Origin of the sequence: Streptomyces gottesmaniae (assembly GCF_031845845.1) — a bacterium.
GTDB classification, from domain to species: domain Bacteria; phylum Actinomycetota; class Actinomycetes; order Streptomycetales; family Streptomycetaceae; genus Streptomyces; species Streptomyces akebiae.
Genome location: NZ_JAVRFJ010000018.1, coordinates 113,456 through 169,192, shown reverse-complemented (window position 1 = coordinate 169,192; position 55,737 = coordinate 113,456). Strand labels below are relative to the sequence as shown.

Genomic DNA, 55,737 nt, shown 5'->3' with positions numbered 1-55,737 from the left:
GGCCATGTCGACGCGGAATCCGCAGATGCCGAGGCTCAGCCAGTGGTCCATGATCGTGCGCAGGGCGCGGCGGTTGGCGCGCGGTCCGTCGGCGTCGACCGGCAGCCGCCACGGCTCGGCCGGATTGTCGCGGGCGTAGCCGAAGTTGAGGGCGGGCTGGGAGTCGAAGAAGTTCGGGAGGTACGCCCCCGGCCGGGTGCCGGGGGAGGCGACGAACCCGTCGGGCCGGCCCTCCGCCGTCCAGATGTAACGGTGGTCGCCCGGGTCGTTCGCCGAGGCCCGGAACCACGGGTGGTCGATCGACGTGTGGCCGGCGACGAGATCCAGCAGGATCCGGATGCCCCGGCGGCCCGCCTCGTCGACGAGCCTCGCCAGGTCCTCGTTCGAGCCGTAGCGCGGGGCGACGGTCAGATAGTCCGCGACGTCGTACCCGGCGTCGCGGAACGGTGAGACGAAACAGGGGTTCAGCCAGACGGTGTCGACGCCCAGCCAGGACAGATGGTCGAGACGGTCGGTGATCCCGGGGAGATCCCCGATGCCGTCCCCGTCGGAGTCGGCGAAGGACTGCGGATAGATCTGGTAGAAGACGGCGTCGGCCAGCCAGGTCGGGGCGGGACGGAACGAAGTCATGTCCCGGACCTTAGGCGAGAGTCCACGCCCGGCGCTGCCCCGAGTCAGGGCCTAAGCTGAGGTGATGTTCACCCCGCAAGGCCCCAGCCTCCGCGAACTCGCCGTCCAGGCGCTCTCCTCCGTCGAACACGGCTACGACCTGCTCGCTCCCAAGTTCGACCAGACCCCGTTCCGCACTCCGGACTCCGTCCTGGAGGCGGTCGAGGCGGCCCTGTCGTCGATGGGCCCCTTCGAGGACGGCCTGGACCTCTGCTGCGGCACCGGCGCCGGGATGGAGGTGCTGCGCGAGGTCTGCCGCAAGAGCGTCACCGGTGTGGACATCAGCGCCGGGATGCTGACGGTGGGCAGGGAGCAGGTGGGCGCCGGGGGCGCTTCCGTCGGCGGCGAAGGCCCCCTCCTCTCCTGGGTGCGCGGCGACGCCCTCGCCCTCCCCTTCACCTCGGCCTTCGACCTGGTCGTCAGCCTCGGCGCGTTCGGGCACTTCCTGCCCGAGCAGCTGCCGCGTCTGTTCTCCGAGGTCCACTCCGTCCTGAGACCGGGCGGTCGCTTCGCGTTCCCGCTGCCGGCGCCCGCCCCTGCGCGCTCCCCCTGGTACTGGGCGGCCCTGGGCTTCGACGCGGCGATGCGGGTGCGCAACGCGCTCTGGCGGCCGCCGTTCGTCATGTACTACCGGCCGTTCCAACTCGGCGTCGTACGGCCCGAGTTGGAACGCGCCGGATTCGAGGTGGAACTGTTCGCGCTGCCGGAGTTCGGCCGGCGGCCCGACGGCAGCCCCCGCTGTCGCCTGGTGGTGGCCACCCGCCAGGGCTGACCGGGACCCGCCGGCCGAGCCTCAACGAGTCGACTTGGCCGCCGACTTGATCAGCGCGGTCACCTTGTCCGGGTGGGACATCATCACCACGTGCGAGGAGTCGACCTCGACGGTGTGCGAGCCCGCCCGTTTCGCCTGGAAGCGCTCCAGAGCGGGGGAGATCGTCTTGTCCCCGGTGGCGACCATGAACCAGGAGGGGATCGTGCGCCACGCCGCGGCCTGCGCCGTGGACTGGAACGCCGCGAGGCTGACCGGGCGTTGGGACACCGCCAGCACCGAGGTCTGTGAACGCGGCAGGTCGCCGGCGAACACGTCGTGGAACTTGTCGGGCTTGATGGCCACGTCGGGATGGCCGGCCCCGTCCGGAAGCGCCTCCAGCGCCGGGTTGAGCTCGGAGCCCGGGAAGCGGTTCGCGAGTTCGCCGAGCACCTCACCCTTGTCGGGCATGAAGGCCGCCACGTACACCAGCGCCTTCACCTCGGGCACGGACGCGGCGGCCTCGGTGACGACGGCACCGCCGTAGGAGTGCCCGACGACGATCTTCGGGCCGTCGATCGTGCCGAGGAGCGAGGCGAGGTACCCGGCGTCCGCCTGCAGGCCCCGGAGCGGGTTGGCCGGGGCGACGACCGGATAGCCGGCCTTCTTCAGCCGTGCGACGACACCGGACCAGCCGGAGGCGTCCGCGAAGGCGCCGTGCACCAGGACGACGGTGGGCTTCGGTGACGTGCGGTCGGCCGCGGGGGCGGCGGCCGACGGGATGACCGTCGCGGTGAGCATCCCGACCGTGACGGCGACGCCCAGGATCAGAGGACGGTGATGTCTGCGCATGTGTGTGTCAGCTCCTGACGAAGTCGAGAAATCGGCGTCGAAGGACCGCTGTTCGCTTCAGAAGACAGCGACGCGAGACAGCGAGGGACCACAGCTCGCTCGGGGTCGATGCTGGCACCGGACGGGGTGCGGGAATCGACTGAGCGCGCACTGACGCAGGACTCTCCGTGCAGGGGGAGCACACCCCTGACACACGTGGGGCGGGCCGCCCCACGGGTCACAGCGCGGCGTGGAGCGCGTCGACGAGCGCCATCTTGCGCGGGTCGTCGGCGATGTGCGGACCCATACGGTTCATGACATAGCCGAGGGAGACGCCGGCCTCCGGGTCGGCGAGACCGCAGGAACCGCCGTAGCCGTCGTGGCCGAAGGCCCTGGGGTTCGGCCCGTACGAACCGTGCGGCCCGCTCAGCCACAGGCCCAGCCCGATCTCCGTGTCCCGGCCGAACCCGGCCCCGAGCACCAGGTCACGGCAGGCGCCCTGCCCCTCACGGACCCGCTCGGCCGCCTTCGCCGACAGCACCTCCCGGCCGCCCCAGGTACCGCGCAGCGCGAGGACGCCGTACAGCGCGGCCACCGACCGCGCGGTGCCGTGGCCGTTGGCGGCCGGCACCTCGGCCGCCCGCCACTCCGGGGTGTTGGCCTGCGCCGCGCCGACCACCGGGTTGGCGAGGGCAGCCAGCGCGGTGGGCGTCAACTGGGCGAAGACCGCCGCCTGTTGACTGGCCGTCGCGGCCGGCGGATGCACCAGCTCGGCCACCCGTGACGCCTGCGCCTCGGGCAGCCCGATGGTGAAGTCGATGCCCAACGGGCCGGTCACCTCCCGCGCCAGGAAGGCGCCCGGCAGCAGCCCCGACACCCGCCGGACCACCTCACCGACGAGGAAGCCGAACGTCATGGCGTGGTACCCCGACCGCGTGCCCGGCTCCCACCACGGCTCCTGCGCGGCGAGCCGTTCGACGGTCAGCTTCCAGTCCAGGAGCTGCTCGAACGAGAGCGGCTCGCGCGGGCCCGCGAGCCCCGACCGGTGCGACAGCAGATGCCGGACGAGGACACGCTCCTTGCCCGCCGCCGCGAACTCCGGCCAGTACGCGGCCACCGGGGCGTCCAGGTCGAGCAGACCCCGGTCGACGAGGAGGTGCGCGCACAGCGCGGTCGCGCCCTTGGTCGTCGACCAGACGTTGACGACGGTGTCCCGCTCCCAGGGGCGGGTCCGCGCCGCGTCGGCCCAGCCGCCCCACAGGTCCACCACGGTCTCCCCGCCCAGCGTCACCGTGACCGCCGCCCCCAGCTCGTCACGCTCGGCGAAGTTCTCCTCGAACGCGTCGCGCACGGCCTCGAACCGCGCCTCGCAGTGACCCCGCACCTGAGACTGAGACATGAGTCCTCCGTCGTCCACGGCCGTGCGCCGGGACGGGTGCCGTCCGGGCCCCCTGAACATACCGACTGGTCGGACAGGGGGGAAGGCGTACGACGGGACCCACGGCTACCGCCCGGCCGCCGAGGGTTTCCGACCGGGAACAGCGGCCGGGCGGGCTCGGCGCTGACCGATCAGACGCGCGGGCACGTCGTTCTCAGAGCTGTGCGGCCAGCCAGCGCAGTTTGACCGCCTCCTGGTAGGGGCCGCCGCCCTCGTGGTCGTTGAAGTCGTAGACCTCGATGCGCTTGTTCGCCTCGGCCCAGGCGTTGAAGGCCGCGAACACCGTGGACGGCGGGCAGGTCTGGTCCTCCAGGGCCGCCGAGAACAGCGCGGCGGCCCGGCCGCGCGCGGCGAAGTGCACGGCGTCGAAGTAGGCGAGGGTGCGCCCGACCTGCTCCGTGCGGCCGCGGTGGGTCTTGAGGTACTTGCCGATCTCGCGGTACGGATCCCGGTCGGTGAGGATCGTGGAGCGCGGGAAGTCGCACAGGAACGGCACGTCGGGCGCGACCGCCACCAGGTCGGGGACGAGCCCGCCGACCGCGATCGAGATACCGCCGCCCTGGCTGGCGCCGACCACCGCGGTGCGGGCGGCGTCGGTCCGCGGATGCGCGCGGGCGGCCTCCACCGCGCGGACGGCGTCGGTGTAGACCCGGCGGTAGTAGTAGTTCTCGGGGGCGTCGATGCCCCGGGTCATGAAGCCGGGGAAGGCGGGAGCGCCCGCCACCGGGTCGGGGGTGTCGCCGCCACCGCCCCAGGCGCTGCCCTGGCCCCGGGTGTCCATGACGAAGTGCGCGTAGCCCGCCGAGGCCCACAGGAGGTGGGTGTGGGGCAGGCCGCGACCGCCGCCGTAGCCGATGAACTCCACGACGGTGGGCAGCGGTTCGGTCGCGTCGGCCGGGAGGACCAGCCAGCCCTTGACCGGGTGCCCGCCGAATCCGGAGTAGGTGACGTCGTACACCTCGACCGTCTTCAGAGGGGTCTCGACCGGCTCGAAACGGGCGTCCAGGTCGTGCGCGCGGGCCTCCTGGAGTGTCTTCGCCCAGAAGGCGTCGAAGTCCTCGGGCTCCGTCGAAGCGCTTCGATAACCACGGAGCTCGTCCAACGGCAGGTCGAACAGGGCCATGAAGGACCACCTTTTGAGTTCTGAGGTGCGGATGATCACACCGTACGTGGGGCGTCGCGGCCCGCCAAGGGGCTTCTCCCGGCCCGCGACGCCCCACGGATCATCCGCGGCCGGTGCCGGGGCTCACCTCTGGTCCGCCCCGACCAGGGCCCGTACCTCGAAGTCCTCGTACGCGCTCTCGTCCTCGCGCGGACCGAGACGCGAGCCGAGCCAACCCAGCAGGAAACCCGCGGGGATCGACACGATGCCCGGGTTCTGCAGCGGGAACCACGCGAAGTCGGCGTTCGGGTAGACCGAGCCGGCCGTGGAGGAGACCACCGGCGAGAAGACCACGAGCAGCACCGAGGTGGCCAGACCGCCGTACAGGCTGAGCAGGGCGCCGCGCGCGGTGAACCCCCGCCAGAACAGGCTGTAGACGATGGTCGGCAGGATGGCGGACGCGGCGATCGCGAAGGCCAGGAACGCGAGCGTGGCGGTGTTGGTGCCCCAGGCGAGGAGGGCGAACATCATGCTCAGGACGCCGAGGATCACCGCGGCGATCCGGGCCACGCCCAGCTCCTGCGTCTCCTTGGCCCTGCCCTTGCGGATCACCTCGCCGTACAGGTCGTGGGCGACGGACGAGGCCGCGGCGAGCATGAGCCCGGCGGCGACCGCGAGCAGGGTGACGAAGGCGAGGGCCGAGACGATCGCCGTGAGCACCTCGCCGCCCAGTTCGTGGGCGAGGAGCAGGACGGCGGCGTCGCCCTTGTGGTCGATGTCGGCGATGGTCTCCCGGCCGACGACGGCCGTGGCGCCGAGGCCCAGGACGCCGGCCATCAGGCACACGAAACCGACCAGACCCACCGCCCAGACCACGGAGGCGCGCAGCACCCTGGTCCGGCGCGGGGCGAACAGCCGCATCATGACATGGGGGAGCGCGGCGAGCCCGAGCACGATGGCCAGTTGCAGGCTGAAGAAGTCGATCTTGCTGATCGGGCCCGCCCCGTACCGCAGACCGGGCTGCAGGTACGCGTCGCCCAGCCCGCTGCCCGCGGTGGCGGACGCCAGCAGTCCGTCGACGTTCCAGTCGAAGCGGTTCAACACCAGGACCGCGAGCACCGAGACCCCGGCGACGAGCATCACGGCCTTGACCACCTGGATGAACGTCGCGCCGGGCATACCGCCGATGGCCGCGTAGATGGTGACGATGGAGCCGATGATGATCACGGTCATCGTGCGGGTGGTGGGGCCGGGTTCGCCGACGAACTGTGTCATCAGCGCGATGCTGCCGACCAGTTGGGCCACCAGGTACAGGGTGCACACGCAGAGCGTGCAGACGGCGAGCGCCAGTCGGACCTGCCGCTGCCGCAGCGGGAGCCGGCGGGCCAGGGCGTCGCCGAGGGTGAACTTCCCGGAGTTGCGCAGGGGTTCGGCGATGAGCAGCAGCACCGTCATCCAGGCGACGACCGTGCCGCCGAGGTAGAGCAGACCGTCGTACCCGGTGAGGGCGACGAGACCGGTGCTGCCGAGCAGCGTCGCGGCCGAGAGGTAGTCACCGCACATGGCGAGGCCGTTGCGCAGCGGCGACATGTCACGGTTGCCGAGGTAGAACTCGCCGATCTCGTCCCGCTGCGGTGCCGTCAGCAAGGCCGTGAACAGGGTGATCACCACGACGGACAGGAACAGCACGAACGTGAGCCGCAGGCTGAACGCGTCGGCCACACTCGCGGAGAAGGTCACCATGCGCCGAACCGCCGTCCGGCCGGAACGCGGGGCTGTTCGGCCTCGTGCTTCTCCAACTGGCTGCGGAGCCGCCGGACGACCGGGTCGATCTTCTCGCGCATGTGCCGGACATACAGGAACGCGGTCACACCCATGACGGCGAACTGCGCCAGACCCAGAGTCAGCCCGAGCGTGAGATGTCCGATCAATCGCTGATTCATTACCCCCGGAGCGAAACTCGACAGGAGGACGTACGACAAAAACCCACCGACGGACAACACGGTCGCCGTTATCCCGAATCTACGATATGCCGCGCTTATCGAACGAAACTCAGGATGGGCGTGGATGGGCTGTCGGCTTGTCCGTGCGGGGGGAGACGGGACGGAACTGCCGTACCGTGCCGTGTGGTCGGACACAATGCACCCTCTTCGCTGCCTTATGCCTGTGGGGGAGGAAGCGGATTATGGCAGCAACGCAATTGAAGTATCAACTGCGTTGAGGAAGTGGATTTTGTGGATGTTTCGAGGGTGGCCGACATGCGCTGCGCAGCTATGAGCTGAGAATTGTTCGCGTTCGTTCCCGTGCCCCATCAGGCCGGGCGGTGTCCCCAATCGGGCCCCGTTCGCGCCCACTCCCGCTCCCACTCGTCGAGCCGGTGCCGCAGGGTGATCCGGCGGACGACGACGTGTCCCAGCAGCACGACGGCGGCGGTGCCGCCCGTGGCGAAGGTCCCCATGGACAGCGCGTGCTGCCAGACGGCGGTGTCGGTCGGCGGTGGCTGGACACTGCGCCCGGCGTCGTCCAGCCACACATCGGCGCGATCGCCGCGCTCGGTACCTGCCGGCACCCGTGCCTCACCGGTACGGGAATCGCCGTCGGGCTCGGTCCAGCGAGCACCCACCCAGTACTTGGGCTGCCTGTCGCCGTGCGCGGAGGGCACGGAGGCCGGCGCCTGCTCGACGATCACGGCGCTGACCCGGTCCAGCGCGGCGCGCTCGGCCGTGGCGTGCGCCCGCGCGTCCCCATGGGCCCACCGGCCCACCACGACCCCGACGGCCGGGGCCCCCAGGACGAGCAGCAGCACGACGCACAGCACCGTCCACGCCTCGACGACGTCCGAGCGTCGCCGCAGCGGATTGGCGCGCCAACGCCACCCGAAGACCTGGCCTCGCATCTCGCCCTCCCTCACCGGCACGGCCCTCGGATACGAGAACCCCGGTTAGGACTGGTCCGCACTTCCGGTGTACCCGAAAGAGGACGGGATGGCATGGTTTGTGCCATAAATCTTGCGGCGAAGGTCAGCCGAACCGCTCGATGCGGATGCGATCCACCGGCTGCCCCGCCGCCACCAGCAGCCGCGAGGCGTGCTCGGCGAACGCGTTGGAGCCGCACACATAGGCCTCCCACCCACCCGTCGGCCGCTCGGCCACCACCCGCGCCACCTGAGCCGCCGACAGCCGACCCACCGGCACCCCCTCGGGCGCCCGCCGGGTGAACACGGCCGTGGTCTCCGCGCCGTACTCCGCCGCGTAGATCAGCTCCTCCGGCCCGCGGGCGGACACCAGCAGCCGCAGGGGTACGTCGAGCGCCCGCCTCCGGTGGTGGCGGAGCATCGACATCAGCGGTACGACGCCGGAACCCGCCCCGATCAGCAGCGCGGGCCGGTCCCCGGGCCAGGCGAAGAAACCGCTGAGCGGGCCGCGCACCTCCACCTGGTCGCCCGGCCGGGCCTCGGTGTGGAACCAGCCGGAGACCTCACCGCCCTCCACATGGTCCAGGGTCAGCTCGATGTGCCCCGCGTCGTCCGGCGGGGAGGCCAGCGAGTAGTGACGCTGCGCCGTGTAGCCGTCCCCGGCGGTCAGCCGCAGCATCAGGTGCTGCCCCGGCAGATGTCCCGCCCACCCGGGCACCGCGAACCGGAAGGTGGACACCACGGGCGTCTCCCGACGGATCTCCGTCAGCGTGGCCGTCTGCCACAGGGCCGCCGTCCGGTTGCTCACGGCGATACGGCCGGGCACGGCGAACCGGGTGGGCGGCGAGAAGGCCGTGTCGGGCGTCGTCGTCTCAGTCACCGGAGTACCGCTGCTCCTCCCACGGGTTGCCCCGCGCGTGGTAGCCGTTCTGTTCCCAGAAGCCGGGTTCGTCGTGGTCGAGCAGCCGCAGGCCCGCGATCCACTTGGCGCTCTTCCAGAAGTACAGGTGCGGCACCAGCAGCCGCGCCGGACCGCCGTGCTCGGCGGCCAGCGGCTCGCCGTCGTACTCCCAGGCGATCCAGGCGCGCCCGCCGGTGAGATCGGCGAGCGGGAGGTTCGTGGTGTAACCGCTGTGCGAGTACGCGACCACGTGCGTGGCGGACGCGTCGGGCCGGACCTCGTCCCAGAACGCGTCCAGCGAGACGCCCCCGAAGCGCACCCCGAACTTCGACCAGCTCGTCACGCAGTGGATGTCGCCCTCGTACACCGACGGGGGCAGCGCGTGCGCCTCGTCCCAGTCCCAGGAGCGGGGCTCCGCCACCAGGCCGTCGATCCGGAACGTCCAGTCGGCGGGTGCGAGGTCGGGGGTGACCTCGGCCGACAGGACGGGCCAGTCGTCGCCGGCGTCGTACTGGCCGGGCGGCAGCCCTGGGTGGTGGACGCGGGGGCGTCCGGTGAAGCCTCGGGTGACGTTCATGGGGGGTCCAACGTGACGGCGGTGAATGGCTGAGTCATGCAACCGTACGTGCCGCTGGGGAGCGCCCGGGCCCCGGGGGCGGGGGCCGATCATTGCGGTCGCGTGAACACGTCGGAGCCCCGGGAATAGGGCCGCGACGGTCTTCCTTGGCGCCAGTGGCCGGAGCTGGTGGAGCAGGCCCGTCCGGCGGCCGACGAGCCGGATGAGCAGACCAGCCGGATGACCCGGATGAGCCGGATGAGCAGGACGCGCCGGACGGCAGTGGAGCGGAGTGGGAGAGCGCATGACCGAGTACGCGACGGGCGGCGGCAAGGGCACGGACACCGTGCCGCACGTCCTCGACAACCCCGCCCTCGCCGCCCTCACGGGGCCGCACGCCCCCCTCGCCGAGCAGCGCGGCCGGCTGCTGCGCTACCCGCCCGACGTCTCGCCGTGGCTGGGCCTGCCCGAGGACCTCGACGATGCCGACTGGGCCGATCTCGCCGCGCTGGCCGGCCCGGGTGCCGAGGTGGCGGTCGCCTACTGCGAGGGGTTCCCGGCGGGCTGGGAGGTGACCCTCGACCTGGAGGGCGTCCAGCTCGTCGACGACGGGATCGCCGCCGCCCCGGACGACGAGGCGGTACGGCTCGGCCCCGCGGACGTGCCCGAGATGCTCGACCTCGTCGCACGCACCCGGCCCGGCCCCTTCCTGCCCCGCACCATCGAACTCGGCACCTACCTCGGCATCCGCCGGGACGGCGCGCTGGTCGCCATGGCCGGTGAGCGGCTGCGTCCACCGGGCTGGACCGAGATCAGCGCGGTCTGCACCGACCCGGCCTTCCGGGGCGCGGGCCTCGCCACCCGCCTCGTCCATGCCGTCGCCCACGGCATCCGGGAACGAGGCGAAACCCCCTTCCTCCACACCGCCGCCGCCAACGCGACCGCCATCCGCCTCTACGAGGCCCTCGGCTTCCGCCTCCGCCGCACCACCCGCTTCATGGCGGCCCGGGTGCCGGCGGTCGCGACGGGGGACGGTCGGACGCCGGGGGCGCCTCTCGGAGCCTTGAGGGACCGTTCGTGATCATGGGGTAGTGTTGCCGCGCCAGTCAGCAACGTGGACCGAGGAGGTGAGACCCATTACCGCTGTGTCAGGTCGGGTGCTCTCCCCTCAACACGGCGCGGTGCGCCGCCGCTAGGCCACCGCGGGAGCGCCCTTCGGCCCACCGAAAGGCTCCTCTGCTGTCATGCCGCTTCTCTCCCTCATTTCCGTCGTCACGGCACTGCGCGCCGCAGGTTGCGTCTTCGCCGAGGACGAGGCGGAGTTGATCCTCGCGACCGCCCCCACACCGGACGAGGCCGCCGCCATGGTCGACCGGCGTGTCGCGGGCCTGCCCCTCGAACTCGTCCTCGGCTGGGCGGAGTTCGCCGGCCTGCGCATCACCGTCGAACCCGGTGTGTTCGTCCCCCGCCGCCGCACCGAGCACCTCGTCGAGCAGGCCCTCGCCACCGCACCCGACGCCCGCGTGGTGGTCGACCTCTGCTGCGGCTCCGGCGCGGTGGGCGCCGCCCTGGCCGCGTCGCTCGACGGCGTCGAACTGCACGCCGCCGACATCGACCCGGCGGCGGTCCGCTGCGCCCGCCGCAACCTCGCGTCCTACGGCGGCCACGCCCACCGGGGCGACCTCTTCGCCGCACTCCCCGACCACCTGCGGGGCCGGGTCGACATCCTCGCGGCGAACGTCCCGTACGTCCCCACCGGCGAGGTCCCGCTGCTGCCGAGCGAGGCCCGCGACCACGAACCCCTGGTCGCCCTCGACGGCGGCACGGACGGCCTCGACGTCCTGCGCAGGGTCGCCGCCGGGGCCCCCGACTGGCTCGCCCCCGGCGGCTGCCTCCTCGTCGAGACGAGCCGACGCCAGGCACCGCACGCCCTCGACGCCTTCCGCCGATCCGGCCTCACCGCCCGCACGGCCGTCTCGGAGGAGAGACACGCCCACGTGGTGATCGGCACCAGAGGCTGAGAACCGCATCCGCATCCGCACCCGTCCCGCCCGCCGGCCCGCCACCCCCCCGGCCCCGCCTACGCCTCCCGCGCCCCGATGTGGCCTTGCCCTCAGTCATTGTGCAACTAGTTGCATAAACGGCGTGGCGTCGTCTACAACCTTCCTGACGACGCCACGCACGGAGGGCCCCATGAGCCGTTACCCGCACCTGCTGAGCCCGCTCGACCTGGGCTTCACCACGCTCCCGAACCGCGTGCTCATGGGCTCCATGCACGTGGGCCTGGAGGAGGCCGAGCGCGGCTTCGAGCGCATGGCGGAGTTCTACGCGGCCCGCGCGCGCGGGGGAGTGGGCCTCATCGTCACCGGTGGCATCGCGCCCAACGAGGCCGGCCGTCCGTACGAGGGCGGCGCCAAGCTCACCACCGACGCCGAGGCCGATCGGCACCGTGAGATCACCGACGCCGTACATCGCGAGGGCGGCCGGATCGCGATGCAGATCCTGCACTTCGGCCGGTACGCCTACCACCGCGATCTCGTCGCCCCGAGCGCCCTGCAGGCCCCGATCAGCCCGTTCGTCCCGCACGCGCTCACCGACGCCGAGGTCGAGCAGACGATCGACGACTACGCGAACGCGGCCCGCCTCGCCCGCCGGGCCGGGTACGACGGCGTCGAGATCATGGGCTCCGAGGGCTATCTGATCAACGAGTTCATCGCCGCCGGGACCAACCACCGCGACGACCGCTGGGGCGGCTCGTACGAGAACCGGATGCGCTTCCCCGTCGAGATCGTGCGCCGGGTGCGCGAGGCGGTCGGGGAGGACTTCATCGTCGTCTACCGGCTGTCGATGCTCGACCTCGTCCCCGGCGGCTCCACGCTCGACGAGGTGGTCACGCTGGCGAAGGCCGTCGAGGCAGCCGGGGCGACCATCATCAACACCGGCATCGGCTGGCACGAGGCCCGTATCCCCACCATCGCGACCTCCGTGCCGCGCGGCGCCTACACCTGGGTGACGAAGAAGCTGATGGGCGAGGTGTCCGTGCCGCTCGTCACCACCAACCGCATCAACACCCCGGAACTGGCCGAGGAGTTGCTCGCCGACGGCCACGCCGACATGGTGTCCATGGCCCGCCCCATGCTCGCCGACCCGGACTTCGTCAACAAGGCGCGCGAGGGCCGCTCCGACGCCATCAACACCTGCATCGGCTGCAACCAGGCCTGCCTGGACCACACCTTCAGCGGCAAGATCACCTCCTGCCTGGTCAATCCGCGCGCCTGCCACGAGACGGAACTCGTGCTCTCCCCGACGCGGCGGCGCAAGCGCGTCGCGGTCGTCGGCGCGGGCCCGGCCGGACTCGCCTGTGCCGTGAGCGCGGCCGAACGCGGCCACGAGGTCACGCTGTTCGACGCGGCGGGCGAGATCGGCGGTCAGCTGAACGTCGCCCGCAGGGTCCCCGGCAAGCAGGAGTTCGACGAGACGCTGCGCTACTTCCGCACCCAACTCGACGCGCACGGCGTCGACGTACGCCTGAACACCCGGGTCGCGGCCGACGAGCTCACGGCGGCGGCGTACGACGAGGTCGTCGTCGCCACCGGTGTCACCCCGCGCACCCCCGAACTCCCCGGCGTCGACCACCCCAAGGTCCTGGGCTACCTGGACGTCCTGCGTGACGGCGCCCCCGTCGGCGACCGCGTCGCGATCCTCGGCGCCGGCGGTATCGGCTTCGACGTCGCCGAGTTCCTGACCGACGGAGGGGAGAAGACGAGCGAGGACCCGGCCGCGTACTTCCGGCAGTGGGGCGTCGACATGGACTACCGCGCCCCCGGCGGCCTCGCCGCCCCCGAGCGGCCCGCCCCACCGCGATCGGTCCACCTCCTCCAGCGCAAGAGCACCAAGGTCGGCGCCGGACTGGGCAAGACCACCGGCTGGATCCACCGCACCGAACTCAAGCACCGGGGCGTCACCATGGTCCCCGGCGTCCAGTACGACCTGATCGACGACGCCGGGCTGCACGTCACCGTCGACGGCGTCCGCCAGCTGCTGGAGGTCGACACGGTCGTCCTCTGCACCGGCCAGGACCCGCGCCGCGACCTGTACGACGACCTGATCGCCGCAGGGCGCTCCGCGCACCTCATCGGCGGTGCCGACGTGGCCGCCGAGCTGGACGCCAAGCGGGCGATCAAGCAGGGGACGGAGCTGGCGGCGGAGCTGTAGGAGGCGTGGCGGGCGCCCGGTCGAGCGGGTCGGGCGCCTGGTCGAGGGGGTACGGGCGCTTGGCCGCGGGATGCGTGCGGCAAGTCGTGCGCCCCCGCCCTTCCTAGGATGAGCCCATGTCACTCCCGCACGCGATCCTCACCGCCCTCCTGGAGAAGCCCTCGTCGGGCCTGGAGCTGACCCGGCGGTTCGACAGGTCGATCGGCTACTTCTGGTCGGCGACGCACCAGCAGATCTATCGCGAGCTCGGGCGACTGGAGGGCGAGGGCTACATCCGGGCCCTGCCCTCCGAGCGGCCCGCCCGGGGCCAGAAGAAGAGCTACGAGGTGCTGCCGGCCGGCCGCGAGGAACTGGCCCGCTGGACCTCCGCGCCCCAGGACCCCAAGCCGTGGCGCGACGCGCTCTTCGTCCGGCTGCGGGCCGCCGCCGTGGTCGGCACCGACGGCCTCGAGGACGATCTGCGGCGCCATCTCACCCTGCACCGGCGGACGTTGGCGGAGTACGAAGAGATCGAGAAGCGGGACTTCGGGCCCGGCCGCGACACCGCCCAGGACCGGCTGCAGCATCTGATCCTGCGGGCGGGGATCGACCTGCAGACCTTCTGGACACAGTGGCTGACGAACGCCCTGGAGGAGTTCGCGACGCTGCCGGGGGACCGCGGCGGCGGCGAGGACGGCGACGGCGAGGGCCGCCGCGGGGAGGGCGACGCGGAGGACGGGAACGCGGAGGAGGAAAGCGGGGAAGCGGGCGGCGCGGACGAGGGAAGCGCGGGGGAGGAGAGCGCGAGAGGGGAGTAGGCGGCCGTCCGCGTCACGGGCGACCGCTCACCCGGCTTCGGGATGAGCGCCCACCGCAGGTCAGAGGCGGTGCGGCTTCGCCCGGCGGCGCAGGTACCAGACGGCGGCTCCCGTGCCCATGGCCACCAGCGCCCCGCCGGCCACGAGCGTGACGGTGCCGTACTCCCGGGTCGCCCCGCCGACACCACCCAGGACGCCGCGCGCGGGCGAGGCCGTCGTGGAGATGGTGGGCGTGGCCGCCGTGACGATGACGGACTGGGTGCCCGCCGTGGTCCCGTCCTTGCACACCACGATCACGGTGTAGGTGCCCGGGCCCACGTTCGACCACGAGGCGGACTGGGTGGTGCTGGTGCCGGTGAGGGTCACCTGGCGCCCCTGGGAGAAGTTCGCCTGCCCGCCGGAGAGCAGCGAGGCGGTGCCGAACGTGCCGTTGGTGCTGTTGGGGCAATCGGGCGTGTTCACGGTGACCGAGGAACCCGTGGTGCTCACCGAGATACCCGTCGGCACCGCCGCGGCCGGCTGCGCGGTCAGGGCGATCGGCAGCGCGGCGGCGGCCACCGTCAGGCCGGAGCGGAGGAGTAGCTGAGACGTACGCATGGTCTGCCCTCCAGCGGCACGGTCGCGGCACATCCCTTGCGCCGCCGAGGATCGGGGGACCCGTGCTGCCTCAGGGTGAGCCAACGTGCCCCGCGCCCCGGTCGCATGCGGACGACACCCGGGCAGGTGACGGATACCGCCGTGCGGGGGACACCGTGGTCTCACCCGGCGGTGGTGACCGTCCGCTCCGCCGAGAACCCGCCCCAGGTCCCGTCCGGCAGCTTCGCCCGGATCCGCACGCGGTACGTCACCCCGGCCTCCAGGCTCACGTGGAAGCGGTACGTGGCCCGTCCCCGGGGCGGGGTCCCGCCCCAGACGAGGGTCGTCGCGGGCCGGCCGTCGAGCTGGATCTCGTACTCCGTGACCACCCCGTCGACGGGCGGAGGCAGCCAGGACAGCTCGACGGAGTACGCCCGCTCGTCCCGGCGTGTCGCCGCGCGGAGTCCGGTGGGCGCGGTGCCCCGCCCGTCGTCCGCTCCCGGAGCGGTGGTGAGCCGTGCCGTCGCGCTCACGGGCGAGACGTTGTCCGCCGCGTCCCGCGCCCGCACGGTGAAGGAGTAGCGGGTGCCGGGCCGCAACCCCGTGACCACGGCCGCCGTCTGCTCCCCGCCCACACCGTGGACCTTCGAACCGCTTTGCAGGATGTCGTACGACACCACGTCCCGGTCGTCCGTCGACGGCGCCCAGGACAGCTGCACCGTCCTGCTGCCGAGCACCTTCCCGTCGAGCCGCCCCGGCCGGCTCGGGGCCCGCCGGTCGGCCGTCCCGACGGCGGGCGTCGTGGCCCGGACCTCCGCGCTCGGCGGCCCGAGATCCCCGGAGGCGCCGCGGGCCCGCACGGTGAACACGTACGTGGTGGAGGGCCGGAGCCGGGTGATGTCCACCATGTGCTCGTCGCCCGGCACGTCCTTCACCTTGGCGCGGCCCCGGTACACCTCGTACCCGGCGATCTCGGTGTCCCCGGGTGCCCGGTTCCACATGACGTGCACGCTGGTGGCGCTGCCCGCGTCGGCGGTGACGCCGGGTGGGGCGGGCGGCGGGAGACTGCCGGGGCGCTCCCGCACCGCGCAGCCGGCCGTGAGGAGCAGCGAGCCACAGAGCGCCGGCACCAGGACGAGTGCCGGCACGGAAACGCGTCGCACGATCCTGCCCCCTCGATCGTCGAGCCCTGACCAGGATTGGTCTGTACCTATCTCCATGTATGGCATGACTGGCGCGGTCACATCAAGGGGTGCGTCGGGGGTGGCCGCGGTGCGCGGTGGGGCGGGCCGCTACGTATGCTGGTTCTCCGACACGGCGTGAACTCTCCTCCGTGCCAGGTCAGTTCACGCCGTACGGCGCGGGCCGCTGTCGTCGCCGATCCCGCGCCGACGAGAGCGGCCGAGCGGCCGGGCCGAGTCGGGCCCGGCCCTCGGCCGCGCACCTGCGGAAAGCCTGACGGAAGCGCCGTGGTCCGTCCGGCCCCCTCCCGGTGGCCGTCCTCTCCGACCCGCACCACCTTTGGGTGAGTGTCCGTCATGTCCCCCCAGGAGAGGGTCCTCATCGTGCGTGTCCGCTCGTTGACGCTGGCCGCCGTCGGCGCCGCCCTGCTGGCCCCCGTCGCCCTGCCCGCCCTGGCCCATCCGCAGCGTCCCGTGCGGTACGAGGGCGGTGTGACCGCCGCCGACCTGCTGGCCAGGGCGCGTGGGTGTGTCCGGGTCTCCGAGGGGCTGTACAGCAGCGACGCGGGGAAGCCCGCCGAGATCCCCGTCTGCGGTGTCGACGGCGCGGTGTACTGGAAGGCCGACATGGACATCGACTGCGACGGCCGGCCGAGTCCGCGCTGCAACCGCGAGACCGACCCGTGGTTCCAGCCCGCCACGTCCTTCCTGCAGTCCGACGGACGCTACCTCCGTTCCGAGAGCCTGCCGTTCGTCGTCGTCCCCGCGCCGAGCCGCGTGTGGGACTACCGGGTCCACGGCATCAAGGGCGGTTCCGTCGCCGCCGTCGTCCATGGGGACCGAGTCGCGTACGCCGTCGTGGGCGACACCGGTCCGCAGAACATCGTCGGCGAGGCCTCCTACGCCACGGCCGAGGCGCTCGGCATCCGCCCCGACCCGCGCACCGGCGGCACCGCCTCCGGGGTCACGTACATCGTCTTCGAGGACACCGAGGTGACCCCGATCGAGGACCACGAAGCGGCGGTCGAGCTGGGCGAGAGACTGGCCCGCAAGTGGGTGGAGGGGGCGGTGATGCGCCGAGGCGCGACGATGCGGGGCGGGGCGACGAGCTGACGTCACCGACCGCGGGCGCGCGACGGAGCGGGGGAAACGCCCCCCGCCGCCCCGGCGCGGCCGATCGACCACACCCTCGGGCCCCTTGTCGAGCGACAGCCGGTCATCTCCCGTGCGAGCCGGTCGCTTCCGTGCGAGCCGGTCGCTCCCTTTCGGGGCCTGCCGCCTCATGGGGCGGCAGGCCCCGAAAGGGTGTGCCGGGCGTCGGCGAGCTCCGGGAGGAGTCGTCTGTCGTCTCCCGGGTTGCGGTCGATCGGAGGGTCACTCCTTCCGATACGTGTACGCCTCCGAAGCCGCGGCCGCCACCGCCGTGAGGTCCGCGCCCGTCGAGGCCGTGACGACCGCCGCGACGGCGCCCTCCACGAACGGGGCGTCCACCAGACGCGTGTCCGCCGGGAGCTCGTCGCCCTCGGCGAGGAGTGCCTTCACGGTGAGGACCGCGCTGCCGAGGTCGGTCAGGACCGCGACCCCGGCGCCCCGGTCGACGGAGGCGGCCGCCGCCGAGATCAGTTCGGCGCTGGTACCCAGGCCCCCGTCCTCGGTGCCACCGGCCGGGGCGACGGGAACGGAGGCGCCCGCACCGGCGAGCCCCCGCGCCAACTCGGCCACCGAGGCGGCGACAGCGGCGCTGTGCGACACCAGCACGATGCCGACCCGCTTCTCCTCAGACATCGGTGGCCTCCGTGTCGGCGGTGGTGGCGAGAGCCGCGATCAGCAGCGCGGCGGAGGTGGCGCCGGGATCCTGATGGCCGATGCTCCGTTCGCCGAGATAGCTGGCCCGGCCCTTGCGGGCCTGCAACGGTGTGGTCGCCGAGGCGCCTTCCTCGGCCGCGGCCCGCGCGGCGGCGAACGACTCTGCCAGCGCGTCGACCGCCGGGACCAGTGCGTCGACCATGGTCTTGTCCCCGGGTGCCGCCCCGCCCAGCGTCATGACCGCGTCGACCCCGGCGCGCAGCGCGTCCGTGAGCTGGGCCTCGCTCACCTCGGCGGCGTCGCCGAGCGCCTTGCCGGTCCGGCGCAGCAGGGTGCCGTACAGCGGGCCGGACGCGCCGCCGACGGTCGAGATCAGCTGCCGTCCGGCGAGCACGAGGACGGCGCCGGGGGTGTCCGGTGCCTCCTTCTCCAGGACCGCCGCCACGGCGGTGAACCCGCGGTGCAGATTGCTGCCGTGGTCGGCGTCCCCGATCGGCGAGTCGAGCGCCGTGAGCCGCTCGGCCTCGCGCTCCACCGAGGCCGCGGTTGCCGTCATCCAGCGACGGAAGAAATCGGCGTCGAGCACGGAATCTCCTTGCGTGGTGAGTGAGTTGACGGGTGGTGAGGGGTGCTGTCGCCGAGCCCCGTCATGCGCGGCCGTCCGCTGCGGACCGCTCACACGCCCCAGCGCAGACCCGGCGTCCGCACCGGAGCGTCGTACAGCCGCAGCAGCTCCTCGTCGACCTGGCACAGCGTCACCGACGCACCGGCCATGTCGAGCGAGGTGACGTAGTTGCCGACGAGCGTGCGGGCCACGGCGACCCCGCGCTCGGTGAGTGCCCGCTGCACCTCCGCGTTGAAGCCGTACAGCTCCAGCAGGGGCGTGGCGCCCATGCCGTTGACGAGCAGCAGCACCGGGTTGCGGGGGCTCATGTCGTCCAGGATGGCGTTCACCGCGAAGTCGGCGATCTCCCGCGAGGTCATCATGGCGCGCCGCTCACGCCCTGGCTCACCGTGGATACCGACGCCCAACTCCAGCTCCCCGGCGGGGAGATCGAAGGTGGGGCTGCCCTTGGCCGGGGTGGTGCAGGCGCTCAGGGCCACCCCGAAGCTGCGGGAGCTCTCGTTGACCTGCCGGGCCAGCGCCTCGACCTGATCCAACGGCTGTCCCTCTTCGGCGGCGGCCCCCGCGATCTTCTCCACGAACAAGGTCGCACCCGTGCCGCGCCGCCCGGCGGTGTAGAGACTGTCGGTGACGGCGACGTCGTCGTCGACGAGGACCTTGGCGATCCGGATGCCCTCGTCCTCGGCGAGCTCGGCGGCCATGTCGAAGTTCAGCACGTCACCGGTGTAGTTCTTCACGATGAACAGCACTCCGGCGCCGCTGTCCACGGCTGCCGCGGCCCGCACCATCTGGTCCGGCACGGGGGACGTGAACACCTCCCCGGGACAGGCCGCCGACAGCATCCCGGGTCCCACGAAGCCACCGTGCAGCGGCTCGTGCCCCGACCCGCCCCCGGAGACCAGCCCCACCTTCCCGGCCACCGGCGCGTCCCGCCGTACCACCACCCGGTTCTCCACATCCACGGTCAACTCGGGATGCGCGGCCGCCATACCCCGCAACGCGTCCGCGACGACACTCTCGGCTACATTGATCAGCATTTTCATGTGTGCCTCCCGGTGAGGTTGGTCGGTGTGCTCATGACCTGCGTGTGGCCGGGTCGGAGCTTCTCCATGGTCCGTCAGATCTCTGTGGTCGTGTCGAGTGTCAAGCGACGAGCTTCGAGTGACGAGCGGCGAGTGGCGTCGTCGGAGCAGGGTGTGTGCGCCCAGCGGGTTCCCTTCCGTGACCGTCGGTGGCGAACCGAGCGTAGTGCTGGGCCAGTTGAGTGCGATACCGGGTGCGGTTCGACAGATCCGGCAGCCCGGGGGAGCCCACCAGGCGCCGGTGGTACCGCAGTGGCTTCTCGTGCCCCGCTTCCGCCCGCACTTCGCATTCACCTGCTCGTCGTGGATCAACCAGGTCGAACGGTCCGGCTCGCCGAGCCGGGAGGACACCGCCTCCGAAGCGGAGTGTTCCGCTCCGCGCGGGCGACCTGCCCCGTCCTTCGAGTCGGCCGCCGGAAGCCCCGGTCCACCCGGCCCGCGCGCCACGCCGTCGACAGCATCCTCCATCCAGGAGCCCGGGCCTGCCATCGCACCGGACCCGGCGCCATGCATGCGACCTCCGAGGACGGAAGGCCACCGGGCGGTGCCGAGGGCCGGACCCGGGGACCAGACGTCCCCAGGCAGGGCGCCTGATCGGCGTGGACCTGGGGCGAGGGCCCGTTCTTGGACATGTACGCGGCAACACGTCGGCCCCGGCCCCTCAGAACGGTCGTCGTCGCGGCCGGCGCCCCGGTGCTGCCGCAGGTCCTGTACATGGTCCGGCGCGTGCTCGACGAGAGCGACCCCGGTGGCCGCTGGCTCTGCCGTTCACCGGGAGCTACCGGGTGCTGACCTGGATCCCGCTCGTCATCGCCGGTACGGCCGTGGCCCGTCTCGATGCATGGCGACGAGGCGATCGCCCGGCACTGCCGCATCGAACAACCTGGATGCCGGCGCCCGTGCCACCGCTCTCGGCGCGTAGCCGCCGGGCCGCTCGGACGAGAGCCCCCCGGGTCGATGGCGGTCACGGACCCGATGCGTTCACCCTCCGCCCGTGGCGCCCGCTCGCTGAGCGCCGTCACCCCGTCAGGAAGTCGACGAGGGCCGCGTTCACCTCGTCCGGGCGTTCCTGCTGCGTCCAGTGTCCGCAGCCGGGCAACTCGACGGGCCCGCCCCGCAGGTTGGGCATCAGGTCCGGCAGGGCCGCGATGAGTTCGGGCGTGCCGGGGAACGCGGGCACCAGATCACGGTCGCCGTAGACGAACAGGGCGGGCGGGGTGACGAGGGCGTGGTGCCAGGGTGCCGTCAGCTCCCAGTTGCGGTCGAGGTTGCGGTACCAGTTGAGCGCTCCGGTGAAGCCCCGGGAGAAACCCTCGGTGAGGACGTCGAGGTCCTCCTCGGTGAGCCACTCCGGCAGCGCCTCGGGGTCCTCCAGCGTCGTGAGCCAGCCCCGGTCGGGGTCGACCAGGGGCTGCCTGTCCTCGCCGGTGACGCGAGCGTCGCCGGACGCCCAGTAGAAGATCTTCCGCAGCGTGGTGCGGGGGTCCTCGGCGAACTCTGCGTCGGCGACACCGGGGCGGTTGAAGTAGTTCCAGTAGAAGCGGCCGCCGTACCTCTGCTGTGCCGCCACCAGCGGAGGCTGCTTCCCCCGGAAGGGAGGCGGCACGCTCAGGCCGGCCACCCCGAGCACCATGTCCGGCCGCAGCAGCGCGGTGTGCCAGGCGACCGGCGCGCCCCAGTCGTGTCCCACGACGTACGCCTTCTCCTCGCCGAGCGCCCGGATCAGCGCGACGACGTCGCCGACCAGATGGAGAATGGTGTACGCCTCGACGGCCTCGGGGCGGTCGCTGTCTCCGTAGCCGCGCTGGTCGGGGGCGACGACGCGGAAGCCCGCCGCGGCGAGCGGGTCGAACTGGCGGCGCCAGGAGTGCCAGGACTCGGGAAAGCCGTGCAGAAGCACCACGAGGGGGCCGGCGCCCTGCTCGGCGATGTGCAGTCGTACTCCGTTCGCTTCGATCATTCGATGCGCAACCATGCGAACGAGCGTACGCGTCGGGGATCCGGGTCCCGGTGGGGTCTGTCCTGGCCTGTGGGGGACTCCTCCGGAGGCCCCCGGCCGCCGCGACCCGCGGCGCGGTTCCTCGCCACAGGCCGCCCTCCTGGTGTGGTGGTCAGGGCTTGACGTAGGCGCAGATGGCCAAGGGCGAGTCCGGGCCGTACGGGGCCGCGTCGGCCGGCCAGTCGCCCCAGCGGCGTTCCGGTTCGAGGCCGGCGGCGCGGGCGTAGGCGTCGAATTCCTCCGGGGCGGTCAGCCGGGAGACCTCGGTGCCCACCCGGGTGGTGCCGTCGGACTCGTACCAGACGTGGGAGAGGTGCCAGAGGGACTCCTCGGGGAAGAGAAGGGAGTGGCTCTGCAGACCGGTGCCGGGCTCGGGGTAGGGCGTGAAGTACGTGGCGCGGGCGCGGCCTTCGTGCAGGGCGAGGACGGCCGGCTTGTTGTGGGTCTCCACGACCAGTCGGCCACCGGGGGCGAGCAGGTCGGCGGCGCGCCGCACGGCCTGCTGCTGTTCCTCGGGGGTCAGCAGCATGGAGAGGGTGGCGCAGATCGCGTACACCAGCCCCACGGTGCCGTCGGCGGTGTAGGTGCGGATGTCGGCGTGCACCGGCTCCACGGGGGTGTCCTCGGTGAGGTCCCGGCGCAGCAGGGCGAGCATCTCCGGTGAGGAGTCGACGCCGGTGATCCTGCCGACCCGGCGGGAGAGCGGGAGGGCGATGCGCCCGTTGCCGACACCGAACTCGACCGTTCCCGAGGCCGGGTCGGGGTGGAGCGAGGCCAGGAGATCCACCTCGGCGACGACGGACGCGTCGTCGGGGAAGAGCCGGTGGTACCAGCCGTCGAACTGCCGGCCGTAACCGATGTCGTCGACGATGCCGGTGGTCGAGGTCCGGGTCGCTGTCCCGGTCCGGGTGGTCGCGCCGGCCGTGGGGGTCTTCGTCAGGGTGACGGACGTGGTGGGCGTGCTGGACGTGCTCATGGGTGGCGCCTCCGCTTCTTGGGTGGGGTGGTCCTCGGATGGGCGTTCCTTCTCGCCTGGGAGCAGGCCCCGAGCAGCACCACGAGGGCGACGCCGAGGACGGCGGGGGTGCTGACGGCCCGGGTCGTGACGAGGAAGCCGACGATGCCGAGGGCCACCACGAACGGGATCAGCAGGAAGTCGTTCATCAGGTTCTCCTTGGGGGAGGTCGTTTCGGGGACTTCGTTCTCCTGTCGGGTCTTCGGTCAGGACGCCACGTCGCTCAGCGCCTGGAGCCGGGCGAGCCGGCGGTAGAGGTCGCTGTGGCGGTGGAGTTCGTCGTGGGTGCCGACGGCGTGCACCCGGCCCCGGTCCAGCACGACGATCTGCTGGGCCTCGGTGACGGTGGACAGCCGGTGGGCGATGGCGATGACGGCGCAGAAGCCGGAGATCATGGCGATGCTGTCGCGCAGCGCGTTCTCCGACTCGGTGTCGAGGTTCGCGGTGGCCTCGTCCAGCAGCAGGAACCGGGGCGCCTGCAGCAACGTCCGGGCGATGGCCAGGCGTTGCCGCTGACCTCCCGACAACCCCGCGCCCCGATCGCCGAGTTCGGTGTCGAGGCCGTGCGGCAGCGCGGCGATCACCTCGGTCAGATTGGCCATGCGCAGCGCCTCGGCGATGTCCTTGTCGTCCGCGTCCGGCGCGCTGTAGGTGAGGTTCTCGCGGACGGTGCCGCGCAGCAGCGTGTGGTCCTGGTCGACGTAGCCGACGATGGACCGCAGCTGGTCGAGCGGCAGATCGGTGATGTCCGTCCCGTCGATGCGGATCGCCCCGGACACCGGGTCGAAGAGCCGCTCGATCAGCTGGAAGAGGGTGGACTTGCCACCACCGGAGGGACCGACGATGGCGGTCAGCCCTCCGGGCGGGACGCTGAACGAGACCCCGTCGAGGACCAGCTTGTCGCTGCCCGGGTAGGAGAACCGGACACCGTCGAAGCGGAGTCCGGGCTCGTAGTCGCGCCTGAGCGGGCGGACACCGCGCGGCCGTTCGGCCGACGGCCCGCCGACCGTGTCCGTCTCGACCTCGATCCTGCCGAGCTCCGCGAGCCGGTCCACCGACGCCCTGCCGATCTGGAACTGCGCGATCGACTCGAACAGCGTCAGCAACGGCGCCACCAGGTAGAACAGGTAGAGGATGAACGCCGTCAGATCGGCGGTGGGCATCGCCCCGGTCGCCGTGCGGGCCGCGCCCAGACCGATGACGACCGTCAGGGCGAGCTGGGTGCCGATGCTCATGGTCGGGTCGAGCAGCGACGACATCACCGTCACCTTGATCCCCGACTTCCGGGCTCGCCGGGCGATGGCCGCGATCCCCTCGGCCTCCCGGCTCTCGGCGCGGGAGGCCTTCACGGTGGGCATCGCCCCCAGCACCCGCAGCAGCGCGGAGCCGAAGGTGCCCAGATCGGCCTGGTTGAGCACCGACACCCTGCGCACCCCGCGTGCCAGCCAGAGCGAGACGGCGCTCGTCACGCCGAGGCAGGCCAGGGTCGCGGCGAGCAGCACGGTGTCGATCCAGGCCATCAGAGCGATCCCGCCGATGACCAGGAAACTGTTGTTGAGGATGCTGTCGATGGCGTGGGTCATGGTGGAGCGGGCGAGCATGGTGTCGCTGACCATCCGGGAGAACACATCGCCCTGCTGCAGTCCGCTGTACGCCTTGAACCGGGAGCGCAGCAACCGCGAGGCGAGCGTCCGGCGGATGTCGTAGACGATGTTCTCGCCGGCCAGCCCGATGACGTACGAATGCAGTGCGCCCAGGGCGGCGTCGGCGATGAACAGCGCCGCGCCCACCAGGATCGGGCCGGTCACCGAGCGTCCCTCGCCGACGGCGCCGACGAGTTGGCCGATGACCGCGGGCTGGGCCAGGGAGGTCCCGGCTCCCACCAGGCCGAGGAAGATCCCGAGCAGGACCAGCCGGCGGTGACGGCCCATGGCCCGCCAGGGTTTGGCTCCCTCGCCCCACAGCAGGTGCAGATTGAGCTGGGGGACCGCCCGGTGCCCGGCCCGCCGCCCGCCACGGGGCCCGCCCTCCTTCGCCGTGTTCACCGGGGGGTCCTGCGAGCGGGTGTGCCGCCCCCGGCCGGCCGGAAGGTCACTCATCCCGGGCCCTCGGCCCCAGGGCGGCCGTCCGTACCCGGCTCACTCGTGTTCCCTCCCTTCCTCTTCCGCTTCCGCCTGGGACCTGCGGATCCGCAGGCCCGCCTTGAGCAGTCCGAGCGCGAATATCAGCATCGCGAGGAGGATGAAGGGGATGGCGAAGTCCATGTCACACCTTTGCGGGAGTCTTGGCCGGGGCCGGCGTCAGCGGGGTGCCCGGGGCCTGCGGGTCGAGGGGAACGAACGGGGAGACGAACATCAGCTCGGGACGGTGGCGCGTGTCGAAGCCGGTGGCCCGCGCCAGCGCGAACTGGAAGCCGCGTACGTCGTCGCCCGCGAGGCCCTGGGACCTGATGAGGAGACGCAGGTGCTCGGTGACCATCCGGTAGCCGGGGACCCGGGAAGCGGCCTCGAAGCCGCCGAACTCGAGGGTCGGCAGGATGTCGGCGCACGCGTCGGAGACACCCTTGTCCGCGCGCCGGGTGGGGAACCACACGATGTGCTGGGGCTTGCGCGTCTCGGTCGTGAACCCGTCCCGCCAGGGCGAGGCGTTGCCGTCCGCGTCCACCGTGCGGTACAGGAAGTGGCTGTCGTGCATACAGGGGTTGGGGGCGAAGAACCGCCAGTTCGGCACCAGCGACAGAACGTCCTTGGCGCGGAACCGGGCGAACTGTTCGAAGGGGTGCTGACCGGCGAAGGTGACGACCAGCATGGCGGCGCCGGCGATCCGCCAGGCCGCGCCCTCGCCGGTGAACGGGTTCTTCAGCGGAAGACGTCGCGGCATGCTCACCGGGAGGCCTCCTTCCTGAGGGTGACGGATCGGGTGGACCGTGCCGCGCGGGGGCGCTCGTCGAGGTTCTGGAAGAAGGCGAGGACGCGGTCCGTCACCTGGTGGGCGTAGCGGCTGTTGATCAGCAGGGTGTCGTGCCCCGCCCCCTCGACGACCACCGTCTCGGTGGGCGCCCCCCGGTGGGCCTCGGCGAGTTCCCGGTGCATCAGCAGTTGTTCGGGGTCGCGGTCCACGGTCCGCTGGGCCGAGATCACCAGGGCGGGCACGCCCTCGATCGGGGCGAGCCGTCCGGGGAAGGCCTCGAAGTCCTCCCGCAGCGCCGCCCATTCACGGCGGGCCGCTTCCCACATCCGCGCGTCGGCGTACTGGGCGAAGACCTTCTCCTGGTAGGCGGCGGGGAGTTCCCTGATCCACCACGGGCGGGTGAGGAGGGCCCCGGTGCCGAGCCGCAGGGCTCGGCTCATGGAGGTGAAGGTGCTGCCCAGGCCGGCACCGGTCACCCGCTGCTGGGTGGACCGGTGGAACTGGTCGGGGTGCGAGGAGTCGAGGTACACGACGCCGTGCACCCGGTCGCCGAGGTGCGTGACGGCACGGCGGGCCAGCTCGCCGCCGATCGAGTGGCCGACCAGGACCACCTTGCGGTGCGGTGCCACGGCCCCGTTGACCAGGTCGACGAGGTCGTCGACGGACTCCGTCAGCCGGTAGGCGGTGGTCGCCCTGCGGTGGCTCCCGGCGTACCCGGCGCGGGCGTAGGTGATGACGCCGTACGAGGTCTCGTAGGCCAGGCGCTCGCTGATCCAGGCGTAGTGCTCGCTGGTGGACAGCAGACCGGCGGCCAGCACGAAGACCGGCCGGTCGGCGTCCCCGGCCGCCATCTCCTCGTACTGGAGCCGGTTGCCGTGGCGGGTCGTCAGCACGCGGGAGGTCCGCCAGCCCTCGGTGGCGCGCATGCGCCGGTGCACGGCGGTGACGCCCGCGGCCGCCGTCGCACCCGCGAGCAGGGTGAGGGCGGCGGGCAGAGCGCGGTCGTCGCGTCCCGCGACCGCGGGGTGCGTGCGGGGGGCCGCGGTGTAGGCGATCAGCGGGTGCATCGCGGGGAACGCGGTGGCGAACCTGCCGAGCCCCATGAAGTAGCCGTTGGCCAGGTGGAACGCGGCGGCGCCAGCGAGGACGGGACGGGTCAGCCGGCCGCCCTTGAGATAGGCGAGCGGGAAGAGGCACTCCAGCGCCAGCACACCGTGGGCGAGCAGCTTGGCGGCCCGGGGGTTGTTCCGGATCCAGGTGTGCATGCCCTCGTGGCCGTAGGTGTGCGTGCGCATCACACCCGGAAGGGCCGAACCGTCGCGCCAGTCCGGGCCGAGCAGCTTGACCCAGCCGGAGACCAGGTAGGAGAGGTTGGACTGGAGGGCGACGTACCACATCAGGGCGTCCTTGGCGGCCGGCGAGGGCACCAGACGGGCGCCGCCGGTGGCGAGCTGTACGAGGGTCGCCACCTGGTCGGCGCCGTCGCTGCCGTAGTGCTGGCGGGGGCCGAGGAGGGCGGAGGTCGCACCGAGGAAGAGGCTGCCGGCGCCGCGCCAGGGGGACCTGCCCGGCAGCAGCATGGCGGAGGCGACCGCGGCCCGTGTGACGTGCAGAGCCGTCGTGGTCCGTCGTCCGCTGGCGATGTCGAGCACTCGACGCAGCAGGGGGTTCGCGTGCGCGACGCTGTCCTTGGCGATGTCCCAGTCGTTCATGCCTCCCTTGTCCATCTCATGGCGCTGGCTGAGGTATTCGAGGGACGAGGTGAGGCTCGTCGCGGCGGCCAGCCGCTCCGACAGGCCCAGCGCGCGGTCCCGGCCGACCGGTATCGGGCCGAGCACCGCGGAGGCGAGCTTGTCCGGGACCGCGGAGGTGATCCTTCGGACGAGTTTCATGGAACCTCTTTTCCTGGTACTTTCGAATGCGTTTTTTGAGTACGGCGGAACCCGCTGCCGGACCAGAACAGCCCTCTGGTCCGACAGCGGGTTCCTATGCGATCACCGTCGGTCGTCAGACCGCGGGCGGCGTACCGCCGACGGCGGCGAGCGCGGCCTGGTTCTGGGCGTTGGCCTCCGCCGCCAGGTTGTTGGCCTCCGCGGCCTGGGCGACACCGACCGCCGCGGTGGCGGCCGCCGCGAGGGCGCCGACACCCTCGGCCGCCTGGGCGATGCGGCCGATGCGGGCGATCCGCGGGGTGCCCAGGGTCGGGCGAGCGGCGACGTAGACGACACCCTCGACGGGGATTTCCACGCTGTTCAGCGCGTTCTCGATGCTGCTCATTTCTTTCATCCTCTCGCTTTCGGGACTGCGGAAGTTCTTTTCTTCCGGTGCCCTTCTGGAGAAAACATTAGGGCCTCTCCGACCGTCTCCACATCGATAAAAATGCCTATTGTTGAAATCCTCCTTCGCGCCGGGGCAGGGTGGACGTGGAAAAGGCCCGGACCGATTCGGTCCAGGCCTTTATCAGGAATGCGCGGCCGGCGGCTTCCCGGGTCATTCGCGACCGTGCCGTCGCCGGAGATGACGCAGGGCGGACGCGGCGGCGTTCGCGCCGCACATGCCGTGGGCGCCGGCTCCCGGTGGCGACGCGGCGGAGCAGATGTACATCCCCGGGACCCCCGTGCGGTACGGGTCGAGGGCCACCCGGGGCCGCATCACCAGCTGGAGGGCGGTGTTCGCACCGGTGACGACGTCCCCGCCGACGTAGTTCGGGTTGTAGTCCGCGAGAGCTGCCGGAGGGCGGACGGCCATGTCGAGGACACGTTCACGGAAGCCCGGGGCGAACCGTTCGATCTGCCCGATGATCGCCTCGGTCGCGTCGCCGTCGTAGCCGTGCGGAACATGGGCGTAGGTCCAGACGGGATGGAGGTCGCCCTTCGAGCGGCTCGGGTCGGCCAGGTACTGCTGGCCGACCAGGACGAACGGCCGTTCCGGCATGCGCCCGGTCTGGATCATGCGCTCGGTGTGGGCGACCTCCTCGAACGTTCCGCCGAGGTGGACGGTGCCCGCCCGACGGGCCGCCTCGTTGGTCCAGGGGACGCCGCCCTCGACCGCGAAGTCGGCCTTGAAGGCTCCGGGCCCGTGGCGGAAGCGCCGGTAGGCCCGCGCGACGCGTGCCGGCAGCCGGTCGCCGAGGATGTCGGCGACGGCGCGGGGGGCGAGGTCGAACAGGACCACGTCGGCCGGGGGGAGATCGGCCGAGGCGCACACCTTCACTCCCGTCTCGATCCGGCCGCCGAACTCGAAGAGCTGTGCCGCGAGCGCGTCGCTGATCGCCCGGGAGCCACCCGCGGCCACCGGCCAGCCGTGCCGGTGACCCGCGGCGACGATGGTCAGACCGACCGCGGCGCCGGCCGGCAGGTGGAAGGGGCGGAAGGCGTGCGCGGCCACACCGGCGAAGAGCGCTCGGGCGGCCGGCGTCCGCCACAGCCGGGCCACCGCGACGGTGGGCAGCAGGGCTCGCGACCCGAAGGCCGCGAGGCGCAGCGGATGGCGCGGCACATGCGTGAGCGGCAGCATCAGATCCTCGGCCAGCGCGTCGAAGCCGTCCGCGAGCGGCTCGAAGAGCCGCTGCCAGCGGCGTCCGTCCACTCCTTGGAGGCCGTCCGCGGTCTCCCGCACCGACCGGTGCAGGACGCCGGCCTCACCGGAGTCCAGGGGGTGCGCGCAGTCGATCTCCGGCAGGCACCAGGTGAGGCCGTGCCGGCCGAGGTCGAGGTCGCGCAGGAACGGCGAGGCGACGGTCATGGGATGTGTGGCGGAGCAGTGGTCGTGCAGCAGCCCGGGGGTCAGTTCGCTGGTGCGGGTGCCGCCGCCGATGGTGTCGGCGGCTTCGAGGACGGTGACGTCCACGCCCTCCCGGGCGAGGAACACGGCGGCCGCGAGACCGTTCGGACCGCTGCCCACCACGACGGCCGTAGTCATAGGTCTTCCGTGCCTCCTCGATGACGGGCGCCGGTCCTCGGCCCGCGCACGGCGGACGACCGGTTGCCGAAGCGGTGTGCGGAAACGGGGACCGGGCCCTCGAAAGAGCCCGGTCCGGGCCGATTCACCACTCTGCGGGACTGGGGAAGGCCGTCCCGGCGCCTTTTGGTTCTCAGACGATAGAGCGTGGATCGGCCGGGCGCGATTCGCAGAATTGCCTAATTCGCGGCCCCCGATCGACTAACTCGCGTCCCAGTTCATGTTCGGCTCGGGTTCCGCGTGCGCATTCGGCTTCGCATGACGCCCGGGTTGCCGGCGGGAGCCCGGACCCGATCCGTCTCCGTCGTCGGCGCCGGGGAGCACGGCCGGTGGGAGTACCGGGAAATGGGCGATGATCCACCAGCCCCCGTCGTCGGCCGGGCCCGCCGTCAGGGAGCCGCCGACCGTCTCCACGCGCTCGCGCAGCCCGATCAGGCCGTAGCCCCCTCTGCCTCCGGTGGGACGGGAGACCCGCCGCTCGGGCCCCTCGTTGTACACGTCGACCCGCAGCAGGTCGTCGCGGGTGCGGTGTACGCGGACCATGGCCTGGGTGCCCGGTGCGTGCCGCCGTACGTTGGTCAGCGCCTCCTGGACCACGCGATGGACGGCCGAACCCACCTCGGGCAGCAGACCGCTTCTGCGGGCGGCCCCGGTGATCTCCAGCTGGGCGGTCGAACCGTCGCCCTGGTCGCTGAACTCCGAGACCAGTTTGGCGAGTTCGGCGTACGGCTCCTCGGGCCTCTCCAGGGAGGCCTGTTCGCCGTCCTCGCGCAGCACCCGGATCAGGCGGCGCATGGAGTCCATGGTCCGCTGCCCGGCCTCGGCGATGTTGCCGAGGATGGGGCCGACCTGGTGGGGCGCGCTCTCGTGGATCACGCCGGCGGCGTGGGCCTGGGCGATGATGCCGGTCACATGGTGGGCGACGAAGTCGTGCAGTTCCCGGGCGAGTTGGATCCGCTCGGCGAGCCGTACGGAGGCGATCGTGCGACGGCGCCGGGCGTCCAGGGTGCGCAGGTAGCACCCCGCGCCGATGGCGCCGCCGACCGCGAACGTCAGCAGGAACGGGTAGGTGAGGGTGATGCTCGTGCCCCCGGTGCGCAGGGGCTCGTCGATGACGCTGGCCCCCATCGCGGCGGCCAGCGCGAGGGCGACCCGGGGCCGGGCCACGTGGCGGCAGGTGCGGGCGAGCAGGACCAGCATGCACGCCGTCTCCAGCAGCCCCCACTCGGGCATGGCCCAGCCCATCAGGGAGGTGCCCAGGGTCACCGTCGTCGAGACGGCCGCGCAGAGGCCCGTACGCCAGGTGATGCTCAGCCGTGATGCGGGCACGAGCACCAGAGCCAGCGCGACGGGGCCCGTCACCAGGGGCAACCAGTCGAGGGGGCCCCGTTGCTGCGACACGATGATGCCCACGTCGAGCAGCCACAGCACGCCCAGCGCCGGATACAGGGCGCGGTGGTCCAGCCGTCGGGCGGGTAACCGGGGGCGGCCGTGGTGGTGCGGCTGGGTCGCTCGTGCCGAGAGCGCCGCGAGTGACGAAGGTGTCATACAACCGGAGGCTAGGCATGCACATGCTTCCCCGGCAGGGAGTGGATCGATGTGTGGGCAGCGTCATAGATCGATTACAGGGTGTTCACGAAATCCCCGTCACCGCCCTGTCCGCACCGTCCCGTTGGCCCAGGCCCACGCGGCCACCTCGACGCGGTTGCGTACGCCCAGCTTGTGGTGGATGTGGCCCAGGTGCGTCTTCACGGTGGACAGCGACAGACACAGCTCGTCACTGATCTCCTGATTGGTCCGGCCCACCGCGACCAGCCGGGCCACCTCCAACTCCCTTGCACTGAGCGAGGATTCGGGCGCTCCGACCCCGTCCACCGGCGCCGCCGCCCGCTCCTCCAGCTGCTTCAGCAGCCGGACCGTCACCGCGGGGGAGACCAGCGCGTCACCGCGTGCGGCCGCCCGTACCGCCTCGATCAGCAGCGCGGGCGCCGCGTCCTTCAGGAGGAAGCCGCACGCTCCGTTGCGCAGCGCGACGTTGAGGTAGTCGTCCTGGTCGAAGCTGGTGACCACCACGACCTGGGTCGGGTGCGTGGCCCCCGGCCCGGCCAGCAGCCGGGTCACCTCCAGCCCGTCCAGCTTCGGCATCCTGACGTCCACCAGGCACACATCCGGCCGCAACGCGCGCGCCAGCTCCACGCACGCGAGCCCGTCGGCGGCCTCTCCGATCACCTCGATGCCGTCCTGGGCGTCGAGGATGAGACGGAAACCGGCCCGGATCAGATCCTGGTCGTCGGCGATCATCACACGTGTGGGGGTGTGGCTCACGCGGCCGAGCATGCCATGGACCGTCCGGCCCGTCCGGCGGTCCGGGGAAGCCGCCCCGCCACCCCCCCCTGCCGAATCGGGCGTTTGGTGCTTACCTGGCGAAGGTTCCGCCCCGGAGGGTGGGACCGGGGCCGATCGACCGATGACTACTGCCCGGTATCGGTCGAACGGTCGATGGCCGGTGCCCGGATGTCACGGAAGAGTCACAGCGCAGCAGACGAACGGCACGCGGGGTCCTCGACCCCCACTTCGAACAAGGCAGGCACCCATGGCAGTGGACAGCTCCGGCCGGCTCAGCGCCCGGGAAATGGAGATCCTCCTTCTGGCGGCCCACGGCATGTCGGACGCGGACATGTCTCGTCACCTGTCGATCTCGGTCCGCACGGTGGCTTCCCATATGCGCAGCATCCGGGAGAAGTTGTGCGCGAAGAACCGTACGCACCTCGTGGTGACCGCACTGCGCGCGGGAATCCTCGCGCTGCGGACGGACCGGATGGACCGCCTCGACGAAACGTTCCGCTTGACGGGCCGCAGCGGGGTCCGGCCGCCGCGACCCGTCGGCATCGCGTAGCGGGTGAGCGAGTGCCCCGGGCCGCTTGGTGCGGCCCGGGGCACCTGCGCGTCAGCCGTCGGCCGCCGGCAGCAGGGGGACGATCCCGCCGCGGGGCGGTGGCCGACGCGGTGGACCCGGAGTCCTGTCCTGTGACCGCGTCCCCGGCCGGCCTCGACCCGGGGCCGGGCTGCGACGGCTCACGGTGCGCCGTCGAGCGGCAGCTCCAGACGCAGCTCGTAGCCGCCGTCCCGCAGATGCCCGGAGGTGACCGTTCCGCCGAGGAGTTCGGCGCGCTGACGCAGGCCGATCAGGCCGTGGTGGGCACCCGGCAGCGAGAGGGCCGGGCGGCTGGGCGCGGTGTTGGTGACGGTCGCGCGCAGCGTGCCGTCCCGCTGGCGCACCCGGATGGTGGCGGTGGCACCGGGAGCGTGCTTGCGGATGTTGGTGAGGGCTTCCTGGACGGTGCGGTAGACGGCGCGCTGGACGGGCGGCGCCAGGTCGCCCGGGAGGTCCGTCCGCAGGTCGGTGTCGATGCCGCTGCCGGCGACCAGCCGGTCGAGGTCGGCGAGGGAGGGCTGCGGGGTGAGTTCGGTGGGGCGGCTGCCGGAGGCCCGCAGTACGCCGACCATGTGCCGCAGCTCGTCCAGGGTCTGCACACTCAGCAGCCGTATCGTCGCCGCCGCCTCCTTCGCCTCCGCGTCCCGGCTGCCGACCTGGAGGGCGCCGGCGCGCACGGCCATCAGACTGACCTGGTGGGACACGGCGTCGTGCATCTCCCGGGCGAGCTGGGCGCGTTCCTTCGCCAGCACGCTCTGCGCGATCAGCAGCCGCTCGTGCTCGCGTGCCTCGGAGACCTCGACGAGACGGAGCGACAACTCCCGCCGGGCCTGGACGAGCTGCCCGAGGAAGAGGGGCGCCGTCGCCTGCGCCACGCTGTAGGAGAGCGGGATCAGGGCCTGGCGGTCGTCGAGGTCGGTGAACTCCGGTGACGGCCACGACCACCAGGTCAGGTCGCAGACCGTGAACCCCAGCGCGCACACGGCCAGCGGCACGCGGTGGTGGGTGCGGGAGGCGAGGGTGTACAGCGCCACCAGCGTGGCGAACACCGCGTCCGTGAACAGGGCGGTCGGCAGGGTGAGCAGAAAGGTCGGCAGCGGCAGCCCGCGGCGCAAGGCGAGCGCGCCGGCCGCGAGCAGGGCGGCGGCCAGCTCCTGGGGATGACGGGGGCCCACGTCGTGGATCCACACGTCCGTCAGGGAGGCCGCGACGAGCACGGCGTCCGTCGTCCACGCGCGTGGGGCGGGCGAGGGCGCCCTCATCCGGCCTCCCGTCCGCCGCCGGCGGAGCCCGACCGCCTGAGCAGACCCGCACGCTCGGCCAGCAGCGCCGCCTGCACCCGGCTGCCCACCTCCAACTTGGTGAGGAGCGCGCTCACATGGTCCTTGACCGTGCCGGTGCTCAGGTGCATCCGGTCACCGATGTCGGTGTTGGACAGCCCCTCCGTGATGAGGACCAGGACGTCCCGCTCACGATCGGTCAGCCGGTCCACGAGCCGGACGGCCGCCTCCCGGGGCCCGTTGTCCAGGTACCCGTCGACCACGGTCCGGGTCACCCGGGACGACAGAACAATCCCGCCGACCGCCAATGTCCTTATGAGATACGGCAGTTGCTCCGGGTCGGTGTCCTTGAGGAGGAAGCCCGCGGCTCCCGAGCGGAGGGCGGCCGCCACGTACTCGTCCATGTCGAAGGTGGTGAGCATGGCCACCACCGGGGGGCGGGCGAGTCTCCTGAGTTCGGCGAGGACCGTGAGCCCGTCCACATCGGGCATACGGATGTCCAGCAGGACGACCTCGGGACGCAGTTCCCGTACGGCGTGGACGGCCCGGCCACCGGGGACCGCCGCGACCACGGCGATGTCGTCCGCGGAGTTGAGGATGTGCTCGAAGCCCGTACGGATCAGGGCTTCGTCGTCGACCACCAGTACCCGGATCACCCGTGCCCCGCTCGTCGTCGGACCACCACTGGACTTCTGCTGGAACCGCTACGACGTCCGAAGTCGCCATCGGGTTCCCATTCCTCCCCCTTTCCGGTCACCTGGCGGGGGTGGCTCCGGCTGGTCGGCGGGAGAACGTCCAGCCACCCGCCGGATGGAGACGCGCCCCTCGCGCCCCCGACGCTGAAGGCCATGACACCGAACACGTCGTCGGACCTGTCGTCCAAGCCGGTCGTCGCCCCCTTTCCTGCCCCTGCCCCTGCCCCTGCCCCTGCTTCTGCCTCTGCTTCTGCTTCTGCTTCTGCTTCTGCCTCTGCTTCTGTCCCGGTCCCCGCCTCGCCCCCCACAGCCGTCGAAGTCTCCGCGAGGCCGTCCACCGGGCGGCTGGTCGGCATCGATCTGGCCCGTGGACTCGCGGTCTTCGGCATGTACGCCGCGCACGTCGGCCCGGACCCGGCCGACGGCGGGCCGCTGGGCTTCGTGATGGAACTGGCGCGGGGCCGCTCCTCCGCGCTGTTCGCGCTGCTCGCCGGTTTCACCCTGGTCCTGATCACCGGACGCCCGCACCCGCGCACCGGGCGCGCCGGACGCCAGGCGGTCGTCCGGATGGTCATCCGTTCCCTCGTCCTGATCGTCCTCGGGTTGGCCCTGACCTCCCTCGACACCGACGTCGACGTGATCCTCGCCTTCTACGGGCTGACCTTCCTGGCCGTCCTCCCCTTGCACCGCCTGCGCGTCCGGACGCTCGCGCTCCTCGCCGCCGTGGGCGCGCTCGTCATGCCCCAACTCCTCCACGTGACACGGCTGTCGATCGAGGACGGCGACTGGGCGGACACGGTCGTCGCCGCCGATCCGCTGGCCCGGATCAGCGACACGGACGGCTTCATGGAGCTGCTGTTCACGGGCGAGTACCCGGTGCTCACCTGGATGCCGTTCATGCTGGCCGGGATGGCGGTGGCCCGGCTCGACCTCACCGGGAACACCGTCCGGGCCCGACTGGTGTGCACGGGCGGTGCGTCGGCCCTGCTCGGCTACGGCGGTTCCTGGCTGGCACTGCGCCTCGTCCCGCACGCGCGGTCCACCGTCGCCGCCGCCACGGACGGCGATTCGGCCGCGTCCGCCTGGTGGTCGGACACTGTCGGCTACGTCGTCGAGGACACCCCGACGGCCTGGCTGCTGGTGGGCGCGCCGCACAGCCAGACGACCTTCTCCATCCTCGGCAACACCGGTGTCGCGCTGCTCGTCCTGGTGCTGTGCGTGACGGGCATGGACCGGCTGCCGCGCTGCGCGCGCCTCGCGACACCCGTGTGCGCCGTCGGCATGACGGCCCTGACGGCGTACGTCCTGCACATCCTCGCCGTCCGGGAGTTCGGCATGGAGGAGGAGACCGGCCCGGCCCTCGTCGACCTCCTCGTGTACACGTCGGTCGCCCTGCTGATCGCCACCGCCTGGACCCGCCGGTTCCGCCGCGGACCGCTGGAGCAGCTCCTCCACGTCAGTACGCTCCCGGCACGCCACGTGAAGTGACACGGATCGGGCGACGCCCCGGCGAACTTCGGCCAAACCGCAGCCGTATCACCACGTCGGCATGGACAGCTCACGTCCGTCTGCGCGCAAGCTTCTCTCCGCACCATCGACATGGCCCCGCCCACGGCACGGCCGCGCCCATCGACGGCAGCCACGACGGTAAGGAAGCGAACGCCTGTGAGAACGCCCCGCACTGCTCGAAGAGTCGCCCTGCTCGCCTCGGGAACCGCGCTGACCACGTTCCTCGCGGCCGCCCCCGCCGGAGCGGGCACGGCCGCCCTCCCGACGGTGACCGCGACGAGCGAGTCGGCCGCGCTGTACGACGACGAGGCCGGCGCCAACTCCGACGCCGACGACCCGGCGATCTGGCGGAACCCCGCCGACCCGGACCGCAGCCTCGTCGTCGCCACCGCGAAGGAGGGCGGCCTGCGCGTCTACGACCTGGACGCCCGCCTCGTGCAGTCCCTGGCCGCGCCGAAGCCGCCGACGCAGGACGACGCCCCGGGCCGCTACAACAACGTCGACCTCGTCACCGGCCTGCGGACCTCCGAGGGCCGTGCCGATGTGGCCGTGGTCAGCGACCGGGGCAACGACCGGTTGCGGATCTACCGCATCGACCCCGACCGCCCGAACGGCCCGCTGACCGACGTCACCGACCCGGCCGCCGCCCCCGTGTTCTCCGCCGACCAGGCCGAGATCAACGACCAGCGCACCGCCTACGGCCTCGCCACCTGGACGGACAGGGCCACCGGCCGGTCCTACGCCCTGGTCAGCCGGCGCGAACGCACCCGACTCGCCCTGCTCGAACTCCTCCCGGCGGCGAACGGCACGGTCGGCTACCGCAAGATCCGCACCCTCGACCTGCCCGCCTCCTTCCGGCTGCCCGACGGCACCTCATGGAGCCCCTGCGGCGAACCCGGTGAACTCCCGCAGGTCGAGGGGATGGTCGTCGACCCCGCCACCGGCACCCTCTACGCCGGCCAGGAGGACATCGGCATCTGGCGCCTGCGCGCCGACCTCACCGGGAGGCCCGTCCTGGTCGACAGGACCAGGGAGTACGGCGTCCCCGGCACGTACGACGAGGAGACCGAGGAGTGCGTGCCGGGCGCCGACCCCGGCTACGGCGGGAAGCGGCTGTCGGCCGACGTCGAGGGCCTGACGCTCTATCAGGAGCGGGACGGCGACGGCTACCTGCTCGCCTCCAGCCAGGGCGACAACACCTTCGCCCTGTACGACCGTGAGGTGAGCGAGGGCAACGAGTACGAGGGCGGCTTCCGCGTCGGGCCTGCGTCGGACACCCTCGACGGAGTGGAGGAGTGCGACGGCGCGGCCGTCCTCAACGCCCCGCTGGGCAGCCGCTACCCGCGCGGCCTGCTCGTCGTCCAGGACGGCCACGAGACCCCCGAGGTCCCCGACGGCGAGGGGGGCACGCGCACGGGAACCGGCTTCAAGTTCGTCGACCTCGGCGAGCTGGCGGACGCCACCGACCTGTAGGGCGCTCAGCCCTCGGCCGCGCCGAGGGGATCCTCCTCGACGAGCCCGTTCGCCATCCACTGCTCCACGGCGGCGACATGGACCGTCGCCGCCGACACCGCCAGGGCGGCGTCGTGGGCCCGCAGGGCGCGGAGGATCTCCTCGTGCTCGCGGTGGGCGTGCTCCACGGCCCGCTCGGTGCGGGTGCCCCGGACGATCCGGGCGCGCTGGGTGCGGGTGGAGAGCACCCGCAGCAGCATCGACAGCACCGGGTTGCCCACCGCCTGCACGATCCGCAGGTGGAACGCGATGTCGTGGCCGACGAACTCCTCCACCGTCGCGGCCGCCCGCGACCGCTCCAGGATCACGCCCAGCTCGTCGAGGTCCTCGGCGGTGAGCAGGGCGGCTGCCGCCCCGGTCGCCTGGGGTTCCAGCAGCCGCCGTACCTGGAGCAGTTGCAGCGCCGTCTGCCCCTGGGAGACGTCCGAGGCGAACGAGAGCGACTCCAGCAGCAGATGCGGCTCCAGGCTCGACACATAGGTGCCGTCGCCCTGCCGGGTGACCAGGATCCGCATCGCGGTCAGCGCCCGTACGGCCTCCCGCAGCGAACTGCGGGAGAGACCGAGCTGGGCGGCGAGGATCTCCTCCTTGGGAAGGCGGGAGCCCGGCGCCAGCTCACCCGCCACGATCATCGCCTTGATCTTGTCCATCGCCTCGTCCGTGAGTGCCACGAGGTGCCTCCCTGTAGCGGGGCTACTCCTGCTTCTCGCCCGAGGCGAAGCGGGAGATGATCAGTGCGACGATGATGATCGCGCCGTTGAGGAACTGGTTCCACAGCGGCGGCACCCCCGCCAACGTCATCACGTTCACGACGAGTTGCAGCGTCAGCACACCGGTGAGCGCGCCGAACAGCGAGCCCTTGCCGCCGTTGAGGCTCACTCCGCCGATGACGGTCGCCGCGAAGACCTGGAAGATCCAGCCGCTGCCCTGGGTGGCGGAGATCGAGCCGTAGTGGCCGCTGTAGAGGATGCCGGCGAACGCGGCCAGCACACTGCCGAGGATCAGCACCGCCCACACGATCCGGTCCACCCGGATGCCGGCGGTACGGGCCGCCTCGGCGTTGCCGCCGATCGCGTACAGCGCCCGTCCGTGCCGCAGCCAGGCCAGCGCACTGCCACCGAGGACGAAGAGGACCACGCAGATCCAGATGGCGGCCGGTACCCCCAGCCACGACGCCTTGCCGAGGTAGGTGAAGGAGGACGGCAGCTCCACGATGGACTGCCCCTCCGAGAGGGCGACCTGGAGGCCGCGCAGCATGGTCAGCATGCCGAGGGTGACGATGAACCCGTTGAGGCGCAGCTTCAGGATCAGGAACCCGTTGACGGCGCCGATCACGACGCCCACCAGCAGACAGAGCGGTACGGCCGTCCACTCGGGCAGCAGCCCGAGCCCGGTGAACCTGGCGCCGCTGGTCGGCAGCACCAGCCAGACCGCGATGACGGGCGACACGCCGATCGTGGACTCCAGGGACAGGTCCATGCGGCCGCAGATCAGGATCAGCGCGGTGGCCAGCACCAGCAGGCTCAGCTCGGTGGACTGCTGGGCCACACCGATGAGGTTGTCGGCGGTCAGGAAGGCCGGCGAGACGATGAACCCGATCACGCCGAGCACGAGGATCGCGGGGACCAGGGACAGCTCACGGAAGCGACCGAGGCCGAGCCCGCGGCGGGTGTCTCCGGCGGTCTCCCGCGCCCCGCTCGTGGCGGGCTCGGTGACATCAGTGGTGGCGGACATGACTACCTTCCGTGCTCTTCGGTGGTGCCAGAGGTGGGATCGGCGGAGGTGCGGGCGCCGGTGCCGGAGTTCTCGGCCCGGTCGGCCACGCCCTCCATCGCGGCGACGACGTGCTCGTCCTTCCAGCCGCGGTCGAACTCGGCGACCGCCCGCCCGTGGAACATCACCACGAGCCGGTCGCACACCTTCAGGTCGTCCAGCTCGTCGGAGACGATCAGCGCGGCCTTCCCGCCGTCGGCGATCTGCCGGATCCGGCGCAGCAGGAACTCCTTGGACCTGACGTCCACCCCGTTGGTGGGGCGGATGGCCACCAGCACCTGGGGGTCGGTCGCCAGGGCGCGGGCGACGACGACCTTCTGCTGGTTGCCGCCGGAGAGCGCCGAAACAGGCGTGGTGTCGCCCGGGGTCTTGATGTCGAGGTCGCGGATCATGCGCCGGGCGAAGCTTCTGGTCCGGCCGGGCAGCACCGTGCCGTACGGGCCGAGCTGGTCGGTGACGGTGAGCGTCGCGTTCTCCGCCACGCTGCGGTTGTTCACCAGGCCCTGGAGATGCCGGTCCTCCGGGACGAGCCCGACACCGACCGCGAGCGCCGACGGCACGCTGCCGCCGCGCACCCGCCGGCCGGCGACCGAGATCGTGCCCTGCTCGGGGCGGTGCAGCCCGGCGACGGTCTCGCCCACCCGCACATTGCCGCTGGCCGCCGCGCCGGCGAGACCGACGACCTCGCCGGCCCGCACCGAGAGCGACAGGTTCTCGCAGGCACCGGGCAGGGTGAGGTGCTCGACCGTGAGGAGTTCGGGGGCGTCGGACCGTACCGGGGGCCGGTTCTCGACGGTCTCCGCCGCCGTGACCGTGCTCTCCCCGGTCATGGCCTCCACCAGCGCCTGGTGGCCGAGTTCGGCGACGGGCGCGGTCAGGATGTGGGCGGCGTCGCGGTAGACCGTGACGGTGGTGCAGAGGTCGTACACCTCTTGCAGGTGGTGCGAGATGAAGAGGAAGGCGACGCCCTGTCGCTGGAGGTCGCGGAGCTTGTCGAAGAGGCGGTTGATGCCGCGGGCGTCGAGCTTCGCGGTCGGCTCGTCGAGGATGATGAAGCGCGCGCCGAACGACAGGGCGCGGGCGATCTCGACGAACTGCCGCTGCTCGACGGTGAGGTCCCGTGCCCGTGCGTCGGCCTTCACGTCCACGCCGTATCCGGCGAGCAACTCCTCGGCGCGGGCACGCAGTTGCTTCCAGCGGATGGGTCGCAGCGGCCCGTCGCTCTGCCGGTTCAGGAAGAGGTTCTCGGCGACGGTCAGATCCTGGATGATCGTGGACTTCTGGTAGACGCAGGCGACCTTGGAGCGCCAGGCGTCGATGTCGCCGACGGCGGGCGCCTCCTCGCCGGAGAAGCGCAGGGTGCCGGTGTCGGCGGGGCGCAGCCCGGTGAGGATGGACACCAGCGTGGACTTGCCGGCGCCGTTGCGTCCGACCAGTGCGTGCGACTCGCCCGGCGTGATGGTGATCCGGGCGTCGCGCAGCGCGACGGTGGCGCCGAACCTCTTGCTGATGCCGGTGGCCTCGGCCACCGGGGCGTCGTTCCCGGCGGCGGGGTGGCCGCCGCCGTTCGCCGCGGCGGTCGCGGTGTCCGCCATGGTGGATACCGTCCTTCGTGGGGTGGGTGCGAGGGGGGCTGGCCAGGGACGGGCGGAGGGACGGGCCGCGTCCCTCCGCCGGTCGTCGGCCGGTACGCGGCTAGCCGACGTTGTTGCCCCACAGGGCCTTGTCGTCCACGTTGTCCTTGGTCACCAGCGGTGCCGGGAGCTGGTCCTCCAGACCGCCCGGGATCTCGATGATCGTGGAGTCGTGATCGGTCGCGCCGGGCTTGAAGGTCTTGCCCTCGGCGGCCGCCTCCGCGTAGTACAGCGCGTACTTGGCGTAGAGGTCGGCGGGCTGGGAGACCGTGGCGTCGATCTGCCCCTTGCGGATCGCCTCGAACTCCTGCGGGATGCCGTCGTTGGAGATGATCGAGATGTGGCCCTTCTCGCCGGCCGGCTTCAGCAGGCCCTTCTGCTCCAGCAGGGCCAGGGTCGGCTGGAGGAAGACGCCGCCGGCCTGCATGTAGATGCCGTTGAGGTCGGGGTGCTGGGCGAGCAGGCTCTGCAGCTTGGCGGAGGCCACGTCGCCCTTCCAGTCGGTGGGCAGCTCGAAGACCTCGATCTTCGGGAACTTCGTCTTCATGCACTCCGCGAACGCCTCGGAGCGGTCCCGCCCGTTGATGGAGTCCAGCGCGCCCTGCAACTCCGCGACCTTGCCCTTGCCGCCCAGCTGCTCGCCGAGGAACTCGCACGCCTTGGTGCCGTAGGCCCGGTTGTCGGCGCGGACGACCATGTAGACGTCGCCCTTGTCGGGGCGGGTGTCGACGCTGACCACCGGGATCTTCTTGGACGCGAGGGTGTCGAGGGTGGAGGCGATGGCGCCGGTGTCCTGCGGGGCCATGACGACGGCCTTGGCTCCCGTGTTCTGGAACACCTGCACGTTGGCGACGAGCTTGGTGATGTCGTTCTGCGAGTTGCTGAGCGGCAGCGCGTTGATGTCCTCGGACTTGATGTCCTTCTTCAGGTACTCGGCGTAGGAGTTCCAGAAGTCCGAGTCGGAGCGCGGCAGGTCGATTCCGATGGCGGGCTTGTCGCCGCCCGAGCCGGCGGACCCGGACGAGCTGTCGCGGTTGCACGCGGTGAGGAGGGTGAGGGCCGCGAGGGCGCAGGCCGCTGCGGCGGTGGAGCGGGTGCGAGCGAGCTTCATGGCCGGGTTCTCCTTAGCCAGGACAGGGAGGCCGCCCTCCGGGACACGCGTGCGTGGACCGACGGAGGGGAGGCGTAGAGGGTCAACCGGTGAACGAGCAGCGGAGTTTGAAGGGCCACTACCTCGCTGTGGGCGGTGGAGCGATTCCTCCGATGTATCTCGGACGTCGAGGACGTTACGACGGCATTGCCCGGACTGACAAGAGGTTGTCCATGAGGAATTCGACCACTTGTGTGCGCGGTGCCTCGGCGCTCCGGTCGAGACGAAGTCGTACATGCCGGATCTATGAGCTACGAAAAGCCTGGCGTCGGGCAAATACATCCGAGGAATACGTTGTCAGGGCGCCGAACTGCACCTAAAGTCGCGGTGCGCCATTCCTCCGATGAATGATCGAACCCATGGCAAGGGAGCTGCCCCAGTGAAACTGCTACGCGTCGGCGCCCCGGGAGAGGAGCGGCCCGCCGTCCGCGGCGACGACGGCCGGCTGCTGGACCTGTCCTCCGTGGCCCCGGACATCGACGGCGCCTTCCTCGCCTCCGGCGGAGTCGACCGGGCCCGCGCGGCCGTCGAGGCCGGCACACTGCCCGAGCTGGACGTCGAGGGACTGCGCGTCGGCGCCCCCGTCGCCCGCCCCGGCAAGGTCATCTGCGTCGGGCTCAACTACCGCGACCACGCCGCCGAGACCGGCGCCGCGATCCCGCCCCGCCCCGTGGTCTTCATGAAGGACCCGGGCACGGTCGTCGGCCCCTACGACGAGGTGCTGATCCCGCGCGGCTCGGTCAGGACCGACTGGGAGGTCGAGCTGGGGGTCGTCATCGGCCGGCCGGCCCGCTATCTGGAGGGCCCCGAGGAGGCCGCCGGGGTGATCGCCGGGTACGTGGTCAGCCATGACGTCTCCGAGCGCGAGTTCCAGCTGGACTACTCCTCGCAGTGGGACCTCGGCAAGTCCTGCGAGACCTTCAACCCGATGGGGCCCTGGCTGGTCACCGCCGACGAGGTCGGTGATCCGCAGGACCTCGGACTGCGGCTGACCGTCAACGGCGTCAAGCGCCAGCACGGGCACACCCGCGACATGATCTTCCCGGTCCACGAGATCGTGGCGTACCTGAGCCAGTACATGGTCCTCCAGCCCGGCGACGTGATCAACACCGGAACACCCGCGGGCGTCGCCCTCGGCCTGCCCGGCACCCCCTATCTCCGCCCCGGTGACACCGTCGAGTTGGAGATCGACGGGCTCGGGAGCCAGCGCCAGACCTTCGGCCAAGCGTGAAAGGCACCCCCTTGAGCACCCCCGTGACTGCAACCCCCGCCCGGATCACCGCGGTCGACACCTACGACGTCCGGTTCCCCACCTCGCGGGAACTGGACGGGTCGGACGCCATGAACCCGGATCCCGACTACTCCGCCGCCTACGTCGTGCTGCGCACGGACGCCGGCGACGGGCACGAGGGCCACGGCTTCACCTTCACCATCGGCCGCGGCAACGACGTCCAGGTCGCCGCCATCGGCGCCCTGCGGCACCACCTCCTCGGCCGTTCGGTCGAGGAGCTGTGCGCCGACCCCGGCTCCGTCAACCGCGACCTGATCGGCGACAGCCAGCTGCGCTGGCTCGGCCCCGAGAAGGGCGTGATGCACATGGCCATCGGCGCCGTCGTCAACGCCGTCTGGGACCTGACGGCCAAGCGCGCGGGTCAGCCCCTGTGGCGTCTGCTCGCCCACGCCGACCCCGAGTGGCTGGTCTCCCAGGTCGACTTCCGCTACATCGCCGACGCCCTCACCCCCGAGGACGCCCTGCGCCTGCTGCGCGAGGGCCGCGCCGGGCTGGCCGAGCGCGAGGCCACCCTGCTCCAGCGCGGCTACCCCGGCTACACCACCTCACCGGGCTGGCTCGGCTACTCCGACGAGAAGCTCACCCGGCTGGCCAAGCAGGCCGTCGCCGACGGCTTCACCCAGATCAAACTGAAGGTCGGCGCCGACCTCGCCGACGACGTCCGCCGGATGCGCACCGCCCGCGCCGCCGTCGGCGACGGAGTACGCATCGCCATCGACGCCAACCAGCGCTGGAACATCGACGAGGCGATCGAGTGGACCCGGGCCCTCGCCGACTTCGACCCGTACTGGATCGAGGAACCCACCAGCCCCGACGACATCCTCGGCCACGCCGCCGTCCGCCGGGGCGTCGCCCCGGTGAAGGTCGCCACCGGCGAACACGTACAGAACCGCATCGTCTTCAAGCAGCTCCTCCAGGCCGGCGCCCTCGACGTCCTCCAGATCGACGCCGCCCGCGTCGGCGGCGTCAACGAGAACCTGGCGATCCTGCTGCTCGCCGCCAAGTTCGGCGTCCCCGTCTGCCCCCACGCCGGCGGTGTGGGCCTGTGCGAACTGGTCCAGCACCTGTCGATGTTCGACTACCTCGCCCTCTCCGGCACCACCGACGACCGGGTCATCGAGTACGTCGACCACCTCCACGGGCACTTCACCGACCCCGTGGTGATGCGCGACGGTCACTACGTAGCCCCCCTCACCCCCGGTTTCTCCGCGACCATGCACCCCGGGTCGCTCGCCGAATACCGTTACCCCGACGGCGTGTTCTGGACCGCCGACCTCGCAGGACGGGAGGAAGTCGCATGACCGGCACAGGTGAACTGACGGGACTCCGCGCGCTCGTCACCGGTGGCGCGTCCGGGATCGGACTGGCCACCGCCCGGCTGCTGGCCGCACGGGGCGCCTCCGTGGCCGTCCTCGACCTCGACCCCGCCGGGGCCTCGGCCCCCCTGCTCGGCCTCAAGGCCGATGTCACCGACGACGCCTCCGTACGGGAGGGCGTCGAGGAGGCCGCCCGGCGGCTCGGCGGCCTCGACATCCTCGTCAACAACGCCGGCATCGGCGCGCAGGGCACCGTCGAGGACAACCCCGACCACCAGTGGCAGCGGGTCCTCGACGTCAACGTCCTCGGCATGGTCCGCACCAGCCGCGCGGCCCTGCCCCACCTGCGCGCCTCCTCCCACGCGAGCATCGTCAACACCTGCTCCATCGCCGCCACCGCCGGTCTGCCGCAGCGCGCCCTGTACTCCGCCAGCAAGGGCGCGGTCCTCTCCCTGACCCTGGCCATGGCCGCCGACCACGTCCGTGAGGGCATCCGCGTCAACTGCGTCAACCCCGGCACCGCCGACACCCCCTGGGTCGGCCGGCTCCTCGACACCGCCGACGACCCCGAGGCGGAGCGCGCCGCCCTCAACGCCCGTCAGCCCATGGGCCGGCTGGTCAGCGCCGACGAGGTCGCCGCCGCCATCGTCTACCTGGCGAGCCCCGCCGCGGCCTCCGTCACCGGCACCGCCCTCGCCGTGGACGGCGGTATGCAGGGCCTGCGGCTCCGCCCGGCGGGCTCATGAGAACCAGGACCCTCGGCCGCACCGAGGTCCGCGTCACCGAGCTGGCCTACGGCGCCGCGGGCATCGGCAACCTCTTCCGCCCGGTCCCCGACGAGGTGGCGGCCGCCGCGATCGACGCCGCCTGGGACGCCGGGATCCGCACCTTCGACACCGCCCCCCACTACGGGCTCGGCCTGTCCGAACGCCGGCTCGGCGCCGCGCTCCGGGACCGCCCCCGGGAGTCGTACACGATCTCCACCAAGGTCGGCCGGCTGCTGGTGGAGAACGAGACCACAGAGGGCGACGACCTGGGACACGGCTTCGCGGTCCCGGCGACCCACCGCCGCGTCTTCGACTTCACCGCCGACGGCGTCCTGCGCTCCCTGGAGGCCAGCCTGGCTCGGCTCGGTCTGGACCGGGTGGACGTGGTCCTCCTCCACGACCCCGACGACCACGTCGAGCAGGCCCTGCGCGAGGCCTACCCGGCGCTGGAGCGGCTGCGTGACGAGGGCGTCGTGGGCGCCATCGGCGTCGGCATGAACCAGTGCGCCGCACCCACCCGCTTCCTGCGCGAGACCGACATCGACGTGGTGCTGCTGGCCGGCCGCTACACCCTCCTCGAACAGGAGGGCCTGGCGGAACTGCTGCCCGAGGCCACCGCCCGGGGACGCAGCGTACTGATCGGCGGCGCCTTCAACTCCGGCCTGCTGATCGACCCGAAGCCGGGTGCCACCTACGACTACGCCCCCGTGCCGGGGCCCGTGCTCGACCGTGCCCTGCGGCTGAGGACCGTCACCGAAGGCCACGGTGTACCGCTGCGCGGCGCGGCCCTGGCGTTCCCCTCCGCCCACCCGGCGGTCGCGGCCGTGCTGACGGGCGCCCGCTCCGCCGAGGAGGTGCGCGACACGGTCGACCTGCTCGGCCGTCCGATCCCTGCCGCACTCTGGGACGAGCTGCGCGCCGAGGGGCTGCTGAGCCCGGACATCCCCGTCCCGCAGCCGAAGGAGACGCCGTGAGGGTCGCCCTGCACACCAAGGTCCGCGCCGACCGCGTCGAGGAGTACGAGGCGGCCCACCGCGAGGTCCCCGGCGAGCTGACCGCCGCCATCCGCGCCGCCGGGGTGAGCGAGTGGACGATCTGGCGCAGCGGCACCGACCTCTTCCACCTGCTGGAGGTCGAGGACTACCCGGCGATGATCGCCGAACTGGAGAAACTGCCGGTCAACATCGCCTGGCAGGCCCGCATGGCCGAGCTCCTCGACGTCGTCCACGACTACTCGGCCGAGGGCTCCGACGCCGGACTGCCCGTGGTGTGGGAACTGTGACGGGCACGGGCGACACCGACGCCCCGGTCGTCGACGCGCACCATCACCTCTGGGACCTCTCCGTCCGCGACCAGGACTGGATCACCGGGCCCGAACTTGCCCCGCTGCGCCGTGACTTCACCCTCAGCGAGCTGGAGTCCGCCGCGCGGGCCGCGGGGGTCGCCGCCACGGTCCTGGTCCAGACGATCACCGTGCCCGAGGAGACCCCCGAGTTCCTGGCCCTCGCCGCCGGCAGTGACCTGGTCGCCGGTGTCGTCGGCTGGACCGACCTCACCTCGCCCGCCGTCGCCGACGCACTGGCCGAACTGCGCGAAAGGCCCGGCGGGGAGTACCTGGTGGGCATCCGCCACCAGGTGCAGGGCGAACCCGACCCGCGCTGGCTGACCCGCCCGGACGTCCGGCGGGGTCTCGCCGCGGTCGCCGGCGCGGGACTGGTCTACGACCTCCTGGTCAAGCCCCACCAGCTCCCGGCCGCCGTGGAGGCGGCGGCCGGCCTCCCCGACCTCACCTTCGTCCTCGACCATGCGGCGAAGCCGCCCATCGCCTCCGGTGAACTGGAGCCGTGGGCGGGGGAGATCCGGCGGCTGGCTGCCCTGCCGAACACGGTGTGCAAGCTCTCCGGCCTGGTCACGGAGGCCGACTGGCACTCCTGGCGGGTCGCGCACCTCGTCCCGTACGCCGACACCGTGCTGGACGCCTTCGGTCCCGAGCGGCTGATGTACGGCTCCGACTGGCCGGTCTGCCGACTCGCCTCCGACTACGCCGAAGTCCTGGACACGGCCGACTCGTTGATGTCCGGACTCGGCGAGGCCGAACGCCGGGAGGTCTTCGCGGGCACCGCCGTCCGCGTCTACGGCCTGCGGATCTGAGGCAGGCGAAGGCCGGGCCCGGTGTCCGCCCCCGCCATGGCCGACAGCTCGTCCGGTGTGCGCGGACCGGGCTCCTCCTCGGCCAACAGCCCCTGTTCGCGCAGCAGTCGGGCGACGGCGACCCCCCAGGGGAGCCGAAGCCCCGCCTGGTGGAGGAGTTCCGTGCGGGCGAGCATCTCGTCCACCGGGCCCGTGCGCGCGCCGGCCGGGGTGAGCAGCGCCGCGTCGTCGGCCCAGCGCAGTGCGAGGTCGACGTCATGGGTGGCCATCACGACGGTGGTGCCGGACCGGCGCAGCTCGTCCAGGGTGGCCAGGAGCCGCTCCTGCCCGTCGGGGTCGAGCCCGGCGGTCGGCTCGTCGAGGATCAGGACCCGGGGCCGCATCGCGACCGCCCCGGCGATGGCGGTCCGCTTGCGCTGGCCGTAGGAGAGCAGATGGGTGGGCCGGTCGGCCAGGGCGGCGATGCCGAGCGCGCCGAGCGCCTCGTCCACCCGGGCCCGCACCTGCGCGTCGGACAGCCCGAGGTTCAGCGGACCGAACGACACGTCCTGCGCGACGGACGCCGCGAAGAGCTGGTCGTCCGGGTCCTGGACGACCAGCTGGACCGTCGTCCGCAGCCGGGTGAGCCCCTTGCGGTCGTACGTCACCGGCCGCCCCTCGACGGCCAACTCGCCCGTACGGGGCCGTAGTCCGCCGCTGAGCAGCCGCATCAACGTGGTCTTGCCGCTGCCGTTGCGGCCCAGCAGGGCGAGCGCGCGCCCCTCGCGCACGTCGAAGTCGAGTTCGCTGAGCACGGTCGGTCCGTCCTCGTACGCGAACGACGCGCCCCGCAGGGCGACGAGCACGGGCTCGCTCATGTCAGCCTTTCCAGAACGAAGGTGAGGGCGACCACGGCCGCGAGGAGCGCGACACTGGCCGTGGTGAAGCGCACGGAGACCCGGGCCTCGGGCACCAGGACGCGCAGGGTGCCGTCGTACCCGCGTCCGGCGAGCCCGGTCTGCAGCCGCGCCGCCCGGTCGAAGGCCCTGACGAACGCGGTCGCGCCGAGTCCGGCGAGGGAACGCCAGGTGGCGGCGCGGGTGGTGTGCCCCAGCCGGGCCGCCTGCGCCTCACGGATCCGGCGCACGGAGTCCAGGAGCAGGAAGCTCATCCGGTAGGTCACCAGGGCCACGTCCACGACCGGCGCCGGCACCCCGGCCCGCACGAGCCGGGGCAGCAGGTCCGACATGGGGGTGGTGAAGGCGAACAGGAGGACGCCGAGGGAGGCGGCCGAGGTGCGCAGCAACAGTTCCCCGGCGCGCACCGGCCCGCCGACGGCCGGGGTGACGAACCCGTCCGGCCCGCCCACCTGGACGAGCAGCGGCAGCGCGCCGGTCACACAGAAGCCCAACGGCACCCGGTAGGCCCGCCACAGCCGACGGCCGGGCACGCCCGCGGGGCCCAGCAGCACCACGAGCGCGGTCAGCAGGACCAGGGCCGCGCCGGGCCAGGGCGGCAGGGAGATCGCGAGCACGGTGAGGCCGAGCCCGAGCACGGCCTTGTCCACGGGATGGCGGCGGCGCCAGCGACTGCTGTGCGCCGCCGCGTCGATCGGCAGCACCCGGGTCAGCCCCGCCCGGCGGGCGATTCCCCGGAGGCACCGGACGAGCCTTCGTCACCGGATGTTCCGGAGGTGCCGGATGCGCCGGATGTGCCCTTCGCGGCCGCCGCGGCGGCCGGGGTACTCACCGCCGCCGTGGGCGCGGCCCCGGCCGACGCCCTGGCCGTGGACGCCTCGACCGCCACGTCCACGGGCTTCGCCGGAGCCATGTCGGCCTTCCCGGCCGCGTCGAGTTGCGCCCGGGCCCGGGCCTCGCCCTGGCGCCGGCCCCGGTGGATGCCGAAGTAGTAGGCGAGGACCCCCGCGCCGAGAGCGGCCTGGAGGGCGAAGAGCGCCGACTCGATCTCACCGGACGGCGGCTCGTAGAGAGGGGAGAACCACGGCTCGTAGTCCGGCTCGATCTCCGTGATCGCCGTCTCCGCCTCGGCGTCGGCGCCTGTGAAGGGCTCCTCCTTGTGGTCGCCGAGGCCGAGGGCCAGCGGCAGGACGGCGAGCGCCGCCACGGCGAGCAGCAGCAGTGCGTTGATCTTCGTGTTCCGGTTCATCGGGCCACCGCCTCGTTCCCCGTCTCCGTCTCGGCGCCGGCGCGGCTCTGCCGGCCGGTCAGGAGCACGCCGAGCCGCGTCAGTTCGCCCTTGCTCGACTGCACCAGCAGACGCATCACCAACACCGTGAGCAGACCTTCGCTGACCGCGAGCGGGATCTGGGTGACGGCGAAGATGGAGCCGAACTTGCCGAGCGCGCCCAGGAAGCCGCTGCTCGGGTCGGGGAAGGCGAGCGACAACTGCACGCTGGTGACGCAGTAGGTGACCAGGTCGGCGAAGAACGCGCCGAAGAAGACCGTCACCATCAGCGGCACGTCGAAGCGTCGCAGCAGCCGGTAGACGCCGTAACCCGCCCAGGGGCCGACGATCGCCATCGAGAAGACGTTGGCGCCGAGCGTGGTCAGACCGCCGTGGGCGAGCAACAGTGCCTGGAAGAGCAGGGTGATGGTGCCGAGGACCGCCATGATCGGCGGCCGGAACAGGATGGCACCGAGGCCGGTGCCGGTGGGGTGGGAGCAACTCCCGGTGACCGACGGGAGCTTCAGCGCGGACAGGACGAAGGTGAAGGCCCCCGAGGCGCCGAGCAGCAGCGTGCTCTCGGGATGCTCCCTGACCTCACGGGTGAGTGCCCGGACTCCGTGGACGACGAACGGCGCGGACGCGACACCCCAGGCGATCGCGTGCGCCGGAGGAAGGAAACCCTCGGCTATGTGCATGGCTCAGCAGACCCTCTCCAGCACCTCGTGGATGGTTGACGCGCCTTGGCCGGTCTCCTGGCTTACGGGTGACACCGCCCGTGCTCCGCCTTCCCGGGTCCGAAGACCCAGTGGCTGTCCGTGAGGACCGGAGCCGGACTTCCCGATCACAGTGGCGAGGGCCGCACCGGCATCACACCGGATTTCCCGTTCACCAAGGCGTGGTGACAGTAGTGCCCAGATAAGGACGCTGACAAGCGGAGGCCAAGGGGCGCGCAGGCGCCGTGCAACAGCTCACACCCCGGCGCACGCTCCGCGCGACGTCGAGGTACCCGACCTGACCGAAAGCAGACGGGAGCTTTACTGCGACATAGTTGCAGCTGCCAACACCACGCACGAGGCTGAGGAGGCTCGACCGCACGAACGCGGCACGAGGACATCGACCGCACGGACGCGGCGACGAGACGCGCGGCACGCAGAGAAGAAGAGGCGCACGCCCCATGGCTCCTGGTACCGACACCGCCCCCTCGGCCACCACCGGGACGGGCGGTCTCTCATGGCGGCGGATCCGCGCCACGACGACGCGCGGGGAGTGGGCGAGCCTGGGCGGGATGGCCGGGTTCATCCTGGCGCTGCACCTCATCGGCTGGTTCACCCTCGTGGTGATCGTCGCCCCCGAGCACTACAGCGTCGGCAGCAGGACCTTCGGCATCGGTATGGGTGTCACCGCCTACACCCTGGGCATGCGGCACGCCTTCGACGCCGACCACATCGCCGCCATCGACAACACCACCCGCAAACTGATGGGGGAGGGGCGACGCCCGCTGTCGGTCGGCTTCTGGTTCTCCCTCGGCCACTCGTCGATCGTGCTCGTCCTCACCTTCCTGCTCACCCTCGGCGTCAAGACGCTCGCCGGACCCGTCCGCGACGACGGCTCCGCGCTGCACGAGGTGACCGGCTGGATCGGCACGACCGTCTCGGGGACGTTCCTGTACGTCATCGCCCTCGTCAACCTGGTGGCCCTGGTGGGGATCTGGAAGGTGTTCCGCGAGATGCGCTCGGGCACCTTCGACGAGGCCGCGTTGGAGGAACGACTGAACAGCCGGGGCCTGATGAACCGGCTCCTCGGGCGGTTGATGAGATCCCTCACCAGGCCCTGGCAGATGTATCCCGTAGGCCTGCTCTTCGGCCTCGGCTTCGACACGGCGACGGAGGTCGCGCTGCTGGTCCTGGCCGGTTCGGGCGCGGCCTCCGGGCTGCCCTTGTACGCGATCCTGTGCCTGCCCGTCCTGTTCGCCGCCGGAATGTCGCTCCTCGACACCGTCGACGGCACGTTCATGAACCTCGCCTACGGCTGGGCGTTCTCCCAGCCGGTCCGCAAGGTCTACTACAACCTCGCCGTCACGGGTCTGTCCGTGGCCGTCGCCCTCGTCATCGGCACGGTCGAACTCCTCGGCCTCGTCGCCGAGAAGGCCCGCCTGCACGGCGTCTTCTGGGACCGGGTCTCCGGCCTCGACCTCAACACCGTCGGCTATGTGGTCGTCGGCCTCTTCTTCGTCACCTGGGCGGTCGCCCTACTGGTCTGGCGGTTCGCGCGGATCGAGGAGAAGTGGACGGCGGGGTGAACCCCACCGTCCACCCGCACGCGGCGCACGGGCGCCTCACCTCGCCTCAGGACACGTCGTCGAGCGGCCGGAGGAAACGGCGTTCGTACCGCTTGATGCAGCGGGTGTCGCGGGCCAGCGCGAAGGCGTCCTGGCACTCCGGATCGGACATGCTGTCCGTGCGGTACCGCTCGTACGCGGCGAGACTGGGAAACGAGAAGAGGGCGTAGGCGATGTCGCTGTCGCTCTCGCTCGGCAGGAAGTAGCCGTGGTGCGTCCCGCCGAAACGGTTGACGAGCCGAACCCAGCGCCGCCCGTACTCTTCGAAGTCCTCGAGCTTGTCGGGGTCGATCTCGTACTTCAGATGAATGGTGATCACGGTTCCATGGTCCCCCGGGGCGCGGGCGACGGCCATGCCGGTCGGCGTCATCGGGTGGGGGAGGCGGTCAAGGCGTCGACGAGCCGGGCGAATTCGGTGCGTTGCCGGTCGGTCAGTGCGGTGTAGAGCGGCGCCTGCAACTCGTCGGTGAGCTGCTCGGCGCGCTGCCATCGGGGGATCAGGTCCGCGGCGACGGGTTGTGGTTCTCGCCAGCCGTAGTGGGCCGCCTGCTCGACGCCGAGGTTGACGACCATGGCCGCCTGGGCGGTCAGTCCGTACGCGCGCACCGCCGCAAGATGGCAGGCACCACGGTGTTCGCGCAGTACGTGGACGCGCTGCATGGCCGCCCCGACGGGATCGTCGGCGGGGCAGGGCTGCGCGCGCCAGCCGGCGAACAGGGGCAGGGAGGCGGCGTCGGCGGCGTCGATCAGCCGCTGTGCCAAGTGGTTGAAGTGCTCCACGTCGACATCGGCGGGGATGTGGGCGTGTCCCCATTCCCGGAGGGCCTCGGCATAACAGGCGGCGGCGTCCTCCGCCGCCATCACGTCCCGTCCCGCCAGCCAGCCCGTGGTGACCAGGTCGGGGCCGAGGAAGCCCTGTACCGCTTGGACCACCGGGACCGGTGCCTCGCCGAGCACTCCGAACCTGCCCCGGCAGTAGAAGCCGCGGCCGGGGGAGAACCCGGCGCGCAGACCCACGGCGGCGGTCGTCCCGTCGGACATGAACTCGTCACCGACATCGTGGAGGGGCCGGGCGACAGCGGCGATGCAGTCGAAGATCTTCATGCGCCGAAGGTCGCGCAGTACAACTCGATAGGTCAAGGGGATGTTTTCTGATGAAACCCATTAGGTAATCTATCGAGTCATGCTCGATGTCCGCCGTCTGCACATGCTGAAGACCGTCACCGCCCGCGGCTCCATCGCCGCGGCAGCCCAGGCACTGGGACTGTCCGCCGGTGCCGTGTCCCAGCAACTGTCCGCGCTGCGGCGTGACGTGGGAGTCGATCTTCTGCGCCCCGACGGGCGAACCGTGGCGCTGACCGAGGCGGGCCGGGTGCTCCTCGAACACGCCGACCGGATCCTCGCCGCCGTGCAGGAAGCCGAAAGCGCGGTCGCGTCCGTCAGGGGCACGGTCGGCGCCGCCGTCACGCTCGCCGCGCTGCCGTCGACCGTCGCCCGGATCGTGGCGCCCGCACTCCACGAGCTGGGCGTACGGCACCCGCGGCTCACCGTGACCTGTCTCGTCACCGACCAGGCGCAACTGCGGGAACTCACCCTCGGCGCCGTCGACGTGGTGCTGGGACAGCGGTATCACCACCTGCCCGATGCCACACCCCGCGGCGTCGCGGTCTCGCCGCTGCTGGACGATCCGCTGCTCGTCGTCACCGCGGCCGGCCAAGCCGACGAACGGCCCGTCGCCCTGCGTGAACTGGCCACACACAGCCTCGCCGTACCGCCGGCGACCACGGACTGCGGACAGGCCATCCTGCACGCCTTCCACCAGGCCGGCTTCACAGCCACGACGCCCTACATCACCGCCGACATCGCCGCCCAGCTCACGCTCGCGCGCGCCGGCCTCGCCACCGCGCTCGTCCCCCGGACGGCCATCGACCCCGCCACTCCCGGAATCCGCACCGCGCCCATCGAGGACCACCCCATCCTGCGCCGCCTGTTCGCCGCGACCCGTCACACGGAGACCACGAACCCGACGACCGCGGCCGTCGTCGCGGCACTGCGCACGGCCGCACGGGAGGGGCGCGCCGAGGTGCGCACCCCGCCCCTTCCGCCGGCCTAGGGCGTTTCTGACGGGAGGTCGGCGTCAGCGCGGGGTGAAGGCCGCGACCTCGCCCTCGCAGAGGACCACCAGCGCGTCACAGGTGCAGCGGCAGTACTCGACTTCACCCGCGGACGTGGAGTGGCTCGACAGCAGTCGCCACGAAGGCTGTCGCTGGGCGGCCGGGCATCCCCAGTCCTTCAGGGGGCACATGTCCTGCGACGACGGGCTCGACGAGCCGTGCGCGTCGCCGGCGCTCCGCGGACCTCCGGGTCGGTCAGCGGTGATCGCGCGGGGCAGGGAGTTCGGCATCGGTGGGGTCTCCGGTCTGCTGGGCCGCCGCCGTGGGCTTCGGCGCGGTGGGTTCGGGCAAGGTGCGGAACAACAGCCAGCTGAGGGCGGGCATCAGGACCAGCGGTGTCAGGGCGGTACGCAGGGAGGTCGCATCGGCGACGCCGCCCAGGAGAGGGCTGACGAGACCGCCGACACCGACGGTCAGCCCGAGGACGATCCCGCCGGCCGTGCCGACGCGGGTGGGCAGATAGTCCTGCCCGAGGGTGATCTGCAGGGAGAAGGGGACGTACAGGCCGACGGAGGTCAGCGCCACGAACACGTAGAGAGCCGGGCCGGGCACGAGCACGATCCCCGCGACGGCGACGACCGTGACGAGGTACGACCAGCGGGCGACAGTCACCCGGTCCCAGCGGTCGGCCAGGCGGCCGCCCAACACGGAGCCCACCGCACTGCCGAGATAGAGCACGAACAGCGCCGCGGTGCCCACCGACGCGCCGCCTCCCAGACGTTCCTGGGCGTAGAGCGAGACGAAGGTGCTCAGGCCGACGAAGGTGATGGACCGGCAGACCACGGCGAGCGACAGCCTCACGAACGAGGCCGTGCTGTCGGTGCCCTTCGCGATCGCGGTGCCGGAGGGGCCGCCACGTCCCGTCCTCCGCAGTGCGTGCAGGACCGGCAGGCACAGAACACCGCCGGCGAGGGCGGGCACCACGAGCAGCGGCGACAGACGCAGACCACCGGAGGCGACGACGACGGTGACCAGGAGGGGCGCGGCGGCGAAGCCGAGGTTGCCACCGAGGGAGAACCAGCCCATCGCGCTGTGGCTGCCCTCGCTGACGAGCCGCGCCACGCGGGCGGACTCGGGATGGTAGGCGGCGACCCCGAGGCCGGACACCGCCAGGAACGCCAGCGTCAGAGCGTAGGAACCACTCACACCGCTCAGGGCGACGCCCAGTCCGCCGAGGATCGTGCTCGCCGGCAGGAGCCAGGGCATCGCCCAGCGGTCGGCGAGCGCGCCGAACACCGGTTGCGCCACCGAGGACAGCACGGAAGCGGCGAGCACGATGCCCGAGACCGCGGCGTAGCCGTAGGCGCGTTCGGCGACGAAGAACGGGACGAGCGACGCCACAGCGCCTTGGTAGAGGTCGACGCAGGCATGGCTGACCGACAGCAGGATGAGCGGCTTGTTCCTTGGCACGACGCCATGGTCATCGCCGAGCGGCATGTCGTGCTTCCGATAAACTGCCGATCAATGACGGAAATCCGCCACGAGCCTGTAGCGCCGACCCGCACCCAGTGGCTTGCGCCCGGGGGCGCCATAGACGCCCACCGCCACGACGACCACCAGATCGTCTACGCCGGCCGGGGAGTGCTGGCCGTGACGACCAGTACGGGCTCGTGGATCGCGCCGGGCACGCGCGCCATCTGGGTGCCGGCCGGCACCGTGCACGCCCACCAGGCCCACGGCGAACTCGAACTGCACCTGGTCGGCCTCCCGGCGAGTGACAA

56 protein-coding genes, 1 pseudogene and 1 riboswitch (2 of these 58 only partly in view) are annotated in these 55,737 nt (G+C 71.9%); of the genes and pseudogenes, 18 read left to right on the top strand and 39 right to left on the bottom strand.

Features of this window, described 5'->3' with window-relative positions; genetic code table 11:
* Window positions 1-630, bottom strand: partial view of an alpha-amylase family glycosyl hydrolase gene (locus RM704_RS21780; RefSeq protein WP_033526339.1) — the beginning only. Its footprint begins 957 nt before the window's first position; the window shows 630 of its 1,587 coding nt (coding positions 1-630); its start codon is at window positions 628-630; its stop codon lies off the left edge, out of view.
* Between the two features lie 64 nt (window positions 631-694).
* On the opposite strand from RM704_RS21780, the gene RM704_RS21775 reads away from it, so the two are divergent.
* Complete coding sequence (locus RM704_RS21775) at window positions 695-1,441, top strand: class I SAM-dependent methyltransferase (RefSeq protein WP_033526338.1); 747 nt, start codon at window positions 695-697, stop codon at window positions 1,439-1,441.
* 21 nt (window positions 1,442-1,462) lie between these two features.
* Here the strand turns inward: RM704_RS21775 and RM704_RS21770 are convergent, their stop codons facing one another.
* The 8 genes from RM704_RS21770 to RM704_RS21735 form a co-directional block, all read right to left on the bottom strand.
* Window positions 1,463-2,269, bottom strand: coding sequence for an alpha/beta fold hydrolase (locus RM704_RS21770; RefSeq protein ID WP_033526337.1), 807 nt, complete (start codon window positions 2,267-2,269; stop codon window positions 1,463-1,465).
* 217 nt (window positions 2,270-2,486) lie between these two features.
* Window positions 2,487-3,647, bottom strand: a complete 1,161-nt coding sequence (locus RM704_RS21765) for an EstA family serine hydrolase (RefSeq protein ID WP_033526336.1) — start codon at window positions 3,645-3,647, stop codon at window positions 2,487-2,489.
* Window positions 3,648-3,840: 193 nt separating this feature from the next.
* Window positions 3,841-4,809, bottom strand: coding sequence for an acetylxylan esterase (locus tag RM704_RS21760; protein ID WP_033526335.1), 969 nt, complete (start codon window positions 4,807-4,809; stop codon window positions 3,841-3,843).
* Between the two features lie 123 nt (window positions 4,810-4,932).
* On the bottom strand, window positions 4,933-6,531 hold the full coding sequence (locus RM704_RS21755) for a solute symporter family protein (RefSeq protein WP_033526334.1): 1,599 nt from the start codon (window positions 6,529-6,531) through the stop codon (window positions 4,933-4,935).
* Window positions 6,525-6,926: a DUF485 domain-containing protein gene (locus tag RM704_RS21750; protein WP_311591050.1), complete on the bottom strand. Its 402-nt coding sequence runs from the start codon at window positions 6,924-6,926 to the stop codon at window positions 6,525-6,527. The genes RM704_RS21755 and RM704_RS21750 overlap by 7 nt, the downstream gene beginning before the upstream one ends.
* A 173-nt stretch (window positions 6,927-7,099) precedes the next feature.
* Window positions 7,100-7,684, bottom strand: coding sequence for an Rv1733c family protein (locus RM704_RS21745; protein ID WP_033526333.1), 585 nt, complete (start codon window positions 7,682-7,684; stop codon window positions 7,100-7,102).
* 124 nt (window positions 7,685-7,808) lie between these two features.
* Complete coding sequence (locus RM704_RS21740) at window positions 7,809-8,582, bottom strand: ferredoxin reductase (protein WP_033526332.1); 774 nt, start codon at window positions 8,580-8,582, stop codon at window positions 7,809-7,811.
* On the bottom strand, window positions 8,575-9,180 hold the full coding sequence (locus tag RM704_RS21735; RefSeq protein WP_033526331.1) for a sulfite oxidase-like oxidoreductase: 606 nt from the start codon (window positions 9,178-9,180) through the stop codon (window positions 8,575-8,577). The genes RM704_RS21740 and RM704_RS21735 overlap by 8 nt, the downstream gene beginning before the upstream one ends.
* 283 nt (window positions 9,181-9,463) lie before the next feature.
* Between RM704_RS21735 and RM704_RS21730 the strand changes: the two genes are divergently transcribed.
* The 4 genes and pseudogenes from RM704_RS21730 to RM704_RS21715 form a co-directional block, all read left to right on the top strand.
* Window positions 9,464-10,240: a GNAT family N-acetyltransferase gene (locus RM704_RS21730; protein ID WP_033526330.1), complete on the top strand. Its 777-nt coding sequence runs from the start codon at window positions 9,464-9,466 to the stop codon at window positions 10,238-10,240.
* Between the two features lie 163 nt (window positions 10,241-10,403).
* Window positions 10,404-11,180, top strand: coding sequence for a putative protein N(5)-glutamine methyltransferase (locus tag RM704_RS21725; RefSeq protein WP_033526329.1), 777 nt, complete (start codon window positions 10,404-10,406; stop codon window positions 11,178-11,180).
* 172 nt (window positions 11,181-11,352) lie between these two features.
* On the top strand, window positions 11,353-13,374 hold the full coding sequence (locus RM704_RS21720; protein ID WP_033526328.1) for an NADPH-dependent 2,4-dienoyl-CoA reductase: 2,022 nt from the start codon (window positions 11,353-11,355) through the stop codon (window positions 13,372-13,374).
* Window positions 13,375-13,490: 116 nt separating this feature from the next.
* A pseudogene (locus tag RM704_RS21715) lies at window positions 13,491-14,030 on the top strand (PadR family transcriptional regulator); the annotation flags it as partial.
* A 201-nt stretch (window positions 14,031-14,231) separates the two neighbouring features.
* Here RM704_RS21715 and RM704_RS21710 read toward each other — a convergent pair.
* A complete protein-coding gene (locus RM704_RS21710) occupies window positions 14,232-14,768 on the bottom strand; it encodes a hypothetical protein (RefSeq protein WP_033526327.1) in 537 nt (178 codons plus the stop codon).
* Window positions 14,769-14,929: 161 nt separating this feature from the next.
* Window positions 14,930-15,910 (bottom strand): fibronectin type III domain-containing protein, encoded by a 981-nt coding sequence (locus RM704_RS21705; protein WP_052145936.1) that lies wholly within the window; start codon window positions 15,908-15,910, stop codon window positions 14,930-14,932.
* A gap of 402 nt (window positions 15,911-16,312) precedes the next feature.
* Between RM704_RS21705 and RM704_RS21700 the strand changes: the two genes are divergently transcribed.
* Window positions 16,313-17,041, top strand: a complete 729-nt coding sequence (locus RM704_RS21700) for a glycoside hydrolase family 75 protein (protein ID WP_033526384.1) — start codon at window positions 16,313-16,315, stop codon at window positions 17,039-17,041.
* A gap of 261 nt (window positions 17,042-17,302) precedes the next feature.
* Here RM704_RS21700 and dhaM read toward each other — a convergent pair whose 3' ends face one another.
* The 14 genes from dhaM to RM704_RS21630 form a co-directional block, all read right to left on the bottom strand.
* A complete protein-coding gene (gene dhaM, locus RM704_RS21695) occupies window positions 17,303-17,713 on the bottom strand; it encodes a dihydroxyacetone kinase phosphoryl donor subunit DhaM (protein WP_033526325.1) in 411 nt (136 codons plus the stop codon).
* Entirely contained in the window at window positions 17,706-18,320 is a 615-nt protein-coding gene (gene dhaL, locus RM704_RS21690; RefSeq protein WP_033526324.1) for a dihydroxyacetone kinase subunit DhaL, read from the bottom strand. Before dhaL ends, dhaM begins: the two co-directional genes overlap by 8 nt.
* Window positions 18,321-18,409: 89 nt before the next feature.
* The gene (gene dhaK / locus RM704_RS21685) at window positions 18,410-19,402 is read right to left on the bottom strand and encodes a dihydroxyacetone kinase subunit DhaK (protein WP_033526323.1); all 993 of its coding nucleotides are present in this window, start codon (window positions 19,400-19,402) and stop codon (window positions 18,410-18,412) included.
* 1,057 nt (window positions 19,403-20,459) lie between these two features.
* Window positions 20,460-21,416: an alpha/beta fold hydrolase gene (locus RM704_RS21680; protein ID WP_033526322.1), complete on the bottom strand. Its 957-nt coding sequence runs from the start codon at window positions 21,414-21,416 to the stop codon at window positions 20,460-20,462.
* A 136-nt stretch (window positions 21,417-21,552) separates the two neighbouring features.
* Entirely contained in the window at window positions 21,553-22,416 is an 864-nt protein-coding gene (locus RM704_RS21675) for a class I SAM-dependent methyltransferase (RefSeq protein WP_052145935.1), read from the bottom strand.
* Window positions 22,413-22,604: a hypothetical protein gene (locus RM704_RS21670; protein WP_033526321.1), complete on the bottom strand. Its 192-nt coding sequence runs from the start codon at window positions 22,602-22,604 to the stop codon at window positions 22,413-22,415. Before RM704_RS21670 ends, RM704_RS21675 begins: the two co-directional genes overlap by 4 nt.
* A gap of 57 nt (window positions 22,605-22,661) precedes the next feature.
* The gene (locus RM704_RS21665; RefSeq protein WP_033526320.1) at window positions 22,662-24,554 is read right to left on the bottom strand and encodes an ABC transporter ATP-binding protein; all 1,893 of its coding nucleotides are present in this window, start codon (window positions 24,552-24,554) and stop codon (window positions 22,662-22,664) included.
* Window positions 24,555-24,593: 39 nt separating this feature from the next.
* Entirely contained in the window at window positions 24,594-24,719 is a 126-nt protein-coding gene (locus RM704_RS21660) for a hypothetical protein (RefSeq protein WP_311591043.1), read from the bottom strand.
* Between the two features lies 1 nt (window position 24,720).
* Window positions 24,721-25,335, bottom strand: coding sequence for a hypothetical protein (locus RM704_RS21655; protein WP_311591060.1), 615 nt, complete (start codon window positions 25,333-25,335; stop codon window positions 24,721-24,723).
* A gap of 2 nt (window positions 25,336-25,337) precedes the next feature.
* On the bottom strand, window positions 25,338-27,257 hold the full coding sequence (locus RM704_RS21650; protein WP_033526318.1) for an alpha/beta fold hydrolase: 1,920 nt from the start codon (window positions 27,255-27,257) through the stop codon (window positions 25,338-25,340).
* Window positions 27,258-27,372: 115 nt separating this feature from the next.
* On the bottom strand, window positions 27,373-27,642 hold the full coding sequence (locus tag RM704_RS21645; RefSeq protein ID WP_259408152.1) for a hypothetical protein: 270 nt from the start codon (window positions 27,640-27,642) through the stop codon (window positions 27,373-27,375).
* Between the two features lie 213 nt (window positions 27,643-27,855).
* Window positions 27,856-29,286 (bottom strand): phytoene desaturase family protein, encoded by a 1,431-nt coding sequence (locus RM704_RS21640; protein ID WP_033526317.1) that lies wholly within the window; start codon window positions 29,284-29,286, stop codon window positions 27,856-27,858.
* Window positions 29,287-29,526: 240 nt separating this feature from the next.
* Window positions 29,527-30,873 carry a sensor histidine kinase gene (locus tag RM704_RS21635; protein WP_311591042.1) on the bottom strand — a complete coding sequence of 449 codons (1,347 nt, stop codon included), beginning with the start codon at window positions 30,871-30,873 and terminating at the stop codon, window positions 29,527-29,529.
* A gap of 99 nt (window positions 30,874-30,972) precedes the next feature.
* Window positions 30,973-31,662 (bottom strand): response regulator, encoded by a 690-nt coding sequence (locus RM704_RS21630; protein ID WP_033526316.1) that lies wholly within the window; start codon window positions 31,660-31,662, stop codon window positions 30,973-30,975.
* A gap of 256 nt (window positions 31,663-31,918) precedes the next feature.
* On the opposite strand from RM704_RS21630, the gene RM704_RS21625 reads away from it, so the two are divergent.
* Window positions 31,919-32,221, top strand: coding sequence for a response regulator transcription factor (locus tag RM704_RS21625; RefSeq protein WP_033526315.1), 303 nt, complete (start codon window positions 31,919-31,921; stop codon window positions 32,219-32,221).
* Between the two features lie 179 nt (window positions 32,222-32,400).
* Here RM704_RS21625 and RM704_RS21620 read toward each other — a convergent pair whose 3' ends face one another.
* Complete coding sequence (locus RM704_RS21620; protein WP_052145933.1) at window positions 32,401-33,522, bottom strand: sensor histidine kinase; 1,122 nt, start codon at window positions 33,520-33,522, stop codon at window positions 32,401-32,403.
* Window positions 33,519-34,196 (bottom strand): response regulator, encoded by a 678-nt coding sequence (locus tag RM704_RS21615; RefSeq protein WP_033526313.1) that lies wholly within the window; start codon window positions 34,194-34,196, stop codon window positions 33,519-33,521. Before RM704_RS21615 ends, RM704_RS21620 begins: the two co-directional genes overlap by 4 nt.
* A 384-nt stretch (window positions 34,197-34,580) precedes the next feature.
* On the opposite strand from RM704_RS21615, the gene RM704_RS21610 reads away from it, so the two are divergent.
* A complete protein-coding gene (locus RM704_RS21610) occupies window positions 34,581-35,723 on the top strand; it encodes a DUF418 domain-containing protein (protein WP_438828939.1) in 1,143 nt (380 codons plus the stop codon).
* A 177-nt stretch (window positions 35,724-35,900) separates the two neighbouring features.
* The gene (locus RM704_RS21605; RefSeq protein ID WP_033526311.1) at window positions 35,901-37,217 is read left to right on the top strand and encodes a phytase; all 1,317 of its coding nucleotides are present in this window, start codon (window positions 35,901-35,903) and stop codon (window positions 37,215-37,217) included.
* Window positions 37,218-37,222: 5 nt separating this feature from the next.
* On the opposite strand, the gene RM704_RS21600 is transcribed toward RM704_RS21605, so the two are convergent.
* The 4 genes from RM704_RS21600 to RM704_RS21585 form a co-directional block, all read right to left on the bottom strand.
* Window positions 37,223-37,927 carry a FadR/GntR family transcriptional regulator gene (locus RM704_RS21600; protein ID WP_033526310.1) on the bottom strand — a complete coding sequence of 235 codons (705 nt, stop codon included), beginning with the start codon at window positions 37,925-37,927 and terminating at the stop codon, window positions 37,223-37,225.
* Between the two features lie 22 nt (window positions 37,928-37,949).
* On the bottom strand, window positions 37,950-38,990 hold the full coding sequence (locus tag RM704_RS21595) for an ABC transporter permease (protein WP_033526309.1): 1,041 nt from the start codon (window positions 38,988-38,990) through the stop codon (window positions 37,950-37,952).
* Window positions 38,991-38,992: 2 nt separating this feature from the next.
* On the bottom strand, window positions 38,993-40,624 hold the full coding sequence (locus RM704_RS21590; protein WP_033526308.1) for a sugar ABC transporter ATP-binding protein: 1,632 nt from the start codon (window positions 40,622-40,624) through the stop codon (window positions 38,993-38,995).
* Between the two features lie 100 nt (window positions 40,625-40,724).
* Window positions 40,725-41,774, bottom strand: a complete 1,050-nt coding sequence (locus RM704_RS21585; protein WP_033526307.1) for a sugar ABC transporter substrate-binding protein — start codon at window positions 41,772-41,774, stop codon at window positions 40,725-40,727.
* Between the two features lie 418 nt (window positions 41,775-42,192).
* Here RM704_RS21585 and RM704_RS21580 point away from each other — a divergent pair, with 418 nt between their 5' ends.
* Genes RM704_RS21580 through RM704_RS21555 form a run of 6 tightly spaced genes read left to right on the top strand, consistent with a single transcriptional unit; the run spans window position 42,193 to window position 47,338 of the window.
* Window positions 42,193-43,044: a fumarylacetoacetate hydrolase family protein gene (locus RM704_RS21580; protein WP_033526306.1), complete on the top strand. Its 852-nt coding sequence runs from the start codon at window positions 42,193-42,195 to the stop codon at window positions 43,042-43,044.
* 23 nt (window positions 43,045-43,067) lie between these two features.
* On the top strand, window positions 43,068-44,405 hold the full coding sequence (locus RM704_RS21575) for an L-fuconate dehydratase (protein ID WP_033526305.1): 1,338 nt from the start codon (window positions 43,068-43,070) through the stop codon (window positions 44,403-44,405).
* Entirely contained in the window at window positions 44,402-45,166 is a 765-nt protein-coding gene (locus RM704_RS21570; protein ID WP_033526304.1) for an SDR family NAD(P)-dependent oxidoreductase, read from the top strand. Before RM704_RS21575 ends, RM704_RS21570 begins: the two co-directional genes overlap by 4 nt.
* Complete coding sequence (locus tag RM704_RS21565) at window positions 45,163-46,161, top strand: aldo/keto reductase (RefSeq protein ID WP_033526303.1); 999 nt, start codon at window positions 45,163-45,165, stop codon at window positions 46,159-46,161. The genes RM704_RS21570 and RM704_RS21565 overlap by 4 nt, the downstream gene beginning before the upstream one ends.
* Entirely contained in the window at window positions 46,158-46,469 is a 312-nt protein-coding gene (locus RM704_RS21560) for an L-rhamnose mutarotase (RefSeq protein ID WP_033526302.1), read from the top strand. Before RM704_RS21565 ends, RM704_RS21560 begins: the two co-directional genes overlap by 4 nt.
* Window positions 46,466-47,338, top strand: a complete 873-nt coding sequence (locus RM704_RS21555) for an amidohydrolase family protein (RefSeq protein ID WP_033526301.1) — start codon at window positions 46,466-46,468, stop codon at window positions 47,336-47,338. The genes RM704_RS21560 and RM704_RS21555 overlap by 4 nt, the downstream gene beginning before the upstream one ends.
* On the opposite strand, the gene RM704_RS21550 is transcribed toward RM704_RS21555, so the two are convergent.
* Genes RM704_RS21550 through RM704_RS21535 form a run of 4 tightly spaced genes read right to left on the bottom strand, consistent with a single transcriptional unit; the run spans window position 47,320 to window position 50,199 of the window.
* The gene (locus RM704_RS21550; RefSeq protein WP_033526300.1) at window positions 47,320-48,195 is read right to left on the bottom strand and encodes an energy-coupling factor ABC transporter ATP-binding protein; all 876 of its coding nucleotides are present in this window, start codon (window positions 48,193-48,195) and stop codon (window positions 47,320-47,322) included. The two genes, RM704_RS21555 and RM704_RS21550, sit on opposite strands and share 19 nt — an antisense overlap.
* The gene (cbiQ, locus tag RM704_RS21545) at window positions 48,192-48,938 is read right to left on the bottom strand and encodes a cobalt ECF transporter T component CbiQ (protein WP_033526299.1); all 747 of its coding nucleotides are present in this window, start codon (window positions 48,936-48,938) and stop codon (window positions 48,192-48,194) included. The genes RM704_RS21550 and cbiQ overlap by 4 nt, the downstream gene beginning before the upstream one ends.
* Before the next feature lie 5 nt (window positions 48,939-48,943).
* Complete coding sequence (locus tag RM704_RS21540) at window positions 48,944-49,483, bottom strand: energy-coupling factor ABC transporter substrate-binding protein (RefSeq protein WP_311591037.1); 540 nt, start codon at window positions 49,481-49,483, stop codon at window positions 48,944-48,946.
* On the bottom strand, window positions 49,480-50,199 hold the full coding sequence (locus RM704_RS21535) for an energy-coupling factor ABC transporter permease (protein ID WP_033526298.1): 720 nt from the start codon (window positions 50,197-50,199) through the stop codon (window positions 49,480-49,482). Before RM704_RS21535 ends, RM704_RS21540 begins: the two co-directional genes overlap by 4 nt.
* Window positions 50,200-50,229: 30 nt before the next feature.
* Window positions 50,230-50,412: riboswitch (cobalamin riboswitch) on the bottom strand.
* Between the two features lie 266 nt (window positions 50,413-50,678).
* Here RM704_RS21535 and nicT point away from each other — a divergent pair.
* Window positions 50,679-51,803, top strand: coding sequence for a Nickel transporter NicT (nicT, locus tag RM704_RS21530; RefSeq protein ID WP_078937033.1), 1,125 nt, complete (start codon window positions 50,679-50,681; stop codon window positions 51,801-51,803).
* Window positions 51,804-51,849: 46 nt separating this feature from the next.
* Here the strand turns inward: nicT and RM704_RS21525 are convergent, their stop codons facing one another.
* Window positions 51,850-52,161, bottom strand: a complete 312-nt coding sequence (locus RM704_RS21525) for an NIPSNAP family protein (RefSeq protein WP_033526379.1) — start codon at window positions 52,159-52,161, stop codon at window positions 51,850-51,852.
* 47 nt (window positions 52,162-52,208) lie between these two features.
* Window positions 52,209-52,946: an SCO6745 family protein gene (locus RM704_RS21520; protein ID WP_052145932.1), complete on the bottom strand. Its 738-nt coding sequence runs from the start codon at window positions 52,944-52,946 to the stop codon at window positions 52,209-52,211.
* A gap of 79 nt (window positions 52,947-53,025) precedes the next feature.
* On the opposite strand from RM704_RS21520, the gene RM704_RS21515 reads away from it, so the two are divergent.
* A complete protein-coding gene (locus tag RM704_RS21515) occupies window positions 53,026-53,955 on the top strand; it encodes a LysR family transcriptional regulator (protein WP_037657565.1) in 930 nt (309 codons plus the stop codon).
* A gap of 24 nt (window positions 53,956-53,979) precedes the next feature.
* Here the strand turns inward: RM704_RS21515 and RM704_RS21510 are convergent, their stop codons facing one another.
* Together RM704_RS21510 and RM704_RS21505 are read right to left on the bottom strand one after the other, a co-directional pair.
* Complete coding sequence (locus tag RM704_RS21510) at window positions 53,980-54,147, bottom strand: hypothetical protein (RefSeq protein WP_157856669.1); 168 nt, start codon at window positions 54,145-54,147, stop codon at window positions 53,980-53,982.
* Between the two features lie 64 nt (window positions 54,148-54,211).
* The gene (locus RM704_RS21505) at window positions 54,212-55,426 is read right to left on the bottom strand and encodes an MFS transporter (protein ID WP_052145943.1); all 1,215 of its coding nucleotides are present in this window, start codon (window positions 55,424-55,426) and stop codon (window positions 54,212-54,214) included.
* Window positions 55,427-55,480: 54 nt separating this feature from the next.
* Here RM704_RS21505 and RM704_RS21500 point away from each other — a divergent pair, with 54 nt between their 5' ends.
* Window positions 55,481-55,737: the 5' portion of a helix-turn-helix transcriptional regulator gene (locus RM704_RS21500; protein ID WP_052145931.1), read on the top strand. 532 nt of this gene lie beyond the right edge of the window; 257 of the gene's 789 nt are visible here — the first part of the coding sequence; its start codon is at window positions 55,481-55,483; the stop codon falls past the right edge of the window.

What these genes read in the sequence shown, in the direction of transcription:
- RM704_RS21775 (WP_033526338.1), top strand. Translation starts at nt 695, where the DNA reads ATGTTCACCCCGCAAGGCCCCAGCCTCCGCGAACTCGCCGTCCAGGCG.
- RM704_RS21770 (WP_033526337.1), bottom strand. Translation starts at nt 2,269, where the DNA reads ATGCGCAGACATCACCGTCCTCTGATCCTGGGCGTCGCCGTCACGGTC.
- RM704_RS21765 (WP_033526336.1), bottom strand. Translation starts at nt 3,647, where the DNA reads ATGTCTCAGTCTCAGGTGCGGGGTCACTGCGAGGCGCGGTTCGAGGCC.
- RM704_RS21760 (WP_033526335.1), bottom strand. Translation starts at nt 4,809, where the DNA reads ATGGCCCTGTTCGACCTGCCGTTGGACGAGCTCCGTGGTTATCGAAGC.
- RM704_RS21755 (WP_033526334.1), bottom strand. Translation starts at nt 6,531, where the DNA reads ATGGTGACCTTCTCCGCGAGTGTGGCCGACGCGTTCAGCCTGCGGCTC.
- RM704_RS21745 (WP_033526333.1), bottom strand. Translation starts at nt 7,684, where the DNA reads ATGCGAGGCCAGGTCTTCGGGTGGCGTTGGCGCGCCAATCCGCTGCGG.
- RM704_RS21735 (WP_033526331.1), bottom strand. Translation starts at nt 9,180, where the DNA reads ATGAACGTCACCCGAGGCTTCACCGGACGCCCCCGCGTCCACCACCCA.
- RM704_RS21730 (WP_033526330.1), top strand. Translation starts at nt 9,464, where the DNA reads ATGACCGAGTACGCGACGGGCGGCGGCAAGGGCACGGACACCGTGCCG.
- RM704_RS21725 (WP_033526329.1), top strand. Translation starts at nt 10,404, where the DNA reads ATGCCGCTTCTCTCCCTCATTTCCGTCGTCACGGCACTGCGCGCCGCA.
- RM704_RS21720 (WP_033526328.1), top strand. Translation starts at nt 11,353, where the DNA reads ATGAGCCGTTACCCGCACCTGCTGAGCCCGCTCGACCTGGGCTTCACC.
- RM704_RS21710 (WP_033526327.1), bottom strand. Translation starts at nt 14,768, where the DNA reads ATGCGTACGTCTCAGCTACTCCTCCGCTCCGGCCTGACGGTGGCCGCC.
- dhaM (WP_033526325.1), bottom strand. Translation starts at nt 17,713, where the DNA reads ATGTCTGAGGAGAAGCGGGTCGGCATCGTGCTGGTGTCGCACAGCGCC.
- dhaK (WP_033526323.1), bottom strand. Translation starts at nt 19,402, where the DNA reads ATGAAAATGCTGATCAATGTAGCCGAGAGTGTCGTCGCGGACGCGTTG.
- RM704_RS21680 (WP_033526322.1), bottom strand. Translation starts at nt 21,416, where the DNA reads ATGGTTGCGCATCGAATGATCGAAGCGAACGGAGTACGACTGCACATC.
- RM704_RS21675 (WP_052145935.1), bottom strand. Translation starts at nt 22,416, where the DNA reads ATGAGCACGTCCAGCACGCCCACCACGTCCGTCACCCTGACGAAGACC.
- RM704_RS21670 (WP_033526321.1), bottom strand. Translation starts at nt 22,604, where the DNA reads ATGAACGACTTCCTGCTGATCCCGTTCGTGGTGGCCCTCGGCATCGTC.
- RM704_RS21665 (WP_033526320.1), bottom strand. Translation starts at nt 24,554, where the DNA reads ATGAGTGACCTTCCGGCCGGCCGGGGGCGGCACACCCGCTCGCAGGAC.
- RM704_RS21660 (WP_311591043.1), bottom strand. Translation starts at nt 24,719, where the DNA reads ATGGACTTCGCCATCCCCTTCATCCTCCTCGCGATGCTGATATTCGCG.
- RM704_RS21655 (WP_311591060.1), bottom strand. Translation starts at nt 25,335, where the DNA reads ATGCCGCGACGTCTTCCGCTGAAGAACCCGTTCACCGGCGAGGGCGCG.
- RM704_RS21650 (WP_033526318.1), bottom strand. Translation starts at nt 27,257, where the DNA reads ATGAAACTCGTCCGAAGGATCACCTCCGCGGTCCCGGACAAGCTCGCC.
- RM704_RS21645 (WP_259408152.1), bottom strand. Translation starts at nt 27,642, where the DNA reads ATGAGCAGCATCGAGAACGCGCTGAACAGCGTGGAAATCCCCGTCGAG.
- RM704_RS21640 (WP_033526317.1), bottom strand. Translation starts at nt 29,286, where the DNA reads ATGACTACGGCCGTCGTGGTGGGCAGCGGTCCGAACGGTCTCGCGGCC.
- RM704_RS21635 (WP_311591042.1), bottom strand. Translation starts at nt 30,873, where the DNA reads ATGACACCTTCGTCACTCGCGGCGCTCTCGGCACGAGCGACCCAGCCG.
- RM704_RS21630 (WP_033526316.1), bottom strand. Translation starts at nt 31,662, where the DNA reads ATGCTCGGCCGCGTGAGCCACACCCCCACACGTGTGATGATCGCCGAC.
- RM704_RS21625 (WP_033526315.1), top strand. Translation starts at nt 31,919, where the DNA reads ATGGCAGTGGACAGCTCCGGCCGGCTCAGCGCCCGGGAAATGGAGATC.
- RM704_RS21620 (WP_052145933.1), bottom strand. Translation starts at nt 33,522, where the DNA reads ATGAGGGCGCCCTCGCCCGCCCCACGCGCGTGGACGACGGACGCCGTG.
- RM704_RS21595 (WP_033526309.1), bottom strand. Translation starts at nt 38,990, where the DNA reads ATGTCCGCCACCACTGATGTCACCGAGCCCGCCACGAGCGGGGCGCGG.
- RM704_RS21590 (WP_033526308.1), bottom strand. Translation starts at nt 40,624, where the DNA reads ATGGCGGACACCGCGACCGCCGCGGCGAACGGCGGCGGCCACCCCGCC.
- RM704_RS21585 (WP_033526307.1), bottom strand. Translation starts at nt 41,774, where the DNA reads ATGAAGCTCGCTCGCACCCGCTCCACCGCCGCAGCGGCCTGCGCCCTC.
- RM704_RS21570 (WP_033526304.1), top strand. Translation starts at nt 44,402, where the DNA reads ATGACCGGCACAGGTGAACTGACGGGACTCCGCGCGCTCGTCACCGGT.
- RM704_RS21565 (WP_033526303.1), top strand. Translation starts at nt 45,163, where the DNA reads ATGAGAACCAGGACCCTCGGCCGCACCGAGGTCCGCGTCACCGAGCTG.
- RM704_RS21550 (WP_033526300.1), bottom strand. Translation starts at nt 48,195, where the DNA reads ATGAGCGAGCCCGTGCTCGTCGCCCTGCGGGGCGCGTCGTTCGCGTAC.
- RM704_RS21540 (WP_311591037.1), bottom strand. Translation starts at nt 49,483, where the DNA reads ATGAACCGGAACACGAAGATCAACGCACTGCTGCTGCTCGCCGTGGCG.
- RM704_RS21535 (WP_033526298.1), bottom strand. Translation starts at nt 50,199, where the DNA reads ATGCACATAGCCGAGGGTTTCCTTCCTCCGGCGCACGCGATCGCCTGG.
- nicT (WP_078937033.1), top strand. Translation starts at nt 50,679, where the DNA reads ATGGCTCCTGGTACCGACACCGCCCCCTCGGCCACCACCGGGACGGGC.
- RM704_RS21520 (WP_052145932.1), bottom strand. Translation starts at nt 52,946, where the DNA reads ATGAAGATCTTCGACTGCATCGCCGCTGTCGCCCGGCCCCTCCACGAT.
- RM704_RS21515 (WP_037657565.1), top strand. Translation starts at nt 53,026, where the DNA reads ATGCTCGATGTCCGCCGTCTGCACATGCTGAAGACCGTCACCGCCCGC.
- RM704_RS21510 (WP_157856669.1), bottom strand. Translation starts at nt 54,147, where the DNA reads ATGTGCCCCCTGAAGGACTGGGGATGCCCGGCCGCCCAGCGACAGCCT.